The sequence below is a fragment of the Actinosynnema sp. NPDC050436 genome (assembly GCF_040655415.1).
In the GTDB taxonomy this organism is placed as follows: Bacteria; Actinomycetota; Actinomycetes; order Mycobacteriales; family Pseudonocardiaceae; genus Actinosynnema.
Genome location: NZ_JBFAJV010000016.1, coordinates 1 through 57,671, shown reverse-complemented (window position 1 = coordinate 57,671; position 57,671 = coordinate 1). Strand labels below are relative to the sequence as shown.

51 protein-coding genes and 1 tRNA gene (1 of these 52 running past the window's edge) are annotated in these 57,671 nt (G+C 72.3%); 28 read left to right on the top strand and 24 right to left on the bottom strand.

Annotated features, from left to right (window positions below):
- Window positions 1-1,128, bottom strand: partial view of a BTAD domain-containing putative transcriptional regulator gene (locus AB0I60_RS30575; RefSeq protein ID WP_360735785.1) — the 5' end (the start) only. It extends 1,686 nt beyond the left edge of the window; the window shows 1,128 of its 2,814 coding nt (coding positions 1-1,128); its start codon is at window positions 1,126-1,128; its stop codon lies off the left edge, out of view.
- A gap of 180 nt (window positions 1,129-1,308) precedes the next feature.
- On the opposite strand from AB0I60_RS30575, the gene AB0I60_RS30570 reads away from it, so the two are divergent.
- From AB0I60_RS30570 to AB0I60_RS30550, 5 genes are all read left to right on the top strand, one after another.
- A complete protein-coding gene (locus AB0I60_RS30570; protein WP_360735783.1) occupies window positions 1,309-2,349 on the top strand; it encodes an ADP-ribosylglycohydrolase family protein in 1,041 nt (346 codons plus the stop codon).
- Window positions 2,350-2,739: 390 nt separating this feature from the next.
- Window positions 2,740-3,438: a response regulator transcription factor gene (locus AB0I60_RS30565; RefSeq protein WP_360735781.1), complete on the top strand. Its 699-nt coding sequence runs from the start codon at window positions 2,740-2,742 to the stop codon at window positions 3,436-3,438.
- Window positions 3,438-4,856 (top strand): HAMP domain-containing sensor histidine kinase, encoded by a 1,419-nt coding sequence (locus AB0I60_RS30560; RefSeq protein ID WP_360735779.1) that lies wholly within the window; start codon window positions 3,438-3,440, stop codon window positions 4,854-4,856. The genes AB0I60_RS30565 and AB0I60_RS30560 overlap by 1 nt, the downstream gene beginning before the upstream one ends.
- A gap of 247 nt (window positions 4,857-5,103) precedes the next feature.
- Entirely contained in the window at window positions 5,104-6,744 is a 1,641-nt protein-coding gene (locus AB0I60_RS30555; RefSeq protein WP_360735777.1) for a vWA domain-containing protein, read from the top strand.
- 93 nt (window positions 6,745-6,837) lie between these two features.
- Window positions 6,838-7,200, top strand: coding sequence for a hypothetical protein (locus tag AB0I60_RS30550; protein WP_360735775.1), 363 nt, complete (start codon window positions 6,838-6,840; stop codon window positions 7,198-7,200).
- A 263-nt stretch (window positions 7,201-7,463) separates the two neighbouring features.
- Here AB0I60_RS30550 and AB0I60_RS30545 read toward each other — a convergent pair.
- Window positions 7,464-7,536 (bottom strand) — tRNA-Thr (locus AB0I60_RS30545).
- A gap of 273 nt (window positions 7,537-7,809) precedes the next feature.
- Here AB0I60_RS30545 and AB0I60_RS30540 point away from each other — a divergent pair.
- From AB0I60_RS30540 to otsB, 3 genes are all read left to right on the top strand, one after another.
- Window positions 7,810-9,228 (top strand): threonine/serine exporter family protein, encoded by a 1,419-nt coding sequence (locus AB0I60_RS30540; RefSeq protein ID WP_360735773.1) that lies wholly within the window; start codon window positions 7,810-7,812, stop codon window positions 9,226-9,228.
- A 118-nt stretch (window positions 9,229-9,346) separates the two neighbouring features.
- The gene (locus tag AB0I60_RS30535) at window positions 9,347-10,783 is read left to right on the top strand and encodes a trehalose-6-phosphate synthase (RefSeq protein WP_360735771.1); all 1,437 of its coding nucleotides are present in this window, start codon (window positions 9,347-9,349) and stop codon (window positions 10,781-10,783) included.
- Between the two features lie 66 nt (window positions 10,784-10,849).
- Window positions 10,850-13,381 (top strand): trehalose-phosphatase, encoded by a 2,532-nt coding sequence (gene otsB / locus AB0I60_RS30530; protein ID WP_360735769.1) that lies wholly within the window; start codon window positions 10,850-10,852, stop codon window positions 13,379-13,381.
- A 168-nt stretch (window positions 13,382-13,549) separates the two neighbouring features.
- Here the strand turns inward: otsB and radA are convergent, their stop codons facing one another.
- Both radA and AB0I60_RS30520 read right to left on the bottom strand, forming a co-directional pair.
- Window positions 13,550-14,917 carry a DNA repair protein RadA gene (gene radA, locus AB0I60_RS30525; RefSeq protein WP_360735767.1) on the bottom strand — a complete coding sequence of 456 codons (1,368 nt, stop codon included), beginning with the start codon at window positions 14,915-14,917 and terminating at the stop codon, window positions 13,550-13,552.
- Between the two features lie 104 nt (window positions 14,918-15,021).
- Window positions 15,022-15,813, bottom strand: a complete 792-nt coding sequence (locus AB0I60_RS30520; RefSeq protein ID WP_360735765.1) for a hypothetical protein — start codon at window positions 15,811-15,813, stop codon at window positions 15,022-15,024.
- 289 nt (window positions 15,814-16,102) lie between these two features.
- On the opposite strand from AB0I60_RS30520, the gene AB0I60_RS30515 reads away from it, so the two are divergent.
- From AB0I60_RS30515 to AB0I60_RS30470, 10 genes are all read left to right on the top strand, one after another.
- Window positions 16,103-16,591 (top strand): CarD family transcriptional regulator, encoded by a 489-nt coding sequence (locus AB0I60_RS30515; RefSeq protein ID WP_360735763.1) that lies wholly within the window; start codon window positions 16,103-16,105, stop codon window positions 16,589-16,591.
- Between the two features lie 36 nt (window positions 16,592-16,627).
- Window positions 16,628-17,320: a 2-C-methyl-D-erythritol 4-phosphate cytidylyltransferase gene (gene ispD, locus AB0I60_RS30510; protein WP_360735761.1), complete on the top strand. Its 693-nt coding sequence runs from the start codon at window positions 16,628-16,630 to the stop codon at window positions 17,318-17,320.
- Window positions 17,317-17,796: a 2-C-methyl-D-erythritol 2,4-cyclodiphosphate synthase gene (gene ispF / locus AB0I60_RS30505; protein ID WP_360735759.1), complete on the top strand. Its 480-nt coding sequence runs from the start codon at window positions 17,317-17,319 to the stop codon at window positions 17,794-17,796. The genes ispD and ispF overlap by 4 nt, the downstream gene beginning before the upstream one ends.
- 10 nt (window positions 17,797-17,806) lie before the next feature.
- On the top strand, window positions 17,807-18,205 hold the full coding sequence (locus AB0I60_RS30500) for a PPOX class F420-dependent oxidoreductase (protein WP_360735757.1): 399 nt from the start codon (window positions 17,807-17,809) through the stop codon (window positions 18,203-18,205).
- A 630-nt stretch (window positions 18,206-18,835) separates the two neighbouring features.
- Complete coding sequence (locus AB0I60_RS30495) at window positions 18,836-19,450, top strand: HAD family hydrolase (RefSeq protein ID WP_360735755.1); 615 nt, start codon at window positions 18,836-18,838, stop codon at window positions 19,448-19,450.
- A gap of 68 nt (window positions 19,451-19,518) precedes the next feature.
- The gene (cysS, locus tag AB0I60_RS30490) at window positions 19,519-20,907 is read left to right on the top strand and encodes a cysteine--tRNA ligase (RefSeq protein WP_360735753.1); all 1,389 of its coding nucleotides are present in this window, start codon (window positions 19,519-19,521) and stop codon (window positions 20,905-20,907) included.
- Window positions 20,908-20,911: 4 nt separating this feature from the next.
- The gene (gene rlmB / locus AB0I60_RS30485; RefSeq protein ID WP_360735751.1) at window positions 20,912-21,874 is read left to right on the top strand and encodes a 23S rRNA (guanosine(2251)-2'-O)-methyltransferase RlmB; all 963 of its coding nucleotides are present in this window, start codon (window positions 20,912-20,914) and stop codon (window positions 21,872-21,874) included.
- Between the two features lie 73 nt (window positions 21,875-21,947).
- Complete coding sequence (locus AB0I60_RS30480; RefSeq protein WP_360735749.1) at window positions 21,948-23,369, top strand: MBOAT family protein; 1,422 nt, start codon at window positions 21,948-21,950, stop codon at window positions 23,367-23,369.
- A gap of 361 nt (window positions 23,370-23,730) precedes the next feature.
- Window positions 23,731-24,957, top strand: a complete 1,227-nt coding sequence (locus AB0I60_RS30475; protein WP_360735747.1) for an MFS transporter — start codon at window positions 23,731-23,733, stop codon at window positions 24,955-24,957.
- A 438-nt stretch (window positions 24,958-25,395) separates the two neighbouring features.
- A complete protein-coding gene (locus tag AB0I60_RS30470; RefSeq protein WP_360735745.1) occupies window positions 25,396-26,649 on the top strand; it encodes a GGDEF domain-containing protein in 1,254 nt (417 codons plus the stop codon).
- A 58-nt stretch (window positions 26,650-26,707) separates the two neighbouring features.
- Here the strand turns inward: AB0I60_RS30470 and AB0I60_RS30465 are convergent, their stop codons facing one another.
- From AB0I60_RS30465 to AB0I60_RS30400, 14 genes are all read right to left on the bottom strand, one after another.
- A complete protein-coding gene (locus AB0I60_RS30465; protein ID WP_360735743.1) occupies window positions 26,708-29,347 on the bottom strand; it encodes a fumarate reductase/succinate dehydrogenase flavoprotein subunit in 2,640 nt (879 codons plus the stop codon).
- Entirely contained in the window at window positions 29,344-30,009 is a 666-nt protein-coding gene (locus tag AB0I60_RS30460) for an ABC transporter ATP-binding protein (protein WP_360735741.1), read from the bottom strand. Before AB0I60_RS30460 ends, AB0I60_RS30465 begins: the two co-directional genes overlap by 4 nt.
- Window positions 30,006-30,776, bottom strand: a complete 771-nt coding sequence (locus tag AB0I60_RS30455) for an ABC transporter permease (protein ID WP_360735739.1) — start codon at window positions 30,774-30,776, stop codon at window positions 30,006-30,008. The genes AB0I60_RS30460 and AB0I60_RS30455 overlap by 4 nt, the downstream gene beginning before the upstream one ends.
- A complete protein-coding gene (locus AB0I60_RS30450) occupies window positions 30,776-32,116 on the bottom strand; it encodes an ABC transporter substrate-binding protein (protein WP_360735737.1) in 1,341 nt (446 codons plus the stop codon). The genes AB0I60_RS30455 and AB0I60_RS30450 overlap by 1 nt, the downstream gene beginning before the upstream one ends.
- Before the next feature lie 11 nt (window positions 32,117-32,127).
- Entirely contained in the window at window positions 32,128-32,355 is a 228-nt protein-coding gene (locus AB0I60_RS30445; protein ID WP_360735735.1) for a ferredoxin family protein, read from the bottom strand.
- 35 nt (window positions 32,356-32,390) lie between these two features.
- Entirely contained in the window at window positions 32,391-33,146 is a 756-nt protein-coding gene (locus tag AB0I60_RS30440; RefSeq protein ID WP_360735733.1) for a GntR family transcriptional regulator, read from the bottom strand.
- Between the two features lie 154 nt (window positions 33,147-33,300).
- Window positions 33,301-34,140, bottom strand: a complete 840-nt coding sequence (locus tag AB0I60_RS30435; protein WP_360735731.1) for a metal ABC transporter permease — start codon at window positions 34,138-34,140, stop codon at window positions 33,301-33,303.
- Complete coding sequence (locus AB0I60_RS30430) at window positions 34,140-34,958, bottom strand: metal ABC transporter ATP-binding protein (protein WP_360735730.1); 819 nt, start codon at window positions 34,956-34,958, stop codon at window positions 34,140-34,142. Before AB0I60_RS30430 ends, AB0I60_RS30435 begins: the two co-directional genes overlap by 1 nt.
- Window positions 34,955-35,899 carry a zinc ABC transporter substrate-binding protein gene (locus AB0I60_RS30425; RefSeq protein WP_360735728.1) on the bottom strand — a complete coding sequence of 315 codons (945 nt, stop codon included), beginning with the start codon at window positions 35,897-35,899 and terminating at the stop codon, window positions 34,955-34,957. The genes AB0I60_RS30430 and AB0I60_RS30425 overlap by 4 nt, the downstream gene beginning before the upstream one ends.
- 168 nt (window positions 35,900-36,067) lie before the next feature.
- A complete protein-coding gene (gene ugpC, locus AB0I60_RS30420; RefSeq protein ID WP_360735726.1) occupies window positions 36,068-37,168 on the bottom strand; it encodes a sn-glycerol-3-phosphate ABC transporter ATP-binding protein UgpC in 1,101 nt (366 codons plus the stop codon).
- Window positions 37,169-37,250: 82 nt separating this feature from the next.
- Window positions 37,251-37,679, bottom strand: a complete 429-nt coding sequence (locus AB0I60_RS30415; protein ID WP_360735724.1) for a carbon-nitrogen hydrolase family protein — start codon at window positions 37,677-37,679, stop codon at window positions 37,251-37,253.
- A 25-nt stretch (window positions 37,680-37,704) separates the two neighbouring features.
- Window positions 37,705-38,610: a carbohydrate ABC transporter permease gene (locus AB0I60_RS30410; protein WP_360735722.1), complete on the bottom strand. Its 906-nt coding sequence runs from the start codon at window positions 38,608-38,610 to the stop codon at window positions 37,705-37,707.
- Window positions 38,610-39,488 (bottom strand): sugar ABC transporter permease, encoded by an 879-nt coding sequence (locus tag AB0I60_RS30405; RefSeq protein ID WP_360736007.1) that lies wholly within the window; start codon window positions 39,486-39,488, stop codon window positions 38,610-38,612. The genes AB0I60_RS30410 and AB0I60_RS30405 overlap by 1 nt, the downstream gene beginning before the upstream one ends.
- Before the next feature lie 124 nt (window positions 39,489-39,612).
- Window positions 39,613-40,866 (bottom strand): extracellular solute-binding protein, encoded by a 1,254-nt coding sequence (locus tag AB0I60_RS30400; RefSeq protein WP_360735720.1) that lies wholly within the window; start codon window positions 40,864-40,866, stop codon window positions 39,613-39,615.
- Between the two features lie 217 nt (window positions 40,867-41,083).
- On the opposite strand from AB0I60_RS30400, the gene AB0I60_RS30395 reads away from it, so the two are divergent.
- Complete coding sequence (locus tag AB0I60_RS30395) at window positions 41,084-42,133, top strand: LacI family DNA-binding transcriptional regulator (protein WP_360735718.1); 1,050 nt, start codon at window positions 41,084-41,086, stop codon at window positions 42,131-42,133.
- 116 nt (window positions 42,134-42,249) lie between these two features.
- On the top strand, window positions 42,250-43,353 hold the full coding sequence (locus AB0I60_RS30390) for a LacI family DNA-binding transcriptional regulator (protein ID WP_360735716.1): 1,104 nt from the start codon (window positions 42,250-42,252) through the stop codon (window positions 43,351-43,353).
- Between the two features lie 18 nt (window positions 43,354-43,371).
- On the opposite strand, the gene AB0I60_RS30385 is transcribed toward AB0I60_RS30390, so the two are convergent.
- On the bottom strand, window positions 43,372-44,061 hold the full coding sequence (locus AB0I60_RS30385; RefSeq protein ID WP_360735714.1) for a hypothetical protein: 690 nt from the start codon (window positions 44,059-44,061) through the stop codon (window positions 43,372-43,374).
- 138 nt (window positions 44,062-44,199) lie between these two features.
- Between AB0I60_RS30385 and AB0I60_RS30380 the strand changes: the two genes are divergently transcribed.
- The 3 genes from AB0I60_RS30380 (at window position 44,200) to AB0I60_RS30370 (ending at window position 46,190) form a co-directional block, all read left to right on the top strand.
- Window positions 44,200-44,691 (top strand): carbonic anhydrase, encoded by a 492-nt coding sequence (locus AB0I60_RS30380; RefSeq protein ID WP_360735712.1) that lies wholly within the window; start codon window positions 44,200-44,202, stop codon window positions 44,689-44,691.
- 112 nt (window positions 44,692-44,803) lie between these two features.
- Complete coding sequence (locus AB0I60_RS30375; RefSeq protein WP_360735710.1) at window positions 44,804-45,679, top strand: A/G-specific adenine glycosylase; 876 nt, start codon at window positions 44,804-44,806, stop codon at window positions 45,677-45,679.
- Window position 45,680: 1 nt separating this feature from the next.
- Window positions 45,681-46,190 (top strand): 2'-5' RNA ligase family protein, encoded by a 510-nt coding sequence (locus AB0I60_RS30370; protein ID WP_360735708.1) that lies wholly within the window; start codon window positions 45,681-45,683, stop codon window positions 46,188-46,190.
- Here AB0I60_RS30370 and AB0I60_RS30365 read toward each other — a convergent pair.
- Window positions 46,139-46,882 (bottom strand): alpha/beta hydrolase, encoded by a 744-nt coding sequence (locus AB0I60_RS30365; RefSeq protein WP_360735706.1) that lies wholly within the window; start codon window positions 46,880-46,882, stop codon window positions 46,139-46,141. The two genes, AB0I60_RS30370 and AB0I60_RS30365, sit on opposite strands and share 52 nt — an antisense overlap.
- Before the next feature lie 17 nt (window positions 46,883-46,899).
- On the opposite strand from AB0I60_RS30365, the gene AB0I60_RS30360 reads away from it, so the two are divergent.
- The 3 genes from AB0I60_RS30360 to AB0I60_RS30350 all read left to right on the top strand — a co-directional run bounded on the left by AB0I60_RS30360 (window position 46,900) and on the right by AB0I60_RS30350 (window position 49,600).
- Window positions 46,900-48,384 carry a M1 family metallopeptidase gene (locus AB0I60_RS30360; protein WP_360735704.1) on the top strand — a complete coding sequence of 495 codons (1,485 nt, stop codon included), beginning with the start codon at window positions 46,900-46,902 and terminating at the stop codon, window positions 48,382-48,384.
- Between the two features lie 42 nt (window positions 48,385-48,426).
- Window positions 48,427-48,738: an antibiotic biosynthesis monooxygenase gene (locus AB0I60_RS30355; protein ID WP_360735702.1), complete on the top strand. Its 312-nt coding sequence runs from the start codon at window positions 48,427-48,429 to the stop codon at window positions 48,736-48,738.
- 76 nt (window positions 48,739-48,814) lie between these two features.
- Window positions 48,815-49,600 (top strand): Sir2 family NAD-dependent protein deacetylase, encoded by a 786-nt coding sequence (locus tag AB0I60_RS30350; protein ID WP_360736005.1) that lies wholly within the window; start codon window positions 48,815-48,817, stop codon window positions 49,598-49,600.
- On the opposite strand, the gene AB0I60_RS30345 is transcribed toward AB0I60_RS30350, so the two are convergent.
- Complete coding sequence (locus AB0I60_RS30345) at window positions 49,572-50,540, bottom strand: endonuclease/exonuclease/phosphatase family protein (RefSeq protein ID WP_360735700.1); 969 nt, start codon at window positions 50,538-50,540, stop codon at window positions 49,572-49,574. The two genes, AB0I60_RS30350 and AB0I60_RS30345, sit on opposite strands and share 29 nt — an antisense overlap.
- An 18-nt stretch (window positions 50,541-50,558) precedes the next feature.
- Between AB0I60_RS30345 and pcp the strand changes: the two genes are divergently transcribed.
- Window positions 50,559-51,200 carry a pyroglutamyl-peptidase I gene (gene pcp, locus AB0I60_RS30340; protein WP_360735698.1) on the top strand — a complete coding sequence of 214 codons (642 nt, stop codon included), beginning with the start codon at window positions 50,559-50,561 and terminating at the stop codon, window positions 51,198-51,200.
- Window positions 51,201-51,311: 111 nt separating this feature from the next.
- Here pcp and AB0I60_RS30335 read toward each other — a convergent pair whose 3' ends face one another.
- The 3 genes from AB0I60_RS30335 to lysS form a co-directional block, all read right to left on the bottom strand.
- Window positions 51,312-53,870 (bottom strand): ATP-dependent Clp protease ATP-binding subunit, encoded by a 2,559-nt coding sequence (locus AB0I60_RS30335; RefSeq protein ID WP_360735696.1) that lies wholly within the window; start codon window positions 53,868-53,870, stop codon window positions 51,312-51,314.
- A 736-nt stretch (window positions 53,871-54,606) separates the two neighbouring features.
- Window positions 54,607-54,954: an Lsr2 family protein gene (locus tag AB0I60_RS30330; RefSeq protein ID WP_015097814.1), complete on the bottom strand. Its 348-nt coding sequence runs from the start codon at window positions 54,952-54,954 to the stop codon at window positions 54,607-54,609.
- A gap of 115 nt (window positions 54,955-55,069) precedes the next feature.
- Complete coding sequence (lysS, locus tag AB0I60_RS30325) at window positions 55,070-56,581, bottom strand: lysine--tRNA ligase (RefSeq protein WP_360735693.1); 1,512 nt, start codon at window positions 56,579-56,581, stop codon at window positions 55,070-55,072.
- 49 nt (window positions 56,582-56,630) lie between these two features.
- Here lysS and AB0I60_RS30320 point away from each other — a divergent pair, with 49 nt between their 5' ends.
- Window positions 56,631-57,395, top strand: coding sequence for a methyltransferase domain-containing protein (locus tag AB0I60_RS30320; RefSeq protein ID WP_360735691.1), 765 nt, complete (start codon window positions 56,631-56,633; stop codon window positions 57,393-57,395).
- Window positions 57,396-57,671 lie beyond the last annotated feature (276 nt).

Here is a 57,671-nt window from a genome sequence, read left to right as displayed (position 1 = left end):
GTCCAGGTCGTGCGGCACGCCGTCGGACGGCACGCCCAGCGCCAGCAGGAACCGGGCCAGCACCTCGGCCGGCTGCACCGGGTCCCGGTCCGGCGCGAAGCCGTTGAGCGAGGCGAACAGCAGCCCGTCCGGGAACTGCTCGGCGCGGCGGTGCCCCCACGTCACCGCCAGCTCGCTCTTGCCGATGCCCGGCGCCCCCGTCACCACGGCCACCGTCGTCGCGGCCGGGTCGCGCTGGTCGCACAGCCGGTCCAGCCAGGCCAGCTCCTCGTCGCGGCCGATGAACCCGGACGCCGCCGCCGGGAGCTGCGCCGGCACCACCACGCCGGGCCGGGGCGGCACGGGCGCGACCGGCTCGGCCGGGCCGGGCGAGCTCAGCGCCGGGTCGTCGCGCAGCACCTGCTCGTGCAGCACCCGCAGCTCCGGGCCCGGGTCGATGCCCAGCTCGTCCACGACCCGTCGGTGGAACCGCTGGTACGCCTCCAGCGCGTCGGCCCGCTGCCCCGACCGGTACAGCGCCCGCATGGTGTGGCCGACCAGGCGCTCCCGGAACGGGTACTCGCTGACGAGCTGGCGCAGCTCGCCGACGAGCTCCAGGTGCCGGCCGAGTTCCAGCTCGGCCTCCACCCGCTCCTCCAGTGCGGCAAGCCGAAGCTCCTCCAGGTCGGTGGTGACCGGGTCGCCGGGCACGTCGGCGAGCACCGGGCCGCGCCACAGCCCGAGCGACTCGCGCAGGAGCTGGGCCCGGATCGGGGCCGGTTTGCCCCGCGCGCCGGCCACGAGCTGCCGGGCCCGGTGGAAGTCCAGCCGCCACGGGTCGACCGCGAGCTGGTAGCCGGGCGGCGTGGTGAGGATGCGCGCGGAGCCCGCCGGGTCGGCCTGGTCGAGCATCCGCCGCAGGCGCGAGACGTAGCCGTGCACGATGGTGCGGGCGGTGGCGGGCGGGTCGTCGGTCCACAGGCTGTCCACGATCTCGTCGATCGGGACGACCCGGTTGGCCTGCAGGACCAGCATCGCCAGCAGGCCGCGCATCCCCCGCCGGCCGATCACGAGCTGGCGACCGTCGGCGAGCACCTGCAACGGCCCGAGCACACCGAACTCCAACCCGCTCTTGCTCCGCTCGGCCATGCCCCTCCCCCGCCTCGGTGGTGCACCGGTCAGTTGGCTCGGTCACTGGATCAGGTGCGCCAACCGAGCCCATGGATACCTGTGGGTAGATGTTGTTTGCTCAACCAGTCGTGCTCCCATGACCGGACGACCCTGCGACGGCTAGGGTTTTGGCCCCGACGTCGCAGTGCAGGAGGGCAAGTGCCGCGCGAGCCGATGAGCGTGGTCGACCGTGGCGCCGCCTGCCTGCTGGGCGGCGCACTGGGCGATGCCCTGGGCGCACCCGTCCAGTACCTGGGGTGGACGGACATCCAACGAGACCACGGCCCGGAGGGTGTTCTGGAACCGCCGCGTCCCGCTTTGGTGACCGACGACACCCAGCTCACCCTGTTCACCGCCGACGGGTACCTCCGGGCGTGGGTGCGCGGCCGGGAGACCGGCGAGTGGGACCCGGTCGGCACGGTGTGGGACAGCTACCGGCGCTGGCTGACGACGCAGCAGGTCGCGGCCCCGGAGCCGGGAGCCGGCGGCCTCGCCGGCGACGAGCGGCTGTACTCCAGCCGGTCGCCCGGCCTGACCTGCCTGCGGGCCCTCGCCGCCGACACCCCGCCCACCCCGGAGGAGCCCCACAACGAGTCCTCCGGGTGCAACGGTGTGACGAGGACCGCACCGGCGGGTTTCGCCCCGAGCGCCGACATCGCCTACGACCTGGGCTGCCGGTTCGCCGCGCTGACCCACGGCGGGACCGGCGGGTGGGTGGCCGGCGGGGCGTTCGCGCTGCTGATCCACCTGCTCGCGGTGAAGGGGCGGCCGGTGCGGGAGGCCGTGGACCAGGTGATCGGCCGGGTCCTGCGGGACGACCCGTACACCGCGAACACGCTCAACCGCGCGGTCCTGTTCGCCGAGGAGCACCGGGCGCTCGGCTTCGAGTCGGTGCGGGTCGACCGGCTGGGCAGCGGGTGGACGGGCCCGGAGGCGCTGGCCATCGCGGTGCACACGGTGCTGGTCCACCCGAGGCGGTCGGAGTTCGTGGACGCCCTGCGGGCGGCGGCCAACCACTCCGGCGGCAGCGACGCGACCGCCGCGCTGACCGGCAACATCCTGGGCGCGCTGCACGGCACGGCGGCCTTGCCGAGGGACTGGCTGGCCGGCCTGGAACTGGTCGACCTGCTGACCCGGCTCGGCTCCGACCTGGGGTACTCGGTGGTGGGCGCGGAGTTCGACTACTCCCGCTACGCCTAGGGAGACCGGCCCACGAGCGGGGCGCTTTGCAGACGGCCTCGGCCGCACGTTCCCGAATGCGTGCGACCGAAGCCGGCTCTCCACGCGGTCGACTCCGGGACACGCCCCGAGCGCGAAACCCGGCTGACCTGCGTAGAGCGGGAAAACCCGTGCACAGAACGGTAGCAGAACGCGTGCGACCAATCACGCCAGGCCCACTCCCGCGCGCCGACCGGCCGTGCGGACCACGCCACCACGGCCATCCCGACGTGCGGTGCACCCGCCGCGCGGCGTCCTCGCGTCCGCCCCGCCTGCGCGGGTCCTGTCCGGTTCCTGTCGACTTCCTGTAGATCAGCGGTCGGTCCGGGACCGGGTTGGCTGCCCGCAACGGCCGTGCCGCACCATGGGCACGTGGACAAGGCCAACGCGGTTCGACTGCTCGTCGTCGACGACGAGCCCCACATCGCGGACCTGGTCGCCACGGTCGCCCGGTACGAGGGCTGGGAGGCGGCCACGGCGGCGAGCGGCGAGGCCGCGCTGAGCACGGCGGCCGAGTTCCACCCGGACATCGTGGTGCTGGACCTGATGCTGCCCGACCTGGACGGGTTCACCGTGCTGGACCGGCTGCGCTCCTCCGGCGCGATGGTGCCGGTGGTGTTCCTGACCGCCCGCGACGGCACCGCCGACCGGGTGGCCGGGCTGACCCGGGGCGGCGACGACTACCTGGTCAAGCCGTTCTCGGTGGAGGAGCTGATGGCCCGGCTGCGGGCGGTGCTGCGGCGGTCGACCGGGCCGCAGTGGAAGCGGTCCGTGCTGAAGGTGTCGGACCTGGCGATGGACGAGGACACCCGCGAGGTGCGCCGCGCGGGCCGGCTGGTCACCCTCACGCCCACCGAGTACGAGCTGCTGCGCTACCTGATGCGCCGCTCGCCGGCCGTGCTGACCAAGGCGCAGATCCTCGACCACGTGTGGGAGTACGACTTCGGCGGCCGGTCCAACGTCGTGGAGCTGGTCATCTCGCACCTGCGGCGCAAGCTGGACGACGGCCACCAGCCGCTGATCCACACCGTGCGCGGCGTCGGCTACGTGCTGCGCAAGGCCCCGGACTAGTGGGCCGGCCCTCCTGGTCCGGCCGCCCCCGGTTGCGGCTGGGCACCCGGCTCGCGCTCGGCCTCGGCGCGCTGGCGCTGGGCGTGTTCGCCGTCGTCGGCATGGTGATGGTCAAGAACATGGAGGGCTACCTCGCCGACAAGCTCGACGAGCAGATGAAGGCGACCCAGGTCGACCTGGAGAAGGACGTCGAGAAGTACGGCAAGCTCAACACCTCGATCTACGGCTGGTTCGCCGCCGTCTACCAGGTGCGCGACGGCGAGGTCACGCTCAAGCCCCCTGCCGGCCTGCCCCTGGACAGCACCGAGATGGTCCAGGTCGCCCGGGACGTGACCGGCGACAAGCCGGTGTTCCGCACCGCCGAGCTGCGCGGCGAGGGCACCTACCGGCTGCGCGGCTGCCCGATGGGCGGCGGCATGGTGCTGGTCAGCGCGGCGCCGATGAACGACCTGACCAACACCGTGCAGCAGCTCGTGATGGTGGTGGTGGCCACCTTCCTGCTCGCGCTGATCGCGTTCGTGGTGATCGGCCGGGCGGTGCTGCGGCGCGGGCTGCAACCGCTGAGCGACATGGCGCAGACCGCGCACGACATCTCGTCGCACGACCTGACCGACTCGGCGCGGCTCGCGGTGCGCGCCGAGGGCGGCAACGGCGGGGTCGAGGTCGAGGAGCTGCGCTCCGCGTTCAACACCATGCTGGAGCACATCGACTCGTCGCTGGCCGCGCGCACGGCCGCCGAGCAGCGGCTGCGCCGGTTCATCGCGGACGCCTCGCACGAGCTGCGCACGCCGCTGACGTCGATCCGGGGCTACGCCGACCTGTTCCGCTACGCCGCCGCCAACGCCCCGGAGGAGCGCGAAGCGCACCTGGAGCGGCTGCGCTCGGAAGCGGCGCGGATGAGCGTGCTGCTCGACGACCTGCTGCTGCTGGCCCGGCTCGACTCGGCGGAGTCCGAGGCCCCGCTGCGGCCCGTGGACGGCGACCTGGCCGAGCTGGTGCGGGAGGCGGCGGACGCCTTCCAGGCTGCCCGCCCGGACCACCCACTCGCGGTGGCCGCCGGCGCGGACCCGGTGCGTCTCCGGTTCGACCCGATGCGCGTGCGGCAGGTGCTGGACAACCTGCTCGCCAACGCCGCCCTGCACACCCCGCCCGGGACCGCCGTGACGCTCGCGGTGGCGGCGGAGGGCCGGCACGCCGTGCTGCGGGTGGGCGACACCGGACCCGGCATCCCGGCCGCCGACCAGGCGCGGATCTTCGACCGGTTCTACCGGGTCGACAACTCCCGCACCCGCGACCGGGGCGGCAGCGGGCTCGGCCTGGCCGTGGCGCACTCGCTGATCGCGGCGCACGGCGGCACCATCGGGCTGGAGAGCCGACCGGGCTCCACCACGTTCACCATCCGCATTCCCCGGAAATAGCCCCCAACGGCCCAGCAGAAATCACCGAGCGTATCCGCCATACGGTTTCCCGCAGCCATCTTCGCAGGTCACCCGCCTGGCGCGGGACAGGACCATTCGCCGGGCAGCAAAGTGACGACGAATCGAGCAGTACGCCGGGGAATCAGCCCCGCTCCTCCTGATGCGGGCCGGACGACGACGTCCGGCGCGCTTTGGGACCCGCGCCCGGACCCCTGCGTCCGAACGCCCGAGCGAGAAGAGATCCCTGATGCAACGCATCCGCAGACCGGCGCTGGCGGCCTTCGCCGCCCTGGCGCTGGCGGTGTCCACCGCCCAGGTCGTGAGCCCCGCCGGTGCCGCACCCCTGCCCCCCGCGCCGCGCAAGTGCGGCCCGATGGACGTCGTCTTCGTGGTGGACGACACCGGCAGCATGGGCGGTGCCATCGCCAACCTGAAGACGGGCATCAACCAGATCGCGCAGGAGGTCGAGAACCTGACCGGGCTCGACTACCGGCTCGGGCTGGCCACGTTCAAGGACAACATCACCGTCGTCAACAACTTCGCGCCCAACAACCGGACCCCGGTCATCGCGGGCGTCAACGCGCTCGCCGCCAGTGGCGGCAACCAGGAGCCCGAGGCGTCCGACGAGGCGCTCAACACGGTGGTGAACAACCTGCCGGCGGCGGGCCGGCCGCAGAACGTCGACTTCAGCGTCGGCTGGCGCTCCAACGCCACCCGGCTGGCGATCCTGATCACCGACGCCCGGCCCGGCGGCTTCGACGACGCCTACGACACCTCTTCGGCCGACGTCGACCAGAACAACGCCGCGCTGCGCGCCACCCAGGCGTTGAGCAAGGGCATCAAGATCTCGTCGGTCTACGTCCCGACGAACAACTACTACACGACCCCGATCGTCCCGATCATGCAGAACTACGCCAACACCACGGGCGGCCTCTACACGCAGGCGCAGCCCGACGGCAGCGGCGTGAGCACCGCGATCATCGACTTCCTGCGCGACTGCAAGCGCAGCGACGTGTTCATCAAGGACCAGCCCGTCGACACGGGCACCGAGCCCAACATGAACACCCCGTTCTGGAACAGCCCGGACATCAAGGTCTGCCCCGGCCTCGCGGACTGCGGCCCCGGCATCCAGCCCGTGGTGGGCCAGGCGAACTACGTCCACGTGCGGCTGAACAACCCGGGCCCGAACGCCACCGCGAACGGCTTCGGCACGCTCAAGGTCTACCGCACCGCGCCCGGCGGCTCGACCAACTGGGACCCGGTGACGAACGGGGACTGGATCTACGTCGGCGAGCAGACCCTGTCGGTGCCGGTCGGCGGCGTCACCGTGGCGAAGGTGCTGTGGAACCCGGTCCCCGGCCCCGGCCACTTCTGCCTGCTGGCCCGCTGGGTGTCGGCGAGCGACCCGATGACCTTCGCGGAGGGCTCGAACACCGCGCTCAACACGCAGCGGAACAACAACATCGCGTGGCGCAACTACCAGACCGTCCGCGCCACCACGAAGGTGCCGGGCAAGTCGTGGTTCAACGTCGGCAACGCCACCGAGCGCCCGATCCGGACGGACCTGGTGATCACCAGCCCGGAACGACCGCTGGTCGGCAGCGGGCGCGTGCTGATCGACCTCGGCCCGCGCCTGGTCGAGCTGTGGCGCTCGACGGGGGCCAAGGCCGAGGGGGTCAAGCAGGTGGGCGAGACCCAGTTCGAGATCGCCGACCCGAAGCGGGCCGCGTTCCTCGGCATCCCGGTCAAGCCGGGTGAGCGGCACAGCACGGAGCTGACGTTCGTGGCGGGCGAGCAGCAGGGCCAGTTCGTCCAGCACGTGGTCCAGCTCAACGAGGGCCAGGACATCGGCGGCGTCGGCTACGGCATCACCGTGGACCGGGGCTGACCTCCCGGCGGGCCGCCCACCCCCGGGGCGGCCCGCACCCCTCCCCAGGGTTTCGAGGGCATAGGCGAACAACCGCCCGGGTAGCCCTATCGGGTGATCACGGTGCGACGGAACATCCCGGCTCTGCCAGACCTCGTGTTCGCCACCGCCGCAGAACCCGGGCGGTTGGCCGACTGGCTGCCCGAGCCGCTCGACCTCGTCGGCGTCAACGACGAGGTGCTGATCCTGAGATACGACGGCCGGCTCACCCAGGTCAGGGTGGTGGCCGACCTGGACCTGCTCCGCCTCTCGTGGGTACCGCTGGCCGACCACGGCTTCGGCATCACCCTCCGCGTCAGCCCCCTGGGCGTCGGCAAGAGCGTGGCCGAGCTGGAGTGCCCCGACGAACACCTGGCCGACCGCCTGCTGGACGCCCTGGCAAGTGAGGTGCAAGCAGCCTTCCCCACCAGCGGATGACCCCCCACCCCCCTGACCGCACCCCATGCCTGCCCCACGCGCTCACACCCACGCCACGCTCACACCCACCCGACCCCAGGCCGGGGCGCAGCCCCGCTTGGAGACGCAGCCCCCACCGCGAGGGCCGCGTCGGTGGTTCGCGTCGCCTTTCGCGTCGATCACGCCCTTCGATCGACGCGAAACGCGGCGCGAGCCGCCGACTTCGGCGGCGGCCCGAGCCCGCGCTCCGGAGGAGCGCAATCAAACACAGCCATGCAACAGAGAGCCGGTGAGGGGACTTGAACCCCTAACCTTTCGCTTACAAGGCGAGTGCTCTGCCAATTGAGCTACACCGGCGTGGCGTGGAGCCGGGAACATCGTAAGCGCCCGCAGTGTGTGCCACCTGCGGCGAACGGTCTGCTCAGGGTGTGCCGCCATTGGTCCGTCCGGAGGTGCGCTGCCCGTCCGGGTGGCCCAGGCCGGGGCGGAAACCGCTGGCCAGCGGTATCAACAGTGCTGAACGCTCGGTGATCGACTCACCCTCGGTGGGTACCCCGTGCAGGGGTGGCGCATGACACAGCGACGAATGTGACACCGTCGGGCGTGGCGCAGGAACGATCACGAGGAGGGATGCCCGTGCGGCTGCGGCGCAAGCAGTACCGCGACCCCAGGACCACCCCCGGCCTGTGGCAACCCGTCGAGGGTCCGTCCCTTCCGGACGACTCGACCGTCCACCTGGTGCTGGACCTGGCGCTGCGGGTGGGCGAGGTGCAGCTCGCCAGCGGGGCGGGTGCGGCGGACGCCACGGCGACGGTGATGGCGGTCGCGGAGGCTTACGGGCTGCCGCGCACCGAGGTGGACGTGATCTACACGTCGATCACCGTCTCCTGCCACCGGGGTACCGAGGCGGCACCCGTCACGTCGCTGCGCGTGGTCCGGTCGCGCGGGTTGGACTACACCCGGCTGGCCGCCGTCGAGGACCTCATCCGGCGGATCACCTCCGACCGGGTGCGGGCCCCGGAGGCGTACGCCGAGCTGGACCGGATCACCCGGCAGCCGCACCCGTACCCGCGCTGGGCGGCCACGGCGGCGTGGGCGGGGATGGCGGCCTCGGTGGCGTTCCTGGTCGGCGGCGGGCCGCTGCTCGCGCTGACGGCGGCGCTGGTGACGGCGGTGGTCGACCGGGTCGGGCGGGTGCTCAACCGGCGCGGGGTGCCGTTCTTCTTCCAGCAGGTGGTGGGCGGTGCGCTGGCGGCTGCGACGGCGCTGGCGCTCTACGCCACGGACCTGCTGCCGAGCGTGCGGCCGTCGTTGCTGGTCGCGGTCGGGATCGTGGTGCTGCTGTCGGGGTTGTCGCTGGTCGGCGCGGTGCAGGACGCGATAACCGGGTACAACGTGACGGCCGCCGGCCGGACGATGGAGATCGCGCTGCTGACGGCGGGCCTGATCACCGGCATCGCGCTGACGTTGCGGGCGGGCGTGCAGTTCGGCGTGCCGACGTCGATCCGGGACCCGCTGCCGCCGCTGATCTCGGACGTGCCGATGCAGTTCGCGGCGGGCGCGGCGACCTCGCTGTTCTTCGCCCTGGCGGCGTACTCGCCGGTGCGGGCGCTGCCGATCGCGGCGGCGGCCGGCGCGGTCGGCACGACCACCTACGGGCTGCTGGCGCTGACCGGCACGAACACCATCGCGTGCGCGGCGGCGGCGGCGACCGCCGTCGGGTTCGGCGGCGCGGTGGTGTCGCGGCGGCTGCGCACGCCGCCGCTGGTGGTCGCGGTGGCCGGGATGGTGCCGCTGCTGCCGGGCTGGACGGTGTACCGGGGTCTTTACCAGCTCACCATCGACAACGACGCGGCCGGCCTGTCCACCCTGGTCCTGGCGGCGGGCACGGCGTTGGCGCTGGCCAGCGGCGTGGTGCTGGGCGAGTTCCTCGGCCGGCCGGTGCGCAGCGGACTGGGCAGACTGGAGCGGAGGTTGGCCGGTCCCCGGTTGTCCGGCCCACCGCACCCGTCCGGGCGCCGGACCGGTGGGGCGGCCGACCGGACGTGACCTGCGTCCAACCCGGTCGCACCGGCGTGTGACGGGGATGACGCGCGGGCATCCGGTACGGGCGTCCGGCGATAGTGTCGGGGGCGGGCGAGGCGAATCCCCTAGGAGGCGTTACCCGGTGAGCAGCGTTGGCGAGAACGGCGCGGATTTCCTGGTCGTGGCGAACCGCCTGCCGGTCGACCTGGAGCGCTTGGAGGACGGCACCCAGCGCTGGAAGCACAGCCCCGGCGGCCTGGTGACCGCCTTGGAACCGTTCCTGCGCTCGCACAGCGGGGCGTGGGTGGGGTGGCCCGGTGTCGCCGACGCCGACGTGGAGGCGTTCGAGGAGGACGGCCTCCAACTGCACCCGGTGTCGCTCAGCTCGGCCGAGGTGCGCGACTACTACGAGGGGTTCTCCAACGGGACGCTGTGGCCGCTCTACCACGACGTGGTGGCCCCGCCGGCGTTCCACCGCAGGTGGTGGAACACCTACGTGCGGGTGAACCAGCGGTTCGCCGACGTGACGGCGAAGGTGGCCGCGCAGGGCGCGACCGTCTGGGTGCAGGACTACCAGCTCCAACTGGTCCCGGCGATGCTCCGCGAGCTGCGGCCGGACCTGCGGATCGGGTTCTTCCTGCACATCCCGTTCCCGCCGGTCGAGCTGTTCATGCAGCTCCCGTGGCGCACCGAGATCATCCGGGGCCTGCTCGGCGCGGACCTGGTCGGCTTCCACCGGCCGGGTGGCGCCCAGAACTTCCTGTGGCTGGCCCGCCGCCTGGTCGGCCTGGAGCCCAGCCGGGGCGCGGTCGGCGTGCGCACCCGGCCGGGTGTCGTCCAGGTCGGCGACCGCACGGTGCGGGTCGGCGCGTTCCCGATCTCGATCGACTCGGCCGGGCTGGACGCGCTCGCCCGGGGCAAGGACGTCCAGCAGCACGCGAAGCAGATCCGCAACGACCTCGGCAACCCGAAGAAGATCCTGCTCGGCGTCGACCGCCTGGACTACACCAAGGGCATCGACGTCCGGCTCCGCGCGCTCTACGAGCTGATCGCGGACGGCCGGGTCGACCCGACCGAGGTGACCATGGTCCAGCTCGCCACGCCCAGCCGCGAGCGGGTCGACCACTACAAGCAGATGCGCGGCGAGATCGAGCAGGCGGTCGGGCGGATCAACGGCGAGTTCTCCACCGTGGGGCACCCGGTCGTGCACTACCTGCACCAGTCGGTCGACCGCAAGGAGCTGACCGCGTTCATGACGGCCGCCGACGTCATGGTCGTGACGCCGGTCCGGGACGGCATGAACCTCGTCTGCAAGGAGTACGTGGCCAGCCGCTACGACCTCGGCGGCGCACTGGTGCTGTCGGAGTTCGCGGGTGCCGCGGCGGAGCTGACGAGCGCCTTCCTGGTCAACCCGCACGACCTCGACGGCGTGAAGAACGCGCTGGAAGCGGCCCTCACGCTCGATCCGGCCGAAGGTCGCCGTAGGATGCGCGCGCTGCGCCGCCAAGTCCTCACGCACGACGTCGACCGCTGGGCTCGCTCGTTCCTTGACGCCTTGGGTACGCAGACTGCGGTCTGACCTGAAACCTTCGGAATCGGTTCAGACCACGCACCCGACCTGTCCCACCGAGTTAGAGGAGGGGCGTTGACCGCCGAAGCCCTCCCCGCCGAACTTCGCCGGGCGATCGTCCAACTCGCGCGCACACCGCGCCTGCTGGTCGCCTGCGACTACGACGGGACACTGGCTCCGATCGTGGCCAACCCTGAGGACGCCCGCCCGCTGCCCGAGTCGGTGGGCGCGCTGCGCTCCCTGGCCGGGCTGCACGAGACCACCACGGCGGTCATCTCCGGGCGCGCGCTGCGCGACCTGGCGACGCTGTCGAGGTTGCCGTCCGAAGTCCACCTGGTCGGCTCGCACGGATCGGAGTTCGACGTCGGCTTCGTGCACGCGCTCGACGCCGACGCGCGAGCCCTGCACCGCCGGCTGGAGGCCGAGCTCGAACTCGTCGTCGAAGGCCACGAGGGCGTGGCCCTGGAGGTCAAGCCCGCGAGCATCGCGGTGCACGTCCGGCGGGCGGAACCCCCCGTGGGGGAGCGGGTTCTCGACGCCGTGCGCGGCGGCCCGTCGACCTGGGACGGCGTGCAGGTCACCGAGGGCAAGGCGGTGATCGAACTCGCCGTCGTGCAGACCGACAAGGGCCACGCCCTGGACGTGCTGCGGCACCGGGTGTCCGCCACCGCCGCGATCTTCGTCGGCGACGACGTGACCGACGAGAAGGCGTTCGCCCGGCTCACCGGTCCCGACGTCGGCGTCAAGGTCGGCGACGGCGAGTCGCTGGCCGAGTACCACATCGACGACACCGTCGACGTGGCCACGGTGCTGGCGTTCCTGCTGGAGGAGCGGCGGGCGTGGCTGCACGGCGACCAGGCCGTGCCGATCGAGCGGCTGACCATGCTCGCCAACGAGCGCTCCGTCGCGCTGCTCACCCCCGACGCCCGGGTGAACTGGCTGTGCCACCCCGAGCCGGACTCGGCGGCGGTGTTCGCCGACCTGCTCGGCGGTCCGGCGGCCGGCCACTTCTCGATCAAGCCGGAGCACGGCTCGCTGCCGCTGGGCCAGCGGTACGTGCCGGGCACGATGATCGTGGAGACCCGCTGGTCGCGGCTGCTGGTCACGGACTACCTGGACCACGACCTGGCGTCGCACCGCACCGACCTGGTGCGCCGCGTGTCCGGGTCGACCGACGCGGTGGTCACCTTCGCGCCCCGGCCCGAGTTCGGCCAGGTGCCGGTGCGGCTGCTGCGCGAGCGGGACGGCCTGCGGGTCGTCGGCACGTCCGACCCGATGGTGCTGCGCTCGCCGGGCGTGGACTGGGAGATCACCTCCGACGGGCTCCAGGAGACCGCCACGGCCGTGGTCAGGCCCCGCGAGGGGGCACCGATCCTGCTGGAGCTGCGGTGCGGCACGGACGACCTGTCCGAGGCCACGCTGGGCGAGGCGGAGCGGCGGGCCCGCGCGGGCGCGTTCTGGTCGGACTGGGCGGCGGCGCTGCGGCTGCCGCCGGTGGAGTCCGACCTGGTCCTGCGGTCCGCGCTGACCCTCAAGGGCCTGGTGCACCACGAGACCGGCGCGATCATGGCCGCCGCCACCACCTCGCTGCCCGAGGAGCTGGGCGGCATCCGCAACTGGGACTACCGCTACTGCTGGCTGCGCGACGCGGCGCTGACCGCGCAGGCGCTGGTGTCGGTGGGCTCGCTGGGCGAGGCCGAGGCGTTCCTCGGCTGGGTGCACGGCGTGCTGGCCACGCTGCCCGGCCCGGAGCGCCTGCACCCGCTGTACACGTTGCAGGGCACCATGCTGGGCGCCGAGGCCGTCATCGACACCCTGCCGGGCTACGCCGGCTCCCGGCCGGTGCGCGTGGGCAACCTCGCCAACCAGCAGGTGCAGCTCGACGTGTTCGGCCCGGTCGTGGACCTGGTCGCGCAGCTCGCCTCGGCCCGGGGCACGCTCACCGACCAGGACTGGGCGATGGTGCAGGCCATGGCCGAGGCGGTCGCCCGCCGGTGGCACGAGCCCGACCACGGAATCTGGGAGGAGCGGCACGCGCCGCGCCACCACGTGTACTCGAAGGTGATGTGCTGGGTGACCCTCGACCGGGCGGTGCGGCTGGCCGAGGTCTACGGCCGGGACATCGACCCGTCGTGGCCGGTGCTGCGCGACACGATCTCCAACGACGTGCTCAAGCACGGGTGGAGCGAGGAGTCGCAGTCGTTCACCACGGCCTACGACGGCGACGACCTCGACGCGGCGTCGCTGCACGTCGGCCTGTCCGGGCTGATCGACCCGGCCGACGACCGGTTCCAGGCCACGGTGACGGCGATCGAGGCGGAGCTGCGCTCGGGCTCGACGGTGTACCGCTACCGGCGCGACGACGGCCTGCCCGGCGACGAGGGCGGCTTCCACCTGTGCGCGGCGTGGATGATCGAGGCGTACCTGCTCACCGGGCGGCGGACGGAGGCGGAGGAGCTGTTCGCGCAGATGGTCGACGCGGCCGGCCCGACCGGCCTGCTGCCCGAGGAGTACGACCCGATCGCGGAGCGCTCGCTGGGCAACCACCCGCAGGCGTACAGCCACCTCGGCCTGATCCGCTGCGCGCAACTGCTCGCGGCGAAGTAGGCGACGGACGACAGGGGGCCGGCGCGGGGGTTCCGCGCCGGCCCCCGGCGTCTTCGCGCCGGTCCTCAAGTCTTCGCACCGGCCCCCGGCGTTCCCGCGCTCTCGGACCGGCCCCGGCGCTTCCGCGCACGCGGCGGGTGGTGCGCGCCCGCCGGTCCGGCGTCGGGGCTACTTGCGCAGCTTGAGCAGGCTCAGGGCTTCCACCAGGTCGTGCGCCACCAGGGCGCGGGTCTCCGGCGGCAGCGGGCCGGCGTCCGGCGGCACCAGGGCCTTCGTGTAGCCCAGCCGGGCCGCCTCGGAGAGCCGGCGGCCCACGCCGTTCACCCGGCGCAGCTCCCCCGACAGGCCCACCTCGCCGACCACGACCAGGTCGTGCGGCAGCGGCTGGTCGGTCGCCGCCGAGGCGACCGCCAGCGCCACCGCCAGGTCCACGGCGGGCTCCACGAGCCGCATCCCGCCGACCGTCGCGGTGAACACGTCCTTGTTGTGCAGCGCCATCCGGCCGCGCTTCTCCAGCACCGCCAGCGCCATGGCCACCCGCGCCGAGTCCAGCCCGCTGACCGCCCGGCGCGGCGACGGCAGGTTCGTCGCGGTGACCAGCGCCTGCACCTCGCCCAGCATCGGCCGCTTGCCCTCCACGACCACCGTCACCGCCGTGCCGGTGACGTCCTGCTCGCGCCGGTTGAGGAACAGGCCGGACGGGTCCGGGACGCCCACGATCCCGTCGTCGCGCAGCTCGAAGCAGCCCACCTCGTCGGCCGGCCCGTAGCGGTTCTTGATGCCGCGCACCAGCCGCAGGCTGGAGTGCCGGTCGCCCTCGAACTGGAGCACCACGTCGACCAGGTGCTCCAGCACCCGGGGCCCGGCCACCGAGCCGTCCTTCGTGACGTGCCCGACCAGCACGATCGGCAGCCCGCGCTCCTTGGCCAGCGCCACCAGGCTCGACGTGACCGCGCGCACCTGGGTGACCCCGCCGGGCGTGCCGTCCACGCCGGGCGAGGACATGGTCTGCACCGAGTCCACGATCAGCACGCCCGGCCGGACCGCCTCCACCTGCCCCAGCACGGCCCCGAGGTCGCTCTCGGCGGCCAGGTACATCTGCCCGTGGATGTTGCCGGTCCGCTCGGCGCGCAGTCGCACCTGGCCCGCCGACTCCTCGCCGGTGATGTAGAGCGACGGCACGCCGCCCTTCACCGCCCACTGGTAGGCGACCTCCAGCAGCAGCGTCGACTTGCCGACCCCGGGCTCCCCCGCGAGCAGCACGACCGCGCCGGGCACCAGGCCGCCGCCCAGCACCCGGTCCAGCTCCGACACGCCGGTCTTGCGGGCGCGCGCCGACTCCACGTCGACCTCGCCGATCGGCCGGGCGGGTGAACTCGGGGCACCGGCCACCACGCGCGCCGCCGACCGGGTGACGCCGCGCTCCTCGACCGTCCCCCACGCCTGGCACTCGGGGCACCGGCCGACCCACTTGGCGACCTCGTTCCCGCACTCGGCACACCGGTAGGTCGTCGTCGCCCGCCCGTTCTTCACCACGGCACGCAGGCTAACGACCACCCCCGACAACGCCGGAACCCGCCGCGCGCACGGGGCGCGGGGCGGGTTCCGGGGTGGTCCGGCCGGGTGGACCCGGCGCGCGGTCAGTGCTCGGCGGGCGCGTCCTTGCGCGGCTCCGGCGACGCGCCGATCGGCACGTCGAGGGTGAGCTGACCGGCCTTCTCGAACAGGAAGGTGACGCGCAGCGTCTGGCCGGGGCGCAGGTCCTGCTTCAGGCCCTTCAGCACGATCTTCGCCTTGCCCGGCACGGTCGGCTCGGCCGCCGAGGTCGGGCGGGACGAGCTGCCGGAGGGCGGCGTGGACGTCCCGGTCACCGACGGACCGGTCGTGCCCGTGGTCCCCGACGTGCCGGTGGTGGTGCCGGTGGTGGTCCCGGTCGTGGTCGTGGTGCCGGACGTGCCGGAGGTGCCCGACGACGGCGCGGTGGTCGTGGTCGTCGAGTGGGCGGAGCCCGACGAGGAGCCGTGCGGGGTCGTGGTCAGGCGGGTGTCCTGGTCGTCCTGGTCGGCACCGCTCTGGATGGCGGTGTCCGGCTCCAGCACCGAGTCGCCGGTGACCTCGCCGCCCTCGGCGATGTCGGCGGTCACCGCGACCAGCTTGTCGTCCGCCGGGCCGTTGTTGGCCACGACCACCACGACCGGGGCGCTGTCGCCCTCCCGGTAGTAGCCCTCGGCCAGCGGGAACAGCAGCTGGGCGTCCCGGACGGCGATGGCGCCGACCTGGCCGTGCGCGCCGTTCACCGCGGCGACCTGCTGGTCGGTCTGGGTGATCTGACCTGCGCTACAACCCGCGGCGGCCAGGCCGAGGCCCGCCGCGACGGCGGCCACGAGGGCCAGGCGGCGTGGCGCTGGGGACTTCTGCGGTGCGCGACCCACGGCTTCTCGGATCCTTCCGGTGTGCTGACCAGGCGGGGCCGTACCCGGCAGTAGCGGGCCGACCACCTGTCCAGGAGCGTAACCGGGTCGCCGATCACCCACCTCATGTGGTGCCCCACAGCCGCCGGAGCCGTCCACAGTGGAGCAAGATCGACCTCGGTCGTTGCACGCGACCGGGTGGTTTGTCAACCCCCCTCGCGGCCCTGACCTGCGCGAACTGATCTCCGGACGCCGAAGAGGGGATTGCTCGACGTGTTAGGATGGGGTTAGCGAAAGGGGCAGAGGACACATGGTTTTCAAGGTCGGAGAGACCGTCGTCTACCCGCACCACGGTGCCGCTCTCATCGAAGCGATCGAGACCCGGTTGATCAGGGGCGAGGAGAAGAAGTACCTCGTCCTCAAGGTCGCCCAGGGTGACCTGACGGTTCGCGTCCCCGCCGACAACGCCGAGATCGTCGGTGTGCGCGACGTCGTCGGCCAGGAGGGTCTCGACAAGGTCTTCGAGGTCTTGCGCGCTCCTCACACCGAGGAGCCGACCAACTGGTCCCGGCGGTACAAGGCCAACCTGGAGAAGCTCGCGTCCGGTGACGTGAACAAGGTGGCCGAGGTGGTGCGCGACCTGTGGCGGCGCGAGAAGGATCGCGGGCTGTCCGCCGGTGAGAAGCGGATGCTGGCGAAGGCGCGACAGATACTGGTCAGTGAGTTGGCGCTCGCCGAGGGCACCGACGAGGACAAGGCCGAGGTCCTGCTCGACGAGGTCCTGGCCACCGCGTCCTGATCGATCGGGATCCGCACGTAGAAGGCAACCGCGAACATGGGTGTGGTCGCGCTCGTGCCCGCGGCGGGCCGGGGTGAGCGGCTGGGGTACGGGTTGCCCAAGGCGCTCGTGCCGGTCGGTGGTGTTCCCCTCTTGGTGCGTGCCGTGCGCGGCCTGGTCGACTCGGGTCGCGTGCAGCACGTGGTGATCGCCGCACCTCCGTCCGATGTGGACATCGTGAGCACCGTCACCGCCCCGCTGGCACCCGCCGGCGGGGCGGTGCTCGTCGTGCCCGGCGGCGCGGAGCGGTCGGACTCGGTCCGGATCGCGCTGGCGCACGCGCTGGGCGAACTGCCCGGCACCACGGTCGTCCTCGTCCACGACGCCGCCCGCGCCTTCACCCCGCCCGAGGTGGTGAAGGCCGTGGTGGACGCCGTCGAGGCCGGGTGCCCGGCGGTGATCCCGGTGCTGCCGGTGGTCGACACGGTCAAGGAGGTCGACGCGGCCGGTGTGGTGGTCGCCACCCCGGACCGCGCGGCGCTGCGGGTCGTGCAGACCCCCCAGGGCTTCGACGCGCGGGTGCTCTCCCGCGCCCACGCGTCCGGCCTGCACGCGACCGACGACGCGGGCCTGGTGGAGCGGCTGGGCGTGCCGGTCGCCACCGTGCCGGGGCACCCGGACGCCATGAAGATCACCACGCCGTTCGACCTCGCGGTCGCGGAGGCGCTGCTGGTGGGAGGACGGGGATGAGGGTCGGCATCGGGTCCGACGTGCACCAGGTGGAACCGGGGCGGGACTGCTGGATCGCCGGGCTGTTGTGGGAGGGCGTCGACGGCTGCGCGGGCCACTCGGACGGCGACGTCGCCGCGCACGCCCTGTGCGACGCCCTGCTGTCGGCGGGCGGCCTGGGCGACCTCGGTGCCGTGTTCGGCACCGGCGACCCGCGCTGGGAGGGCAGGCACGGCGTCGAGTTCCTGACCGAGGTGCGCCGGCTGCTCGCCGCCGAGGGCCTGCGGGTGGGCAACGCGGCGGTCCAGGTGATCGGCAACGCGCCGAAGATCGGCAAGCGGCGCGACGAGGCCCAGCGCGTGCTGTCGGCGGCCGTCGGCGGCCCGGTCTCGGTCAGTGGGACGACGACGGACGGCCTGGGCCTCACCGGCCGAGGTGAGGGCGTCGCGGCGATCGCCACGGCGCTGGTCGTCCCGCTGGACGTGCCGGCGCACTAGCCTGGGGCGCATGGCGATCACCCTGAGCGCGGCGACGCGCGACCTGGTCGACGGGCGGAACTACGCCACGATCTCCACCCTGAACAAGGACGGCAGCCCGCAGAGCTCGGTCATGTGGATCACCCGGGACGGCGACGAGGTCCTGTTCTCGACCGTGCGCGGCCGGCTCAAGGAGCGCAACCTCGCCCGCGACCCCAGGGCGAGCGTCTCGGTGTGGGACAAGGACAACCCGGAGACGTACGTGGAGATCCGGGGCACCGTGACCATCGCGGACGACGAGGGCCGCACCCTGGTGAACACCCTGGCCGAGAAGTACCTGGGCACCCCGTACCCGGGCGAGGAACCGGACGTGCAGCGCGTGGTCCTCCGCCTGACCCCGACCAGGGTCACCGGCAACGCCGCGGAGTAGCGGCGACCTCGCTGCGGACCCGGGCCGTACGGGGCTTCGACGGATGGCGCGGTACCTGCGCGACGCCGGCGGGCTGTATGCCGCCGAGCGCGCGGGTGTCCTCCTGGAACCATCGTCACGCCGGAGGAGGTCGCGGCCCCGAACCCGTTGCACGGCTTCGGCAGACCACCTGAGACCGCGACCGGCTGCTCGGGGACGGGCGCTGGGTGGCACGGACCGAACCCACCGATCTTCACAGGCGGGCGGGGCGGGATTCAGCGCACCCAGACCGGCTGTGCGCCGGGCCTACAGGGCCGGAGCCCCGGTCACGCGACCGACTCCGCCATCGCCCCCTGTGCGAGGAAGCCCCGGCCCGTCTGTTCCGACCTCCCCGCGCCGACGGCCGGAAGATCGAAGCCGGCGGTGCGGATCGAGCGACTTCGTGCTGTCCAACTCCGTCAAGGCGGAGTTGGACAGCACGGGAGAGCTGCGTGGAGCCCACTTCGTCATGGCCTGCTGGTCGCCCAGAGCGCCCTGACCTCTCGCTCATCCCGTGGTCGGGACGTCGGCGGGCGGCGGGCGGGTGTGGCGTGCGTCGCTGCTGCGGTCGGGGAGCTTCACCCAAAGGTCCAGACCACGTAGCGTTCGGCTGTGACGATCCGCGCCGTCCTCTTCGACTTCTCCGGCACGTTGTTCCGCCTGGAGCACGACTCCCTGGCCGAGCACGCGGACCTGATGCGGGCGCTGACCGCGCCGGTCGGGGTCGCCGAGGGGTTGGACGTCGACCCCGACGAGTGGGAGCGCCGCGACCTCGACGGCGACCTGCACCGGGACCTGCACGTCAAGGCGCTGCTGGCCGCCGGGGCGGTCGACCCGCACGACTTCTACGCCCGGCTGTGCTCGCCGCCGTTCTGGCAGCCCTACCCGGACACCGCCGACGCGCTGGGCACCGCGCTGCCGACCGCCGTGGTGAGCAACATCGCGTGGGACATCCGGACCGTCTTCGCGCGGCACGGCGTCGAGGGCCTGGTGGACGAGTTCGTGCTGTCCTTCGAGGTCGGGCACGTCAAGCCGGACCCGAAGATCTTCCGGATCGCCTGCGACCGGCTGGGCGTGCACCCGAGCGAGGTGCTGATGGTCGGCGACAGCGAGGAGGCCGACGGCGGCGCGGCGGCGGTGGGCTGCCGGGTGGCGATCGTGCCGCCGCTGGAGACCGGCGAACGGTCCGACGCGCTGCTCCGGGTGCTTCGCGAGCACGTGGCATAGGCATCCGGCATAAGCACAACCGGGCGGGCGATTCAACCCCGCGCGGCCAACGCCCGTACCATTCCCACGTGAGCCTCCACCTGTACGACACGGCGAGCCGGTCCATGCGGGCATTCACCCCGCAGGTCTCCGGAACGGCGTCGATCTACGTGTGCGGGGCGACCGTGCAGGGCGTGCCCCACATCGGCCACGTGCGCAGCGGCCTGAACTTCGACGTGCTGCGCCGCTGGCTGGGCCGCACGTACGCGGACGTCCGCCTGGTGCGCAACGTCACCGACATCGACGACAAGATCCTGGCGAAGGCCGCCGACCACGGCCGCCCGTGGTGGGAGTGGGCCTTCCAGCACGAGCGCGCGTTCGAGGACGCCTACACGGCGCTGGGCTGCCTGCTGCCGTCCTACGCGCCGCGCGCCACCGGCCACGTCACGCAGATGGTCGAGCTGATGCAGCGCCTCATCGACCGGGGTCACGCCTACGCGGCCGGCGGCGACGTCTACTTCTCGGTCACGTCGTTCCCCGAGTACGGCGCGCTGTCCGGCCAGAAGCCGGACGAGGTGCACCAGGGCGAGTCGGCGGGCCGGGGCAAGCGCGACCCGCGCGACTTCACGCTGTGGAAGGCCGCGAAGCCCGGTGAGCCGTCCTGGCCGACGCCGTGGGGCCCGGGGCGGCCGGGCTGGCACCTGGAGTGCTCCGCGATGGCCACCGCCTACCTCGGCGGCACGTTCGACATCCACGGCGGCGGCATCGACCTGATCTTCCCGCACCACGAGAACGAGCAGGCGCAGTCCCGCGCGGCCGGGGACGGGTTCGCCCGGTACTGGATGCACAACGCCTGGGTGACCCTCAGCGGCGAGAAGATGTCCAAGTCGCTGGGCAACACCGTCGCCATCCCCGAGCTGCTCAAGCAGGTCCGCGCGCCGGAGCTGCGCTACTACCTGGTCGGCCCGCACTACCGGTCGACCATCGAGTTCTCCCGCGAGGCGCTGGACGAGGCGGTCTCGGCGTACCGGCGGATCGAGTCGTTCCTGCGCCGCGTGGTGGAGCGGACCGGGGCGACGACCGGCGACGGCGAGCTGTCGCCGCAGTTCACCGCCGCCCTGGACGACGACCTGGGCACGCCGGGCGCGCTGGCCGCCATCCACCGCCGGGTCCGCGAGGGCAACACGGCGCTGGAGGCGGCGGACGACCTGGCCGCCCGCGCGGCGGCGGGGTCGGTGCGCGCCATGGCCGGCGTGCTCGGCGTCGACCCGCTGGAGTGGACCGACACCGAGACCGACGGGGGCGGTGGCCGCCAGGCACTGGCCACGTTGGTCGAACACGTGCTGGAGGAGCGCGTGAAAGCCCGCCAGGACAGGGACTTCGCCAAGGCCGACGCCCTGCGCGACCACCTGCTGCTGGCCGGGATCGCCGTCGAGGACACCCCCGACGGTCCGCTGTGGACCTTGAAGGACGACTGAGCTCGTGGCAGGCAACTCCAAGCGCCGGGGTGCGATGCGCAACCCCGGTTCCAAGAAGGGCGCGGTCGTCGGTTCCGGCGGGCAGAAGTCGAAGGGCTTGCAGGGCAAGGGCCCGACGCCCAAGGCGGCGGACCGGCCGAACCACCCCGCGTACAAGCGCGCCCAGGCCGGCGCGAAGGCCGACCAGGCCCGCTCGCGTCGGCAGAAGAACGCCGAGAACGCGCCGGAGACGGTCGCCGGGCGCAACCCGGTGCTGGAGTGCCTGCGCGCCGACATCCCGGCGACGGCGCTCTACGTGGCGATGGGCATCGAGAGCGACGACCGGGTGGCCGAGGCGGTGCAACTGGCCGCCGGGCGCGGCATCTCCGTGCTGGAGGTGCAGCGCGGCGAGCTGGACCGGATCACCGGCGGCGCGATGCACCAGGGCCTCGGGCTCCAGGTGCCGCCCTACGAGTACGCCGACGCGCGCGAGCTGCTCAAGATCGCGCAGGAGTCCGGCAACCCGCCGCTGCTGGTGGCGCTGGACGGCGTGACCGACCCGCGCAACCTGGGTGCCGTGGTGCGCTCGGCGGCGGCGTTCGGCGCGCAGGGCGTGGTGCTGCCGCAGCGGCGCTCGGCGAGCATCACCGCCGTGGCGTGGCGGACCAGCGCGGGCACGGCGGCGCGGATGCCGATCGCCATCGCCACGAACCTGACCCGCCAACTGCGCGAGTGGGCCGAGGCGGGCCTGATGGTCGTGGGCCTGGACGCGGACGGCGACGTCGACGTGGACGGCCTGGACCTGGCCACCGGGCCGCTGGTGGTGGTCGTGGGCTCGGAGGGGCGCGGGCTGTCCCGGCTGGTGCGGGAGACCTGCGACCAGACCGTGTCGATCCCGATGGCGGCGGGCGTGGAGTCGCTCAACGCCTCGGTGGCGGCCGGTGTGGTGCTCGCGGAGGTGGCCCGCCGGCGCAGGCTGGAGCTTTGACCGGGTGTGACGACGGGCGATTTGTCACCCGATCGGCACCCTTGACGACCGTCGCCGGATAAGGTTCCCGGCGATGTCCTTCGCCACGCCCCTGTTCCTGTGGTTCTTCCTCCCGGTCGTGCTCGCGGCCGTCCTCGTCGCGCCCCGGAACCGGCGCAACGCGGTGGTGGCGGTCGCCAGCCTGCTGTTCTACGTCTCCGGGGCGGGCGGGACGACGTTCCTGCTGCTCGGCGCGATGCTGGCGAACTACCTGGCGGGCCGCCGGCTGGAGCCGGGTGCGCCGGGCGACCGGCGGCTGGTGCTGGTCGGCGCGATCTGCCTGAACCTGGGCGTGCTGCTGGTCTGGAAGTACCTGGGGTTCGCCACCGAGCAGCTGCACGCGATCGCGTCGGTGGTCGGTGCGGACCTGCCGGTGGTGCACCTGGCGCTGCCGATCGGCATCTCGTTCTACACGTTCCACCACATCTCCTACGTGGTGGACGTGTACCGGGGCGAGCGGCCGGCGCTGCGGGAGCCGGTCGCGTTCATCACCTACATCGCGATGTTCCCCCAGCTCGTGGCCGGGCCGATCGTCCGGTACCGGGAGATCGCGGACCAGCTCCCGCAGCCCCGGGTGCACCGGTGGGACGACATCGCGGCGGGGTTCCCGAGGTTCGCGCTGGGACTGTGCAAGAAGGTCGTCATCGCCGACTCGCTGGCCCCGCTGGTGGACGCGTGCTTCGCCACCCCGAACGACCGGATGACCTTCGCCATCGCCTGGCTGGGCGCGATCGGTTACACCCTGCAACTGTACTTCGACTTCTCCGGCTACTCGGACATGGCGATCGGGCTGGGCCGGATGCTGGGCTTCCGGCTGCCGGAGAACTTCGCCCGGCCGTACTCCTCGGTGACCATCACCGAGTTCTGGCGGCGCTGGCACATGTCGCTGTCGCGCTGGTTCCGGGACTACGTCTACATCCCGCTGGGCGGGAACCGGACCGGCGTGCTGCGCACCTACCGGAACCTCGGGATCGTTTTCGTGCTCACCGGTTTCTGGCACGGCGCGAACTGGACGTTCCTCGTGTGGGGTTTGTTCCACGGCGCGCTGCTGGTCCTGGAGCGCCGTTTCGGCTGGGATTCCGGGCCGGTCGGCACGCCCGCCCGAATTGCCCGCCGGGCGCTCACCGCGCTGCTCGTGGTAATCGGCTGGGTGTTCTTCCGGTCGGCTGACCTCGGTGCCGCGTTCACCATGATCGGCCACCTGCTGGTGCCCGATTTCGGTGGCCTCGGCGACGCGGTCGGGGCCGCCGCGACGAATCAGCGGATTGTCCTGCTGGTGCTCGCGCTGGCGATTCTGGCAATGCCCGCCCACCCGGTGGCGGGCCCCTACCTGGAGTCCTCCCGGGACAAGGTCGCGGTAGCCGCTAGGGTGTCCCTGATGACCGTGGGCGTTGCCTACGCGGCCATCCTGGTCGCCGGCGGCACGTTCAGCCCGTTCCTGTACTACCAGTTCTGATGATCGGCAAGCGGACTGCGGCAACAATTGCCGAACGGTGCCGGCGACCGCGCGCTGGTCGGCCCGCACGAACGCGCTGGACCGCACGGACCAGCGGTGCGACGACCAATGGAGGTCGCCTTGACCCCGGGTAGGCGAGGTTTGCTCACGGCGGGTCACCTACGGTCAACTGTCAAGAATAGGCACCCGGCTTATCATCATTGTAACTACTTTATGTAACGGACGTGGTCCGTTCGGGTACACACTGTGGTAGGACAGAGATTGAACAACCGGCAGCTTCTACCGTGCTAACCGAGATAATTGTTACTTCGGGTGGGGGTAACGTGACTCACTCACCGGGGCCGACCAACCTGGAGGAGCGGTGACTTCCGGGGGGACCATCCGCGCGCTCGTGGGCAACCGCGAGTTCCGCGGCCTGTGGGTCGGGTCGACCGTGTCCACGGTCGGCGACCAGCTCGCGGCGGTGGCGCTGTCACTCCTGGTGTTCGAGCGCACGAACTCCCCGGCGTGGACGGCCCTGACCTGGTCGCTGACGCTGCTCCCGTCGCTGGTGTCCGGCCCCCTGCTGGGCTGGGTCGCGGACCGGTTCCCCCGACGCACGGTGATGGTGTGCTGCGCCTGGCTCCAGGCCGCCCTGGTCGGCCTGATGGCGGTGCCCGGCGTCCCGTTGTGGATCATGATAGTCCTCCTGGTCGCCGTGCTGATGGTCGCCTCCCCCTTCCTGGCCGCGCAGGAGGCCAGCCTGCCGTCCGTGCTGCCCGACAAGCGCTACGACGACGGCGTGGCCCTGTTCGGGACCTCGGTGGACGTGGCGCAGATGGCCGGGCTGGCGGGAGCGGGCTTCCTGGTCACGGCGACCAGCCCTCAGGTGGCCCTGGCGATCGACGCGGCCACGTTCGTGCTGGTGGCGATCCTGGTGCAGTCCTCGGTGACGTTCCGGCCGGCGGCCGACCCGCTCGGCTCGGCGCATCGGGAAACCGAAGATCGAAAAGGAGCTTTGGCGCTGCTCGTCACTGAACCGCGCCTGCGCTCTCTAATGGGTATGCGCTTGTTGGCAGGCATCGCCATGGTGCCCGAGGGTCTGGCCGTGCCGCTGGCGGCCGACCTGGACGCGGTGTGGGCCGTCGGGCTCATCCTGGCCATCGAGCCCGCAGCGAACGTGCTGGGGGTGGCGGTGCTGTTCCGGCTGGTCAGGGACCCGGCGAAACGCGAGCGGCTGATCGGGCCGCTGGCGATCCTGTCGTTGGCGCCGCTGGTCCTGTTCGCGCTCGACCCGAACCTGACCTGGACGATCGCCCTGCTGGTGATCGCCGGCATGGCCGGGGCGTACCACACGCCCGCGCGCTCGGCGTGGATGCGGATCCTGCCGGACGCCTACCGGGGCCGCGCTTACGGCATCGCGCGCACGGCGCTGCGGTCCAGCCAGGGAGGTGGCATGGCCGTGGCGGGCGTGGTCGCGCACGCGATCGGCTCGGTGACCGCGACCCTGGCGGGCGCGGGCGCCATCGGGCTGCTCCTGGCGGGGCAGGCGACCGTGGCCTGGAACCGGGCGAGGGCGAAGACCGACCCCAACACGGTGACCACATGAAACGTACTCATCATGAATGACGATTGTCATGACGAGGGGACGTGCGCACTCAGCGAGAACGCACGCACGTACGGTGAAGATTCCGGACCGGGCTCAAGGAGAGCGATGGGGTCACCACTCGCGGTTACGCATGGCAGACGCTCCTCTACTCGCAACTTGGGTACCGAGGGGGGCCGTGAGGCCGTCGCTGCGCCGGCGAGTGGCCGCGCGGCGGCGGCATGAGTGTAGGGGGACGTGGTGTCGAACAGTTTGCCTGACCACGGGCCGTCCGCGACAGCCAAGTGGCGTCTGAGTCGGAACTGGGACCTTTGGGCGCTGCGCCGCACCGCGATCGTCTACATCCTTTCCGTCGAACTGGCGGTCGCAATTGCCGCCATTTGGCTGCTGACTACCCTCGGTTCCGCGCCGACCACGGATTGGCTCCGCTTCGCCGCCCTGGTGTTGGCCATCACCGTGCACTTGACCACCGTGCGGCGGGCCGAGGAATCCCGACGTGACGAATCCGCAGGTCCGTACTTCGACCTCACGTCCGTGTGGACTTTCGCCGCCGCGATCGTGCTGCCGCCGGGTATGGCCGTGCTGGTCGCGGTGTGGTTGCGGATCGTGCTGTGGCCGATCGCGCGGCGGCAGCCGTACCGGTTCGTGTTCACCTCCGCGCACATCGTGGCGAGCACGCTGCTGGCGAACGCGGCCGTCCACCTGTCGGGATTCTCGCTGGGCGCCTCGGGCCGGGTCCTGACGGACCTGGCCCTGCTGGGCGTGCTGGTCCTGGTGGCCGCGCTGTACTGGTTCGTGCAGGTGCTGCTGATGACCGTGGCGCTGAAGATCGTCAACCCGCAGACCCGGTTCGTGGACTCGCTGGGCACCCGCAACGACAACATGCTGGAGATGACCACGCTGGGCGTCGGCGCGATGCTCGGGCTGCTGGTCGCCACGCACTGGGTCGCGCCGCTGCTGCTCGTGCTGCCGGTGATCCTGGTCAACGCCCTGCTGCACCGCGCGTCGGAGCGGCAGGCCCACCTGGAGCGGCTGGTCGCCGAGCAGCACAAGGCGCACCTCCAGCTCACCAAGGACGCGCACACCGACTACCGGACCGGCCTGTTCAACACCAACGGCCTGAACGAGCACGGGGGCCGGCTGACCGAGCGCAGCAAGCACGACGGCAAGCCGGTGACCGTGCTGGCGATCGACCTGGACCACTTCAAGCGGATCAACGACACCTGGGGCCACCCGGCGGGCAACGCGGTGCTGGCCGAGGTGGGCCGCATCCTGCGCGAGAAGCTCCGGCCGGGCGACGTGGCGGGCCGGGACGGCGGCGAGGAGTTCGTGGTCGTGCTGGCCGACACGGGCCTCGCGCAGGGCACCGCGATCGCGGAGCGGGTGCGCGAGGCGATCGGCGAGATGTCCGTGGTGACCACCGACAAGCACCGCAACACCGTGACGCTGCGGGGGCGCAACCTGCCGCTGACCGAGGACGGCCCGGAGGTGCGGGCGATCTCCGCGTCCATCGGCGTGGCCGTGGTGCCGGACAACGGCGACAGCCTGCCGGCCGCCCAGCACAGCGCCGACGCGGCGCTCTACACGGCCAAGGAGAACGGCCGCAACCAGGTCCGCGTGGCGGGCATCGACATCCACGCCCACCGCCTGCCCGCGCCCCGCGTGGACGAGCCGGAGATCACCCGCTCCGCCTGAGCGCGCGGGGGCGGTCCCGGCCGGGCGGGCGGTCCCGGGGCCGGTCCGACCCGGGCGGCTAGTGCCCTCCGACCGTGCGGAGAGCCTGACGCGCATACGCGCGCACATCCGCGTCCGAGTCACCTTGTGCCCGTTCCAGCGCAGCCGAGACATAGGGCCTATGTGCCCACCGGCTGAGTACCCGGACTGCGGCTTTTCTAACATCGAGATTTTCGTCCATCAGGCGGTCCACAACCGCCGCCGGCTCCTCCACCGCCCACACCGCTCCGACCCGGACCTGCCACGCCGGGTCGGCCAGCGCCTGAGCGGCGACCGGCCGCAACTGAGCGAACCCCGCGCCCGCCTCCAGCGCGGCGGCCCGCACCAGCAGGTCGGGGTCGTGCGCCAGGATCACCAGCACGTCGGGTCGTGCGCGCAGCGAGCCGAGCCCCTTGGCCGCCAGCACCCGCAGCTCGCGCTCCGGGTCGTCCGCCGCGCGCGCCAGCACGTCGGCCTCCCGCAACGCCACCAGTCCCCGGATGGCACTCGACCGGGTGGCGACCGACGGGTCGTCCAGCGCGTCGGCGTAGGTGTCGACCGTGCCGAGCTTCAGCGCCCACAGGACTTCCAGGGCGACCGCGCGCGACGGCGACAGCCGCAGGGCCTCGGCGAGTTCCGGGCCGGCCGGGACGACCTCCACCAGCTCCCGCAGTCCCGCGCCGGCCGCCTCGCGCACCGCCGCGTCCTCGTCGGCCATCGCGCGCACGAGGGCGAACTCGAACCCGTGCGGCACCGCCTCGGTGAGCAGCGCGACCGCCGCCCGCCGCACGGTCGGGTCCGGGTCGGCCAGGTAGGACCCGAGCGCGGCCAGGTCCGGCCGCTCGTCGGTCAGCGCCACCAGGTCGAGCAGGCGGTCCGACCCGGTGCCGGCCGACCGGTCCACGGCCTCCTCCGCGACGACCGCCACGGTCACCTCCCGGCCGGTGAGGACGGTCACCTCGCCGGGCGGCGGGGTGAGGCCGTCCACGGGCACCAGGTACGGCGCGACCGGCCGCTTGACGAACTCGGTGCCGCCGGAGGCGTTCTTGCGCAGGTTGAGGTGGTAGAACCAGTCCTGGTCGTCGCGCTCGGGCAGGTCGACCCGGTCGTGGTAGAGGCCCCAGCGGCTCTCGGTCCGGGTCAGCGACGCGTGCGCCGCGAGTTCCGCGCAGTCCCGGATGAAAGTCACCTCGGCGCAGCGCATCAGCTCGTGCGGCGTGCGCGCGCCCATGCCCGCGATCTCGGACTTCATGCGCACGAACGACTCCAGCGCGAGTTCCAGCTTCGTGCCGGTCTTGGGTGGCGCCACGTAGTCGTTGACGAACCGGCGCAGCTTGTACTCGACCTGGGGCTGCGGCGGGCCGTCCGGGTTGCGCAACGGCCGGTAGACCAGCTCGTGCGCGTCGGCGACCTGGTCCTCGGGGAGTTGCCCCGCAGGCACGAGGTGTTCCGCCGCGTGCGCGCCCGCCAGGTCGCCGAACACGAACGCGCCGAGCATGTAGTTGTGCGGCACGCACGCCAGGTCGCCCGCCGCGTACAGGCCCGGGACGGTGGTGCGGCCGTGCTCGTCCACCCACACGCCGGACGCGGAGTGCCCGCCGCACAGGCCGATCTCGGAGATGTGCATCTCGACGTCGTGCGTGCGGTAGTCGTGCCCGCGTCCACTGTGGAACGCGCCGCGCGTCGGCCGTTCCGTGGTGTGCAGGATGTTCTCCAGCGCCACCACGGACTCCTCCGGCAAATGCGTGGTGCGCAGGTAGACCGGGCCCCGGTCGGAGGCGATCTCCGCCGCCACCTCGGCCATCATCTGCCCGGACCAGTAGTCGCAGTCCACGAACCGCTCACCGCGCGCGTTCACCTGGTACGCGCCGAACGGGTTGCCGACGTACGCGCACGCGGGACCGTTGTAGTCCTTGATGAGCGGGTTGACCTGGAAGCACTCGATGCCGGACAGCTCCGCGCCGGCGTGGTAGGCCATCGAGTAGCCGTCGCCGGCGTTGGTCGGGTTCTCGTAGGTGCCGTAGAGGTACCCGCTGGCGGGCAGGCCGAGCCGCCCGCACGCACCGGTGGCCAGCACCACCGCGCCCGCCGCGACCGTGACGAACTCGCCGGTCCTGGTGTTGAACCCGGCCGCGCCCACGGCCCGCCCGCCGGAGGTGAGCACGCGCACCGGCATCACCCGGTTCTCGATCCGGATGCGCTCGCGCATGGACCGCTCGCGCATCACCCGGTACAGCACCTTCTTGACGTCCTTGCCCTCGGGCATGGGCAGCACGTACGAGCCGGACCGGTGCACCTGGCGGACGTGGTACTCCCCCGCCGCGTCCTTCTCGAACTTGACGCCGTAGCGCTCGAGCCGTTGCACCATCCCGAAACCGCGCGTGGCGGTCTGCATGACCGTGCGCTGGTCGACGATCCCGTCGTTGGCGCGGGTGATCTCGGCGACGTAGTCCTCCGGCGACGCCTTGCCGGGGATCACGGCGTTGTTGACGCCGTCCATGCCCATCGCCAGCGCACCGGAGTGCCGCACGTGGGCCTTCTCCAGCAGCAGCACGGACCGGCCGCGCTCCGCGGCGGTGATGGCCGCCATGGAGCCGGCCGTGCCGCCGCCGACCACCAGCACGTCGCAGGTCAGCTCGACCCGCCGGGACACCGGCGGGACCTCCAGGGGTGCGGTCACGAGCCCAGCACCGCCAGGATCGCGTCGCGCCGCACGGCGACCTCGCCCGCGCCGAGCACCACCACCCGGTCGCCCAGCCGCACCGCCTCGTCCACGTCGTGGGTCACGAAGATCGTCGTCGTCCCGGTTTCCCGCAGCACCTCGACCACCAGTTCCTGCATCGCCGCCCGGGTCTGCGCGTCCAGCGCGCCGAACGGCTCGTCCATCAAGACCAGTCCCGGCGACTGCGCCAGGGTCCGCGCCAACTGCACGCGCTGCCGCATCCCGCCGGACAGCTCGCGCGGCAGGTAGTGCCCGAACTCGGCCAGGCCGACGCGGCCGAGCCAGGCGTGCGCCCGCTCCCGCCGCTCGGCCCGGCCCACCCCGCCCAGCGCGAGCGGCAGCTCGACGTTGCGCAGCGCCGTGCGCCACGGCAGCAGGCCGTCGTCCTGGAACACCAGCGCCCGCTCCCGCGACGTGCCGCGCACCTCGGCGCCGTCCACCAGCACCCGACCGGCGGTGATCGGCAGCAGCCCGGCGACCGCGCGCAGCAGCGTCGACTTGCCGCACCCGGACGGCCCGGCCACCACGACCACCTCACCGGACGCGACGTCCAGGTCCAGCCCGCGCAGCACCGGTTGCCGCCCGTACCCGGCGGTCAGCCCCTCGATCCGCACGCTCATGCCCGCGCCTCCCGGGGCAGCCACCGGGTCACCCGGCGGCCGAGCAGCTCGACCGCGCTGGACGTGAGCCAGCCCAGCAGGCCGATGGTGACCATGCCGACGACCACGCCGGGGTAGTCCACGACCGTGTACGCCTGCCAGGTCCGGTAGCCGACGCCGAACCGGCCGGAGATCATCTCGGCGGAGATCACGCAGATCCAGGACACGCCCACGCCGACCGACAGCCCGCCGAACACGCCGGGCAGCGTGCCCGGCAGCACCACCTTCACCAGCACCTGCCACCGGCTGCCGCCCATGGTGCGCACGGCGTCCTCCCAGATGGTCGGCAGCGCCCGCACCGCGTGCCGGGTGCTGACCAGGACGGGGAAGAACGCCGCCACGAACGTGATGAAGACGATCCCCTGCTCGTCGGTCGGGAACAGCAGGATGGCGATGGGCACCAGCGCGATCGCCGGGATCGGCCGCACCACCTCCAGCAGCGGCCCGACCAGGTCGGCGAGCAGCCGGGACCGGGCCACCGCGACGCCCAGCGCGGTGCCGGCCGAGGCGGCCAGCAGGAACCCGAGCCCGATCCGGCCGAGGCTGCTCGCCAGGTCCTGGTAGAACTCCGGCACCCGCACCTGGCGGGCGAACCGCTCGGCCACCTCGACCACGGTCGGCAGCTGGTCGAAGCGCAGCCAGATCCGCGCGCCCGTGGCGGTCAGCACCTGCCACAGCAGCAGCCCGACCGCGAGCGATCCCAGCCGCACCACCCACCGGCCGCCCATCACGCACCCGCCAGGGCCTGGTCGTAGGTGAGCACCGCGCCCCGCGCCGCCGCGGCGGCCTCGGTCGTGAACGGCAGGAGCTTCCCGCCCTCGCGCACCCAGTGGGCGTGCTCGGCGAACCACCGGGTGCCGGTGGCGGCGTCCGGCACGTAGGCCGCGCGGACCCCCTTCCCGGCCTGCTTGACCTGCTTGAGCAGGCAGTCCGGGGTGGCGGCGGGCCGCGTGGCCTCCTCGCCCTCGAACCACACCTCGCCGGCCGTGGCCGGGTCGCCGACCTCGATCCCGCACGCGCTGTCGGTGCCGGTGATCCGGGCCGGGTTGACCAGGTCCTCGGTGCCCTGGAAACCGGAGTCGCGCAGCGGCCCGTCGTCGATGAACCGGTCGACGTCGAGCCGCTCGATGTCGCCGATGGACTCCAGGAACGGCACGTCGTCCCGCAGTGCCGCGCGCAGCGCGGACTTCAGCGACAGGTCGAACGTGGCGATGCCGTTGGGGCCGTTGTAGAGGTAGACCACCTCGGGCGGCAGCCCGGTCGCGTCGGCCACGGACCGCGCCGCCGCGAGCGGGTTCTCGTGCAGGTACCGGGTCGCGTCGAGCTGGGCCCGCAGGAACTCGGCCAGCACGTCCGGCTGCGCGGTGGCGAACGGCTTGCGCACCACGACCCCGTGCAGGGTCGGGATGCCCAGCGCCGCGCCGTCGTAGAGCAGCTTGGCGCGCTTGTCGAACACCAGCTGGCCGGGCCAGGCGACGAACTGCGACAGCGCCGCCACCCCGCCGCCCTGCAACGCCGACGCGCCGACCGAGGGCTGCTGGTTCTCCACCGTCACGTCGATGTCGCCGAGCGCGCGGACGAGCGTGCCGTGCCCGGCGGAGCCGACGCTGGCCGACACCCGCTGCCCCGCCAGGTCCGCGAGGGTCCGGGCGGTGGAGTCGGGCCGGACCACGACCATGTTCAGCGCGCCGCGCGCGTTGTAGCCGGTGACCGAGACCATCCGGGTGCCGTCGTCGCCCCGCGCCTGCGTGCGGGAGCCGTTGATCAGCAGCGGGAAGTCGCCCATCGAGCCGATGTCGACCTTGCCCGCGATCATCTGCGCGGTGATCGGCGCCCCGGTGTCGTAGTCCTGCCAGGTGACCTCGTAGCGCTTGCCGGTGCGGCGGCCCAGCTCGTCGAGCCGCTGCTCGAAGAACCCCCGCTCGCGCAGCAGCGTCCCGGCGGTCGCGGTGTTGATGGTCTTGGACTGGTACCCGACCACGACCGGCACGGCGTCGCCCGAGGCGGAACCCGTGCCGCAGGCCGGTGCGGTCGCGGCGACCAGCGCGGCGACCAGGAGCCTGCGCATCACTGCCCCCCTCACCGCAGCAGGTACGGCATGTTGATCTCGACCGCCCCGGTCGGGCAGCGGGCGGCGCACGGGCCGCAGTACCAGCACTCGTCCACGTGCATGTGGGCCTTGCCGGTGTCCGGGTCGATGGCCAGCGAGTCGAGCGGGCACATGTCCACGCACAGCCGGCAGCCCTCGACGCACCGCGACTGGTCGATGGTGACCGGCACGTCGACGCGGTTGTTCACCAGAGCCATGCTCGGAGCTCCTCGGGTGGGGGTTGTCGGGAAGGTCAGTCGGCGGCGCGGTCGAGGACCGCGCTCATGGCGAGGCGGTCGCCGCGCAGGCGGATGTACTCCAGGTCGACGGGACGCCCGTCGGCGAAGTGGCTCAGCCGCTCCACCACGAGCAGGGCCGCGCCCCGGGGCACCTCCAGCACGGCGGAGGCGTGCAGGTCGGCGTTGACGGCCTCCAGCGTCACCGCCGCCGCGCCGAGCCTGCGGCCGGAGGTCTGCTCGATGAGCGAGAAGATGTCCCGGTTGCGCAGGTCCTCGTCGAGCAGCGGCAGGCCGACGTCCGGCGCCAGGTAGGTGAGGTCGAGCGACAGCGGCAGGCCGTTGAGCCGGCGCAGGCGCTCCACGTAGACGACCTGCTCGCCGTCCGCGAGGCCGAGCCTGCGGGCCACCGGGGCCGGCGGCCTGATCGGCCCGGCGGCGCGCACGTCGTTGGTGACCTCGCCGTGCTCGTTGAGCACCTCGGCCAGGCCCATCAGCCGGTCGAGGCCGTGCGCGTACTTCTCGGTCACCACGAGGGTGCCGACGCCCGGGACGCGTTCGACCAGGCCCTCTTCGCGCAGCAGGTCCAAGGCCTCGCGGATGGTGTTGCGGGAGGTGCAGAACTCGGCGGCGAGCACCAGCTCGTCGGGCAGCACGCCGTCGGGGAACGCCCGGTCGACGACCTGCCGGCGGATCACGTCGGCGGCCTGCCGCGCCCGGTCGGCGCGCAGCCGCCGGTCCGGTGCTCCGCGTTCCGCGCTGCCCAGGTCCATGGCGAGCAGTCTGGGTCACCGACGGCGAACGGGGCGTTAACGCAGCGTTACGCCACCCAGGTCTGCGCGGGCGCGGTCACTGACCTGCGCCGGGCACGCCGGGCGCAGGCCGTTCCGCCACCGGACCGCCGTCCCACTCCGTGGACAGCCGTCGTCAGACCTCCGCGCGGCTCCGCGAGCCGCCGAAAGCTCGGCATACGAGGTATATCAGGAAACTCACCGCCGTGACGAACGCGCTCACCGGCACGCCGGGCGCGAGCGAGAGCAGGATGCCCAGCAGCACCGAGATCTCGGCGAACACCACGGCCAGCACGGTGGCCTTGACCGGCGACGCGGTGACCCTGCCCGCCGCGGCGGCAGGCGTGATCATCAGCGAGAGCACCAGCAGCGCGCCGACGACCTGCACGCTCAACGCCGTCGCGATGCCCACCAGCACGGCGAACACCACCGACAGCGTGCGCACCGGGACGCCCCGCGCGGTCGCCACGGCGGCGTCCACCGACGCGAAGTGCAGCGGCCGGTAGATGAACGCCAGCACGGCCAGCACCGCGACCGACGCGCCGACCAGCAGCCACAGGTCCGTCGAGCCGACGCTCACGATCTGCCCGGTGAGCAGCCCGAACTTGTTGGCCGACCGGCCCTTGTACATGAACAGGAACAGCACGCCCAGGCCCAGCCCGAACGCCAGGATCGCGCCGATCACCGAGTCCCGGTCGGAGTCGCGCCGGGACAGCAGCCCCAGCAGCAGCGCCGCGACCACGGACCCGGCCAGCGCGCCGTAGCCGACCCCGACGCCGACCAGCAGCGCCGCCGCGCCGCCGGTGAAGGCCAGCTCGGACGTGCCGTGCACGGCGAACGCCATCTTGCGGGTCACCACGAGCGGGCCGAGCAGCCCGGCGACCACGCCCAGCACGGCACCCGCGACGAGCATCTGCCGCACGAAGTCGTAGCCGAGCAGGTCGAAGGTCAGCGACAGGTCGAAGAAGTTCTCCATCACTCCTCATCCGCCACGTGGTGCGGCCCGTCCTCGCACACGTGCTGGGCGCCCACGACGTGGATCTGGTCGCGCACGCGGACCACCTCGACGTTCGTCCGGTACAGCTCGGACAGCGTCGCCGAGGTCATCACCTCGGCGGGCGTGCCGATCCGGAACCGACCGTCCACCAGGTACAGCACCCGGTCGACCAGCGGCAGGACCGGGTTGATCTCGTGGGTCACGAACAGCACGGCGGTGCCGGCCGCGCGCCGCCGCCGGTCGATCAGGTCGCTGACCACCCGCTGGTGCGCGAGGTCCAGCGACAGCAGGGGCTCGTCGCACAGCAGCACCCGGGGGTCGCCGACCAGCGCCTGGGCGACCCGCAGCCGCTGCTGCTCGCCGCCGGAGAGCAGGCCGACCGGCTCGTCGGCGTAGCGGGTGGCGCCGACGGCGGCCAGCGCGGTGTCCACGGCGGCCCGCCGCCGCGCGCGGTGCCGCCAACCGATGCCCCAGGCGTGCCCGTCCAGGCCGAAGCCGACGAGGTCGCGCCCGCGCAGGGTGAGCGACGAGTCCAGCGCGCGCTGCTGCGGGACGTAGCCGACGCGCCGGTTGCCGCCCGCCACCTCGACCGTGCCCGAGGACAGCGGTTGCAGGCCGAGCAGCACGCGCATCAGGCTGGTCTTGCCCGACCCGTTGGGCCCCAGCACGGCGACGAACTCGCCGGGGGCGACGTCGAGGTCGAGCCCGTCCCACAGCACCCGGTCCCCGTAGGACAGCCGCGCGCCGCGCAGGGCCACCGCCCCGCGCACCGACCTGTCGCTCACCTGCGCGGTCATCCGCGCAGCGCTGCGGCCAGCGCGTCCACCTGCTTCGTCATCCAGTCAACGTAACCCGTCACGCCCTCCGGCAGCGTCTCGGTGACCTGCACGACCGGGACGCCCGCCTGGCCGGCCTTGGCCACGACCTGCTTGACCGCCGGGTTCTCGGTCTGCACGTTGTCCACCACGGCGGCGACCTGCTTGCTGTCCACCAGTCGGGTGACATCCGCGAGGGCGGCGGCCGGGATGTCGGTCTCGCCCTCGACGGCCTCGCTGAAGGTCTCCGGGGTCACGTCCTCCACGCCGGCGGCGTCGAGCAGGTAGTGCGCGACGGGCTCGGTCTGGAGCACCTTCCTGCCCTTGCCCGCGCCGTCGAGCTTGCGGTGCAGCTCCTCGACCGCGCTGCCGAAGCGGGCGGCGTTGTCGGTGAAGGCGGCCTTCTTGTCGGGCGCGATCTCGGACAGGTCGGCGGCGGCCTGGTCGGCGACCTTGCGCACGGTGTCCAGGTCGTACCAGACGTGCTCGTTGACCTCGTGGTCGTGGCCGTGCCCGGGAGCCTCGGCGGCGGTCGTCTCCGGCTCCGCGTGGTCGTGGGCCTTGCCCGACAGCGGGAAGGTCTCGATCTTCTTGGCCTTCTCGGTCTCCGTGGTGAGCAGCGTGGCGAAGAAGTCGTCGTAGCCGCCGCCGTTGAAGATGACCAGCTGGGCGTCCTTCACCAGGGCCACGTCGGAGGGCTTGCTGTTGTAGGAGTGCGGGTCGCCGGACGGGTCGTTGATGATGGCGGTGACGTCGACGGCGTCGCCGCCCACGGCCTTGACCACGCTGCCCCACACGTTGGTGGAGGCGACGACCTTGATCCTGCCGTCGGCGTTCGGGGAGGCCGGCGAGCCGCCGCAGGCGCTGAGGGCGACGGCCGTCACGGCGGCCACCGCGCCGAGCATCGCGTTACGGACGGTCATGGGCTGACTCCTCGACTGGCTGATTCGCAGAGAATGGAAACCGTTGTCGAGTTCAGTTTAGAACGCTCCGCCACTCGGACGTCCACCAGCCGGGTGATTTTGTGGCCCAGAACGCCGCCGAGGACCACCCGCGACGGCGGGTGGTCCTCGGTGCGTAGTCGACCGGTCTCAGTTGGTGAGGCGCGCGCCCGACTCGGGGTGGAACAGGTGGACCTCGTGGGCGTCGCGCACGGCGACCCGCACCGTCTGGCCCAGCGCCGGCGGCGTGCGGCCGTCGACCCGGACCACGAACCGCTCCGAGGACTTGCCGATGCGCACCGCGCCGTGCACCAGCGCGTCCGCGCCCAGCTCCTCGACCAGCTCGACCACCATCTCCATGCCGTCGCCGTGCGCGGGGACCAGCGCCAGCGCCTCGGGCCGGATGCCGAACGTGACCTCGGTCAGGCCCTCGCCACCGGCGGCGTCGAGCGCCTGGCGCTCCAGCGGCACCACGACCCCGTCCAGCTTCACGCCCTCGGAGGTCAGCGGCACGGTCTTGAGGTTCATCGCGGGCGAGCCCATGAACCCGGCCACGAACGCGTTGCCCGGCTTGTCGTAGAGAGCGCGCGGGGTGTCGCACTGCTGGAGCAGGCCGTCCTTGAGCACGGCCACCCGGTGGCCCATGGTCATGGCCTCGACCTGGTCGTGCGTGACGTAGATGGTGGTGGTGCCCAGGCGCTGCTGGAGGGCGGCGATGTTCGCGCGGGTCTCCACGCGCAGCTTCGCGTCCAGGTTGGACAGCGGCTCGTCCATCAGGAAGACGGAGGGCTCGCGCACGATCGCCCGGCCCATGGCCACGCGCTGCCGCTGGCCGCCGGACAGCGCCTTCGGCTTGCGGTCGAGGTACTTGGTCAGGTCCAGCATCTTGGCCGCCTCGGCGACCTTCGCCTTGATCTCCGCCTTGTTCACGCCGCGCAGCTTGAGCGCGAAGCCCATGTTCTCGGCGACGGTCATGTGCGGGTAGAGCGCGTAGGACTGGAACACCATGGCGATGTCCCGACCCTTCGGCGGCACGTTGGTGACGTCCTTGCCGCCGATGCGGATGGCGCCCTCGTCCACGTCCTCCAGGCCCGCGAGCATCCGCAGCGCGGTCGACTTGCCCGAACCGGACGGGCCGACCAGCACCAGGAACTCGCCGTCGGCGACGTCGAGCGACAACTCGTCGACCGCGCGGACCGGCGGGTTGCCGGAGAAGATCCGCGACGCTTTGACGTAGGCCACCTCAGCCATGGGACACACCTTTCACCACCGAGCTTTGCCGCAACGCTAGGCATTGCAAGCGCTTACGGGAACGGGTGTATTGGTCTAGTCCTCATCGCCGGTCACCAGCAGGTGCGGTCCGCGCTGCGCGGGTCGTCCACGCGGCGGTCGCGGTGGTCACCTCCGTGTGCGAGCACAGCCGCTTGTCGTGGCGGTCGACCACCCGACCCCGGTCGGAGATCACGTACAGGCTGTTGTGCGGCAGGTGCGGCGCGGCGAGCGGGTGCGCGGAGCCCAGCACCACCCAGACGCCGAGTCCGCCGGCCGGCCCGACCACCCGGGCGAACTCCGCCCGCACGGCCGGCCAGTCGACGTCGCCCCAGTCGGCGACCTGCTCCTCGGCGTACCCGGACAGGAAACCCTCCGGGAACTGCACCAGGCGGGCACCCGCCCCGGCGGCCCGCCGCACGAGCTCGCGGACCTTGCGGCCGTTGCGGCGGACGTCGGGGGACGCGGTGGGCTGCGTGACGGCGATCCTCACCCGGTCGATCGCGCCGGCCCGCCGCTCACCCCTTCACCGCGCCGGACGAGAGCCCCGCCACCAGGAACCGCTGCACCAGGTAGAACACCACGACCGCCGGGACCGCCACCAGGATCGACGCCGCCGCCAGGTGCCCCCACTCGGTCCGGTTCTGCTGCACGAACACCTGCAACCCCACCGCGAGCGTCTTCGAGCCGTCCGCCGCCGACAGGAACGCCGACGCGAACGCCACCTCGCCCCACGCCGTGAGGAACGCGTAGAACGCGGTCACCGCCAGCCCCGGCCGGGCCAGCGGCACGACCAGCCGCCAGAACACGCCGAACGGCGACAGCCCGTCCACCCGCCCGGCCTCGTCGATGTCGGACGGGATGGTGTCGAAGTAGCCCTTGAGCATGTAGGTGCAGAACGGGACGGCGGTCGTGCAGTAGACGAGCACCAGCCCGAGGCTCGTGCCCTGGAGGCCGAGCGCCAGCAGGGTGTTGTACAGCGGCACGATCAGCACCGCGAACGGGAACATCTGCACCACGAGGAACGTCAGCATCAGCGACCGCTTGCCGGGGAACCGGAAGCGCGACGCCGCGTAGCCCGTGGTCGCCGACAGGAAGACCGACACCACCGTCGTCAGCAGGGCGATGGTGACCGAGTTGCCGAACCACGCGAGGAAGTTCCCCTTCTCCCCGGACAGGATGCGCGCGTAGTTGCCCAGACCCGAGTCGTTGACCAGGTGCGGCGTGGTCTCGACGGCGCGCGCGTCCGGCTTGAACGAGGTGACCAGGACCCAGAACACCGGGAACACGGCGATCAGGGACGCGACCACGAGAGCCGCGTGCAGGCCGACGCTCGCCGGCACGGACCGCTCACCGCGCTTCGGAGGGCGTTGCGGCGCAACGGTTCGGCGCACGGACTTGAGGGAAGCGGCTTCGACCGTCATCACCACACCTCGCCTTGCTCGCGCAACGCGCGCCGGTAGACGCCCGCGAACACGAGCAGGACGGACAGGATCAGCACGCCGTACGTGGAGGCCACCGCGTAGTCGCGCGCGGCACCGGAGAAGAACCGCTCGAACGCGTAGGTCACCAGGATGCGGGTGTTCGGGTTCGGCCCGGTGACCAGGTAGATCACCGCGAACATGTTGAACGTCCAGATGACGCCCAGCAGCACCACCGTGCCCGACACCGAGCGGAGGCCGGGCAGCGTCACGTCGCGGAACCGCTGCCACGCCGACGCGCCGTCCACCTCGGCCGCCTCGTAGAGGTCGGCGGGGATCGACTGGAGCCCGCCCAGCAGCGCCACCATCATGAACGGCACGCCCAGCCAGACGTTGACGACGATGACCGCCACCAGCGCCCAGTCCGACTGGCCGAGCCAGACCGGGTCGGGCAGGCCGAGCGCGCGCAGGAACTGGTTGACGATCCCGTACTGGGCGTTGAACATGTACCGCCACGCGAACGCGCTGATGAACGCCGGCACCGCCCACGGCAGGACCAGCAGCACGCGGTAGGCGGTCCGGCCGCGCACCCGGCGGTTGAGCAGCAGCGCCAGGCCGAGGCCGACGGCGTAGTGGCACACCACGCAGCCGAACGTCCAGACCAGCGTCCGGACCAGGGTGGTCCAGAACGAGCCGAAGCTCGGGTCGCCGGACAGCACGTTCAGGTAGTTCGCCAGTCCGACGCCGCTGTAGCCGGCCGGCCGGTCGAGCACCGGGTTGGCGATGGTGGCCTCGTTGATGTCCGTGAAGGTGAAGTACACGCCTTGGACGAGCGGGAGGAGCACCAGCACCGCGACGACCACCACCACCGGCAGCACCATCGCGTACGCGTACCAGTGCCGGTCCAGGAACTTGCGCACGGTCGGGTCGCCTCCTCGCTGCGGTCGCACTCGTGGTCGGGATCGCACGACGAGCCGCCCGGACCGGCCGCGCGGGGTCGTCGGTTCAGCCGACCGAGTAGTCCGGCACGATCTGGTCCCGGTACGCCTTGGCCACCTCGTCCAGCGCCGCCTGGGCGTCCTCCTTCCCCGCCAGCACGTCCGCGTACGCGATCTTCAGCGGGTCGAACAGCTGCCCGCCCTCCGGGATCCACGGTCGGGCGTGCGCGGTTGCGACCACCGGCCGGAACGCCGAGACCACGGGGTTCGCCCGGACCTCCGCGTTCTCGTAGGCCGACTTCCGGGTGGGCAGCAGGCCCAGCTCCCCGGCGACCCGCACCTGCGACTCGACCCCGTTCAGGCAGGTGACCAGCTTCAGCGCCGCGTCCTTCGCCTTGGTGCCCTGCCGGACCACGTAGTCGTGCCCGCCCACCGGCGCGGAGCCCCGGCCGGCGGTCTCGCCCGGCACCGGGGCGATGCCGAGGTTGGCCTTGTCGGAGAAGGCCGCGCCCTTGAGGTAGTCGGCGACCGACCACGGCCCGTTGACCACCATGGCGACCTCGCCGGACGAGAACGCGGCCTGCATGTTGTTGTAGGAGTTGGCGGGGTCGAGCGCGGTCGTCGCGGCCTTGGCGTCGAGCAGGCCCTTGGCGGTCCGCAGCGCCTTCGCGTTGGCCGCCGAGTTGACCACGATCTTCTTGGCCGGCGCGTCCACCAGGTCGCCGCCCGCGCCGTAGATGAACGGCAATGCGTAGTAGGCGTCGTTGTTGATGAAGAAAGCCTTCTCGCCGCCGAGCTTGGCGGAGGCGGCTTTCACCTCGTCCCACGTCCTCGGCGGTTCGACGCCGGCGTCCGCGAGCAGCTTCTTGTTGTAGAACAGCGCCAGCGAGTCCGTCACCTGCGGCACGCCGTAGGTCCTGCCGTCGTACCGGGTGGACCCGAGCGGGGTGTCGAGGAAGTCGGAGGTGTCCCGGCCCAGGTCGGTGTCGGTGAGGTCGACCAGGTAGCCGAGCTTGGCGAGCTGCGGCACCCAGGCGACCTCGGCGCGGAAGACGTCCGGGCCCTGGCCGCCCTGCGCGGCGGTCTTGTAGTTGTTGAGCGCCTGGTCGAAGGCGACCACCTCGGTCCTGACCCGGAACCCGCCCTGCGCGGCGCAGTCCTGGGCGAGCCGGGCGAACACCGGGGACTCGTTGGGGCCGCTGGTGTCCCAGAAGGTGACTTCACCGCCGTCGCCGGCACCGCCGCCACCGCACGCGGTGAGGACGAGGGCGACGGCCAACGCCGCCGGGGTCGTGCGGGAGGTCCGTCGCATCGTCGCCATCGCCTTCCTGCCGACCCCTCGCGGCGGGGTCCTGGGTGCAAGAACTTGCGAATCACTTGACACGGATTTCATAACCGCCGACCAGGACGGGGGTCAAGGGCCCCGCCGGAACGGAGCCGCAACGGCGGCGGCCGTCCGGGCGAACGGGTGGACGGGCGTTGCAAAACGTTGCCGCTCGCGGCACGCTGCACGCACCCACGACGAGCGAGGAGGCGCGGTGTCCGGTCTGTCCGAGATCGCCAGGGCAGCCGGGGTGAGCATGTCCACGGTCAGCCGGGTGCTCAACCGCCGGGCGGGCGTGAACGAGGAGACCCGCCAGCGCGTGCTGGCGGTCCTCGCGGAACTGCCCTACACGCCCCGGGGCCTGGGCGCGCTGCAACGGACCGGCGTGATCGGGCTGCTCGTGCCGGAGCTGTCCAACCCCGTCTTCCCGGCCTTCGCCGAGGCGCTGGAGGTCCGCGCCGCGCGGCTGGGCTACTCGTCGCTGCTGTGCAACACCCGCGCCACCGGCTCGGCCGCGATGGGCGAGGAGGAGTACGTCCGGATGCTGCTCGCCCGGGGCGTCGAGGGCATGGTGTTCGTCTCGCCGGAGATCACCAACGTCGAGGTGCCGCTCGGCCAGGCCCCGCGCCCCAGCTACTACGCCAAGCTGCTCGCCGACGGCGTGCACATGGTGTTCCTCAACGGCGCGACGCCGTCGCTGGACGTGCCGGACGTGACCGTGGACGAGCAGCACGCCGGGTACGCGGCGACGCGGTACCTGATCGGGCTGGGGCACCGGCGGGTCGGGTTCGTGTCGGGCCCGGCGCGCTCGCTGCCGTCCCGGCTCAAGCGCGCGGGCTGGTCGGCCGCGATGGAGGAGGACGGCCTGCCGGCGGGCTCGGACTTCGTGGCGCACGCCCAGTTCGGCCCCGAGGGCGGTGCCGAGGCGATCGGCCGGCTGCTGGACACCGTGCGCCCCACGGCGGTGTTCTGCTCGTCGGACCACATGGCGATCGGCGTGCTGCGCGAGGCGCACAAGCGGGGGCTGGACGTGCCGCGCGACCTATCCGTGGTGGGTTTCGACGACATCCCGCCGGCCTCGTACTGCTCGCCGTCGCTGACCACGCTGGCCCAGCCGATCGACGAGATGGCCGCGGCGGCGGTGGACGAGTTGGTGCACCGGCTGGACCCCGATCGGCGGCGTCGGCCGGCGGGCAACTACACCCGCGTGTTCCGCCCGGAGCTCGTCGTCCGGGAGTCCAGCGGGCCGCCACCACCCACCTAATTGGTCTGGACCATGTTCCAGACAGCTAACCCTGTCCCACCTGCGGTGATGACCAATCGCAGGGATGCGGGTCACCCCTGCTTCTGTAATTGGTTCTGAACCGTTACGGTCACTTCATGGCGCGGTCGATGCATGTGCGACGCCCCGCGACGCTGGCCTCACTGGCGGCGGAGCTGGGTGTTTCCCGGACAACGGTGTCCAACGCGTACAACCGTCCCGACCAGCTCTCACCGGAGCTGCGACGCCGGGTGTTGGAGACAGCGAGACGGCTCGGCTACCCGGGCCCCGACCCGGTGGCCAGGTCGCTGCGCACGCGGAAGGCGGGTGCGGTGGGGCTGCTGCTCACCGAGAACCTGTCCTACGCGTTCCGCGACCCGGCCGCGATCGGGTTCCTGGAGGGCCTGGCCCTGGCGTGCGAGGACGCCGGGACCGGCCTGCTGCTGGTGCCGGCGAACCCCGAGCGCGAGGACGTGGCGGCGGTGCACCGCGCCGGCGTCGACGGGTTCGTCGTGTACTCGGTGCCCGACGACGACCCGCACCTCGCCGCCGTGCTGGAGCGGCCGGTGCCGACCGTGGTGTGCGACCAGCCCGACCTGGGCAACGTCGACCGGGTCGGGATCGACGACCGGGCCGCGATGAACTCGCTCGCCAAGCACCTGATCGCGCTGGGGCACCGGCGGATCGGCGTGGTGTGCATGAGGCTGGCCCGCGACCGCAACGACGGCTACGTGTCGCTGGAGCGGCAGCGCTCCGCGCACTTCCACGTGCAGCGCGCGCGGATCGCCGGGCTGGCCGAGGCGTTCGCCGAGGCCGGCGTGGACTGGGCGGGCGTGCCGGTGGTGGAGCGGTTCGACCACACCACCGCGTCCGGCGCGTCCGCCGCCGCCCAGGTGCTGGACCGCGACCCGCAGGTCACCGCGCTGGTCTGCACGTCGGACATCCTCGCGCTGGGCGCGCTCGGCGAGGCCCGCAAGCGCGGCCTGAACGTGCCGCACGACCTGACCGTCACCGGGTTCGACGGCATCCGGGAGGCCGAGCAGGCAGGTCTCACCACGGTCCGCCAGCCCGTGCTGGAGAAGGGCCGCGCGGCGGGCAAGCTGCTGCTGGACTCGGCGGAGCGCACCCGGCCGCGCTCGGTCACGCTGCCCACCGAACTGGTCGTCGGCACCACCGCCGCCTCCCCGCGCGGCGTGGTCGAGGAGCGCTGGTTCGGCCCGTGACGCGGCGGTGGCCGGGCGTCAGGTCATCCGGAACACGACCGGGTCGCTCGCCTTCCCGGCCACCTGCGCGGTGAGCAGGTAGTCCCCCGGCCCGAGCCGGGTGTGCTTCGCGCAGCCCGGCTCCGACGTGCTGCCCAGCCACGTCAGCCCGAAGTCGAACACCTCGCCGGGCCGCAGCACGCGGACCTCGGACCCCTCGGTGGCGAAGCAGTCGTTGCTCGACCACAGGCGCGTGCCGCCGTCCGCGCTGGTCACCACCAGCTCCCGCACCGCCCGGCCGATCTCCTTCGCGCACGGCAGCGGCCCGGTGTTGGACACCAGGATCTTCATCCCGACCGGCTGCCCCGCCGGGTACGCGGCCTGCGCCACCTCCGCCGTCACGGCCACCTGCGCGTCGTCGCACGGCGGCGGCGGCCCGGGGGGCGGGGCGGGAGGCGGCGGCGGAGGCGGAGGCGCCGGCGGGGTGGTGGTCGTCACGGGCGGGGGCGGCGGCGTGGTCGAGGACGACGAGGCCGCCGCAGGGCGCTCGCCGGGCGGCGGCGGGCTGGACGAGGCCGCCGCCCGCGGGGCGGGTGCGGGCTCACCGCGCCCGATCAGGGCGCCGACCAGCCACACCACCGCGACCAGCGCCACCACGGCGCCGACCGCCGCCAGCACGCGCCGCCGCCGGTACACCGACGGCGGGAGCGGGCCTGCGGGCTCGATCACCTGACCGAAGGTAGCCAAGCCGATGAGATTATCGGGGTAGGCCCGGGTAATCCGATCTGGTGAACGTGATGTCGGCCCGATCGACTTGCCGGCACCGGTGGCGCGGGTTCCAATCCGAGACGAACAGGGAGGTGGGCCATGACCTCGATCGACGAACTTCTCCGCCGCAACGACGAGCTGGGCAACGCGGTGCCCGGTGACCGCTCTTCGCCGATGCCTTCGATGAAGGTGGCGATCCTGACCTGCATGGACTCCCGGATCAGGGTGTTCGAGATCTTCGGCCTGCAACAGGGCGAGGCGCACGTGCTGCGCAACGCCGGCGGCGTGGTGACCGACGACATGATCCGGTCGCTGGCGCTGAGCCAGCGCAAGCTGGGCACCCGCGAGGTCCTGCTGGTGCACCACACGAACTGCGGCCTGGAGCTGGTCACCGAGGACGCGTTCAAGGACGAGCTCGAACAGGACGCCGGGATGCGCCCGACCTGGTCCGTGGAGGCGTTCCGCGAGGTCAAGGACAGCGTCCGCAACTCGATGAACCGGCTCCGGCACAGCCCGTTCGTGCCGTACCGGGAGAACGTGCGCGGCTTCGTGTACGACGTGCACACCGGCGCGCTGACCGAGGTCGTCTAGCAGGAGGGACCGGGCGCGGCCGGCTCCGCGCCCGCGCCCGGTCCACCCGTGCGGGAGTGCCGCGCGCCGGCTGTCGATCCGCGCCGGCCGTTCTGGAACACTGGCGCGCGCTATGAGCCTGGACGCGCAGACCCTCATCGACTGGTTCGCCGACACCGCCCGCGACCTGCCCTGGCGCAAGCCCGAGTGCACCGCGTGGGGCGTGCTGGTCAGCGAGATCATGTTGCAGCAGACACCCGTCGCCCGGGTGGAACCCGTCTGGCACGACTGGCTGGAGCGCTGGCCCACGCCGTCCGCCATGGCCGCCGCCACCCAGGGCGAGGTCGTGCGGGCGTGGGGCAAGCTCGGCTACCCCCGGCGGGCGCTGCGCCTGCACGAAGCCGCGCGGGCCATCTCCACCCAGCACGACGACGTGGTCCCCGACGACGTCGAGACGCTCCTCGCGCTGCCCGGCATCGGCGCGTACACCGCCCGCGCGGTGGCCGCCTTCGCCTACGGCCGGCGGTGCCCGGTGGTCGACACGAACGTCCGCCGCGTGGTCGCGCGGGCCGTGCACGGCGCGGGCGACGCCGGACCGCCGTCGACCACGCGGGACATGAACGACGTGCAGGTCCTGCTGCCGGAGGAGGACGCGGCGGCGGCGGTGTTCTCGGCGGCGCTGATGGAGCTGGGCGCGGTCGTCTGCACGGCCCGCGCGCCCCAGTGCGCCGACTGCCCGGTGTTCGCCACGTGCGCGTGGCAGCGCAACGGCCGTCCCGCCTACGACGGGCCGGCCAAGGCCGTGCAGAAGTTCGCCGGCACCGACCGGCAGGTGCGCGGGCTGCTGCTGGACGTGCTGCGCGGCACCTCCGAGCCGGTCGCCAAGACCCGGTTGGACGTGGTCTGGTCCGACGCGGGCCAGCGCGACCGGTGCCTGGACTCGCTGCTGGTCGACGGGCTGGTCGAGCAGACCGCCACGGGCCTGTTCGCGCTGCCCGGCGAGCACTGACGTGCACGCGCTGGTGGTGTTCTTCGACGCCGAGGCGGACGCGCGGGTCCGCGCCCTGTGGCGGCGGATCGGCGCGACCTTCGAGTACCCGCCGCACCTGACCTACGCCGTCGCGGGCACGATCGGGCCGAAGGTCCGCGCCGAGCTGCGCGAGGACCTGTCCCGGCTGTGGCTGCCCGACCTGTGGCTGCACACCCTGGGCGCGTTCGGCACGGCGGAGAACGTCCTGCAACTGGGCGCGGTGGTGGACAACGAGCTGCTGGCCGTGCACTCGGCGGTCCACGACGTGCTGGCGGGGCGGGTGAAGAACCCCAACGCCTACTACCTGCCGGGCACCTGGGTGCCGCACTGCACGCTCCTGCACGGCGTGCCCGACGAGGAGATCGGCCGGGCGTTCGCCGCGCTGCACCCCGTCGAGCCGATCCGCGCCAAGGTCCGGGAGATGTCCGTGGTCGACACTCAGACCGGGGAGGTCGACCCGCTCAGGAAGGCTTCCACCGCGCCCCGGTAGACCTCCGGGGCCTCGTCGTGCACCACGTGCCCGGACTCCGGGACGAGCAGGTGCGCGCCGCCCGTGCGACGGGCGACCTCCGCCATCTGCCCGGCCCGCGCCCCGCCCCGGCCGGCCTCGACGGTCAGCGTCGGGCAGCGGATCGCGTCCACGAACTCCCAGTACGACCGCTCGCCCCACTCGGCGGCGATCTCGTAGAGGTCGTCCAGCCGCGCGATCAGGTGCCAGCCGTCCGCGCGCTCCTCGAACATCTCCTCGGCCCGGGGCACCCGCACCACGGACCGGATGTGCGCCGGCGACTCGAACACCGGCCACGAGTCGAAGTACCAGCGCCACTCGTCCACCGAGCGGCCGGTGTTGTCCGGCACCACGTCCTCGGCGACCACCGCGCGGACCAGGTCGGGCCGGGTCGCGGCGAGCGCCCACGCGTGCAGGCCGCCCATCGAGTGGCCGATCACCACGGCGGGCGCGAGGTCGAGCCGTTCGACGGTGGCGGCGGCGTCGGCGACGAAGTCCTCCGTGCGGTACGGGCCGCGCTGCGGGTTGCGGCCGTGGCCGCGCGCGTCGGTCGCCACCACCCGGCCGTGCGGCTTGAGCCACTGCGCGACCGTCCACCACGTGGTGGCCCGGCTCATCAGGCCGTGCAACAGCAGGATGCCCTGACCCGATCCGCCGAACTCCACGAAGCTCATGCGTGCATCATGGCGACATGGCTCTGAGCCCCGAGGCCCGCCCTTACCTCCTCGTCGCCGCCGTCGCGCTGGTGATCGCCGGGGTGCTCGTCGCCGAGCTGCCCGGCGAGCCGGGGACGCCGCAGGCCGGGCCCGGCCCGTCGCAGGTCCCGACCACCGCGCCGGCGGTCGCCGACGCCGAGGGCGGCGACGGCGCGGGCGACCCGTACTACCCGCAGGACGGCAACACCGGCTACGACGTGCGCGGGTACGACCTGGCCGTCAGCTACGACCCGGCCACCCGGCGGCTGGAGGGCAAGGCGCTGATCACGGCCGTCGCCACGGACCGGCTCAGCCGCTTCAACCTCGACCTCCACGAGCTGGAGGTGTCCGAGGTGTCGGTCCGCGACCAGCGCGCGCAGTTCCGCCAGGAGGGCGAGCACGAGCTGGTGATCACGCCCGCCGCACCGCTCGCCCGGGACGAGGAGTTCGTCGTCGCGGTCACCTACGGCGGCGTGCCGACCCTGTTCCAGGACCGGGCGCTGGGCCGCAGCGGGTGGCAGGTGTCCGCGTCCGGCGGCGCGTTCGCGGCGGGCGAGCCGCACTCGGCGACCACCTGGTTCCCGGCCAACGACACACCGCGCGACAAGGCGGCGTTCCGGCTCGCCGCCCGGGTGCCGGACGGCTGGTCGGTGGTGTCGAACGGCGCGGAGGGCGAGACCACCCGCGAGGGCGGCTGGACCACCTACCGCTGGGACGCGCCGCAGCCGATGGCCACCTACCTGACCACGATCGCCATCGACAAGTGGACCGTCGACCGGACCACCCTGCCGGACGGCACCCCCGTGGTGAACGCGTACGCGCCGGGCGCGACGCGGGCGCGGGAGCAGCAGGAGCGGCTGCCGGAGGTGCTGGAGTTCCTGGCGTCCCGGTTCGGGCCGTACCCGTTCCGGTCGGCGGGCGGCATCTTCCTGGCCGACGACATCGGCTTCTCCCTGGAGACCCAGACCCGGCCCGTCTACGCCGGGTGGGCGGACCTGGAAACCGTCGTGCACGAGAACGCCCACCAGTGGTTCGGCGACTCGGTGACGCTGCGGTCGTGGGCCGACATCTGCCTCAACGAGTGCTTCGCCAGCTACGCCCAGTGGCTGTGGGCCGAGGCGAAGGACGGGGTGGACCTCGACGACAAGTACCGGGGCGAGGTCGCGCGGACCCGCGACTCGGCCGGGTACTGGAACCGCAAGCTCTACGACATGGGGCGCGGCAACGAGTTCCGGGGCGTCTACGACAAGGGCCGGCTCGCGGTGCACGCGCTGCGCCGGCAGGTCGGCGACGACGCGTTCGGCGAGGTCCTGCGGACCTGGCTCGCCCGGCACCAGGACGGCAACGCGTCGTGGCCCGAGTTCGAGGCGCACGTCGAGCAGGTGTCCGGCCAGGACCTGGACGGGTTCTTCGCCGCGTGGTTCCGGGGCGACACCGTCCCGGCCGAGGAGCACCTGTGGCCGGACGGGCTGCGGAAGTAGCGCACCCGCTCGGCGCGCTCGTGCCCTGCTACCGTCGGTGCCATGGCAGTGGTGAAGATCAACGCGATCCACGTCCCCGACGGTGCCGGCCCGGAGCTGGAGAAGCGGTTCGCCGCGCGGCTCGGCGCGGTGGACTCGTCGCCCGGGTTCCTCGGCTTCCAGCTGCTGCGGCCGGTGGCCGGCGACGAGCGGTACTTCGTCGTCACCCACTGGGAGACCGACGCGGACTTCGACAACTGGCGCAACGGCGGCGCGCGCGAGGCGCACGCGGGCGAGCGGGCCAAGCCCGTCGCCACCGGGGCCGACCTGCTGGAGTTCGAGGTCGTGCTCAGCTCCACGCCGAAGCGTGACTGACCGGTCCGCACCGGATCCCCCCGCGAGACCCGGACCAGCACCGCACCACCGGGACGCGCTCGACCGGGCGGCCGAGCTGATCTCCGGCGCGGGCGCGGTGCTGGTCTGCGCGGGTGCCGGGATGGGCGTCGACTCGGGCCTGCCCGACTTCCGGGGCGACCACGGGTTCTGGCGGGCCTACCCGCCCTACGCCCGGCTCGGGCTGCGGTTCGAGCAGCTCGCCGACCCGGTGCACTTCGTGGACGACCCCGCGCTGGCGTGGGGCTTCTACGGCCACCGGCTGGACCTCTACCGGCGCACCCAGCCGCACGCCGGGTTCGCCGTGCTGCGGTCGTGGGGCGCGCGGGTGTTCACCTCGAACGTCGACGGGCAGTTCCAGCGGGCCGGGTTCACCGGGGTCGCCGAGGTGCACGGGTCGATCCACCACCTCCAGTGCGTCGAGCCGTGCACGGACGACGTGTGGCCCGCCGACGACGTGGTGGTGCGGGTCGACCCGGAGACCATGCGGGCCGTCCCGCCGCTGCCCGCGTGCCGCTCGTGCGGCGGCCTGGCGCGGCCCAACATCCTCATGTTCGGCGACTGGTCGTGGGTACCCGGCCCGAGCCGGCGCGCGCTGGACGACCTCACCGCGTGGCGCCGGTCGGTCCGCGACCTGGTCGTGCTGGAGGTCGGCGCGGGCCTGGCGGTGCCGACCGTGCGCCGGCAGGCGGAGCTGGCCAGTGCCGCGTCCGGCGCGCTGATCAGGGTGAACCCGCGCGAGCCGGAGGTGCGGCACGGGCGCGGGGTGTCGCTGCCGATGGGCGCGGCGGCGGCGCTCGCGGAGCTGGACCGGCTCACGGGTCGGGCACGACGAACCGGGTGACGACCGCCCGGTGGTCCGTGCCCGGCAGGTCGAGCACCCGGAACTCCTCGACCGGGCACCGGTTGTCCACCAGCACGTGGTCGAGCACCACCGGCGGCCAGTACCCGCGCGACGGCCACGTCGGGGTCAGCCCCTCGCAGACCTGGTCCGCCGCGTCGACGTAGCCCCGGTTGAGCAGGCGGCGCAGGCCCACGTGGTCCAGGGTCGCGTTGAAGTCGCCGGCGAGCACCCGCACCGGCCCGTCGAGGTCGCGCTCGGGCAGCCCGGCGAGGTCGCGCTGCCACGGCACCGGCCCGCCCGGCACGGTCGGGGCCAGGGTGTGCACGGACACCACCTCGACGTCCGCGCCCGGCACCGACACCAGCGCCGCGGCCTGCGGGAACGTGGTCCTGGCCGGCAGCGCGCGCGTGGTCAGCGGGTGGCGCGCGGCCAGCCCGGACCCGGCCGCGCCCGGCGCGGGCAGGAACACCCGGTGCGGCAGCACGTCGGCCAGCCCGGCGCGGTCGAGGGCGGCGACGGCACCCGGCGTCAGCTCCTGGAGGGCCAGCACGTCGACCCGGTGGTCGCGCACCGCGCCCACCAGCGCCGCGGCGTCGGCCCCGCCGTGGTGCAGGTTCGCCGACAGCACCCGCACGTCCTGACCCGTGCCGACCGGGCGGGGGTCCGGGAAGGCGCGCGGCGCGACGGCCGCCACCAGCACCAACGACAGCAGCAGGGCGGTGGTGCCCAGCGCCCAGCGGCGCAGCAGCAGCGCCACCGCCGCGAGCAGGACGCCCGCAGCGGCGGAGTACGGGGTCAGGGCGGTGGTGGCGACCATGTGGCGGGTGCCGTCGATGCCCAGCAGCCGCAGCGCGGCGGCGGCGCAGAACGCCACCGTGGCCAACACCAGCAGGAACGTGACCGCCTTGCGGCGAGGACGGCGTTCTGCGAGGGCGACCACGACATCTAGTCTGCCCGAGTGAGAGTTGTGCTGACGGGCTTCGAACCGTTCGGCGGCGACGCCACCAACCCGTCCTGGGACGCGGTGCGGTTGGTCGCCGACCGAGCCGGGGACGACGGGTTCGACCTGGTCGCGGCCGAGCTGCCGTGCGAGTTCGGGCGGTCGCTGGACGTGCTGCGGGAACTGGTGGTGGCGCACTCGCCGGACGTGGTGGTGTGCGTGGGGCAGGCCGGCGGACGGGTGGGCGTGACGCCGGAGCGGGTCGCGGTGAACCTGGACGACGCCCGCATCCCGGACAACGCGGGCCACCAGCCGATCGACGTGCCGGTCGTGGCGGGCGGGCCGGCGGCGTACTTCGGCACCCTCCCGGTGAAGGCGTGCGTGGCGGCGCTGCTCGCGGAGGGCATCCCGGCGTCGGTGTCGCACACGGCCGGGACGTTCGTCTGCAACCACGTGTTCTACGGGCTGATGCACCTGCTGGCCACGGAGTTCCCGACGACCAGGGGCGGTTTCGTGCACGTGCCGTTCGCGCCGGGCCAGGGCCACGCGGACGCGCCGAACCTCGACCTGGACACCACGGCCCGCGCCCTGGAGCTGATCATCCGCACCACGGCCGCCCGCACCACCGACCTGCACACCACCGCAGGCACCCTGCACTGACTCCAACGCCCCGCACGCGCAGAACGCCCCCTGGAAGCTCCAGGGGGCGTTCGCCGAGCAGGAGCCGGGCCCGGGGGACTCCCGGGCCCGCTCAGCCGCTCACCACACGTGTCAGGCGGACTCGGAGTCGCCCTCACCGGTGTCGCCACCGGCCGACGAGGCCAGGTCCACCGGCGGCGCGTCCGGCACGTTCGACGGCTTCGACTCACCCCGGAACACGAAGTGCGCCTTGTCGTCGGCCTCGGACTCGCCGTCCCAGCCCTCGACGTCGGTGATGATGATCTGGCCCGGCTGGATCTCGCCGAACAGGATCTTCTCCGACAGCTGGTCCTCGATCTCGCGCTGGATCGTCCGGCGCAGCGGACGGGCACCGAGCACCGGGTCGAAGCCGCGCTTGGCGAGCAGCATCTTGGCCCGGTCGGTCAGCTCGATCGCCATGTCCTTGTTCTTCAGCTGCGCCTCGACGCGGGCGATCATCAGGTCGACCATCTTGATGATCTCGTCCTGCGTGAGCTGGTGGAACACGATGATGTCGTCGATGCGGTTGAGGAACTCCGGGCGGAAGTGCTTCTTCAGCTCGTCGTTGACCTTGTTCTTCATCCGCTCGTAGTTCGACGCGGTGTCCTGGCCCGAGGTGAAGCCCAGGCCCACGGCCTTGGAGATGTCCGACGTGCCCAGGTTGGACGTGAAGATGATGACGGTGTTCTTGAAGTCCACCGTCCGGCCCTGGCCGTCGGTCAGGCGGCCGTCCTCCAGCACCTGGAGCAGCGTGTTGTACACCTCCTGGTGCGCCTTCTCGATCTCGTCGAAGAGCACGACGGAGAACGGCTTGCGGCGCACCTTCTCGGTGAGCTGGCCGCCCTCCTCGTAGCCGACGTAGCCGGGAGGGGCACCGAACAGCCGCGACGCGGTGTACCGGTCGTGGAACTCGCCCATGTCGATCTGGATGAGCGCGTCGTCCTCGCCGAACAGGAAGTTCGCCAGCGCCTTGGACAGCTCGGTCTTGCCGACGCCGGACGGGCCGGCGAAGATGAACGAGCCGGACGGGCGCTTCGGGTCCTTCAACCCGGCCCGCGTGCGGCGGATCGCCTGCGACACGGCCTTGACCGCGTCGACCTGGCCGATGATCCGCTTGTGCAGCTCGTCCTCCATGCGGAGCAGACGCGTGGTCTCCTCCTCGGTGAGCTTGAACACCGGGATGCCGGTCCAGTTCGCCAGGACCTCGGCGATCTGCTCGTCGTCCACCTCGGCGACGACGTCGAGGTCGCCGTCCTTCCACTGCTTCTCCCGCTCGGCCTTCTGGCCCAGGAGCTGCTTCTCGGAGTCGCGCAGCTTGGCGGCCCGCTCGAAGTCCTGCGCGTCGATCGCGGACTCCTTGTCGCGGCGCACGTCGGCGATCTTCTCGTCGAACTCGCGCAGGTCCGGCGGCGCGGTCATCCGGCGGATGCGCATCCGCGCGCCCGCCTCGTCGATGAGGTCGATGGCCTTGTCCGGCAGGAACCGGTCGTTGATGTACCGGTCGGCCAGCGTGGCGGCGGCGACCAGGGCCGCGTCGGTGATCGAGACGCGGTGGTGCGCCTCGTACCGGTCGCGGAGGCCCTTGAGGATCTCGATCGTGTGCTCCAGCGACGGCTCGCCGACCTGGATCGGCTGGAACCGGCGCTCCAGCGCGGGGTCCTTCTCGACGTACTTGCGGTACTCGTCGAGCGTGGTCGCGCCGATCGTCTGGAGCTCGCCCCGGGCCAGCATCGGCTTGAGGATCGAGGCCGCGTCGATCGCGCCCTCGGCCGCGCCCGCGCCGACCAGGGTGTGGATCTCGTCGATGAACAGGATGATGTCGCCGCGCGTGCGGATCTCCTTGAGCACCTTCTTCAGGCGCTCCTCGAAGTCACCGCGGTAGCGCGAGCCGGCCACCAGCGAGCCCAGGTCGAGGGTGTAGAGCTGCTTGTCCTTGAGCGTCTCGGGCACCTCGCCCTTGACGACCATCTGCGCCAGGCCCTCGACCACGGCGGTCTTGCCCACGCCGGGCTCGCCGATCAGGACCGGGTTGTTCTTGGTGCGGCGGGACAGCACCTGCATGACCCGCTCGATCTCCTTGGTGCGCCCGATCACCGGGTCGAGCTTGCCCTCCCGCGCGCTGGCGGTCAGGTTGCGCCCGAACTGGTCGAGGACCAGGGACGAGGACGGGGTGCCCTCACCGCGACCGCCGGACTCGGCCGTCTCCTTGCTGGTGGAGTAGCCGGACAGGAGCTGGAGGACCTGCTGGCGGACGCGGTTGAGGTCCGCGCCCAGCTTGACCAGGACCTGCGCCGCGACGCCCTCGCCCTCGCGGATCAGGCCGAGCAGGATGTGCTCCGTGCCGATGTAGTTGTGGCCGAGCTGGAGCGCCTCCCGCAACGACAGCTCGAGCACCTTCTTGGCGCGCGGGGTGAAGGGGATGTGGCCGGACGGGGCCTGCTGCCCTTGGCCGATGATCTCCTCGACCTGCTGGCGGACGCCCTCCAGCGCGATCCCCAACGACTCCAGCGCCTTGGCGGCGACACCTTCACCCTCGTGGATCAACCCCAGGAGGATGTGCTCGGTGCCGATGTAGTTGTGGTTGAGCATCCGGGCCTCTTCCTGGGCCAGGACAACCACCCGCCTCGCGCGGTCGGTGAACCTTTCGAACATTCGCACTCCCTGACTGCTGCGCCGGCGGTCCTCGGGCTCACCACTGGCATACCGTGGAGAGCGCGGCACCGTGGGACCACTGTAGTCGCCGGCCCGGACACTCTCAGTTCCCGTTCGCGTGCAGTCGCTGTCGAGGATCTCTGACACCGGTACCAACGCGTGATCTGCCAGGCAGATTCCACAGATCGGGCGATGTCCGCTGAGCGCGAACAACCCCCCGTTCGGAGGCAACCCACGTGATCGGCGTCACGATGCCCGCCAACCCGAGCGACCCTCGCCAAGGTAAGGCAACCCTCAGCCGGGAGCACCGGCCCCCGGACACCCGTGCGCCCCACCCGGGCCACCTCCCCACGCGCCCGCCTCACACCGGCCCGCGCACCCGGCTCCCCACCACCGGCACCGCTGCCCGATAAACGGCCACCGCGAGTCCCGACCGCCACCCAAAAACAGGTCGACCAACCCGCTTGTTAAAGCAACCCGCCGCCATACACGGCCACACACCGCCATACGCAGTTCGACACTCGCCGGCACACCGTGCACCGCGCATCTCACATCGCACATCGTTATGAACTTCACCATCCGACGACGAGCAAGATCTACTGCACCCGCATGATCTTTCCCGACATCGGCGAAGGGGCACCGGTTTCACCCGGTGCCCCTTCGCCGTACGGCGTAATTGACGTGGCGGACGCCACGCAATCGCGCCCCATCACACCTCACCACGCCTCATCACACGTCAGCCCTGCTGGTGGTAGGCCTCCAGCACCTCGGCGGGGATGCGCCCGCGGTCGGACACCTTCATCCCCTGCTTGCGGGCCCACTCCCGAATGGCCTGGTTCTGCTCGCGGTCGGCCGAGGCGGGACGTGCGGCCTTCACACCGGCCGGACGGCCCGGGCCGCGCTTGCGGCCCCCGGCCTTGCGAGCGCCGGCGACGAAGTCGGCGAGTGCGTCGCGGAGCTTGCCCGCATTGCCCGAAGAAAGGTCGATCTCGTAGGACACGCCGTCCAAACCGAAGCCGACCGTCTCCTCGGCCTTCCCGCCGTCCAGGTCATCGACCAGGGTCACGGTGACCTTCTGCGCCATGCGTATCCTCCTGGACTCCGAATGCGCGGTGTTCCCCGACCGCGACCAAAGCATTGTCGAGTGCAGGTTAGCGCACAAGTACGGCAATGCGCAGACCGGAGTCCGAGAAGTTACTTCATTCAGGTCGCACGAGGGGGAACAGGATGGTCTCCCGGATACCGAGGCCGGTGATGGCCATCAGCAGTCGGTCGATGCCCATTCCGACACCACCGCTCGGTGGCATTCCGTACTCCAGCGATCGCAGAAAGTCTTCGTCCACGGGCATGGCCTCGGCGTCCCCGGCGGCGCTCAACCGCGCCTGGGCTTCCAGCCGCTCGCGCTGCGCCACCGGGTCGACCAGTTCGGAGTAACCCGTGGCCAACTCGAATCCGCGCACGTACAGGTCCCACTTTTCGGCCACGCCGGCCCGCGTGCGGTGCCGCCGGGTCAGCGGCGAGGTCTCCACCGGGAAATCCCGGACGAACGTGGGCGCGTGCAGGCCGTCGCCGACGAGGTGCTCCCACAGCTCCTCGACCAGCTTGCCGTGGCCCGGCTTCGGGTCCACCTCCAGCCCCACCCGGTCCGCGAGCTTGCGCAGCTCCTCGGCGGAGGTCTCCGGCGTGACGGCCTCGCCGGCGGCCTCGGACAGCGACTCGTACATGCCGAGCGTCGTCCACTCGCCGCCCAGGTCGTACTCCGAGCCGTCCGCCAGGGTCACCTGCAACGAGCCGGTCACGGCCAGCGCCGCCTCCTGGATCAGCTCGCGGGTGAGGACCGCGTTCGTCTCGTAAGTGGCGTACGCCTCGTAGTACTCCAGCATCGAGAACTCGGGCGAATGGGACGAGTCCATGCCCTCGTTGCGGAAGTTGCGGTTGATCTCGAAGACCTTCTCGATACCGCCCACCACGCACCGCTTCAGGTACAGCTCAGGGGCGATCCGCAGGAACAGGTCGATGTCCAGGGCGTTCGAGCGGGTGACGAACGGCCGGGCCGACGCGCCCCCCTGCAACGTCTGCAACATGGGGGTCTCGACTTCGACGAATCCGCGCCGGTGGAACGAGTCCCGCAGGGACCGCACGACGGCCGCCCGGCTGCGCACGGTGTCCCGGGCCTGCTCGCGCACGATGAGGTCGACGTACCGCTGCCGAATGCGGGTTTCCTCGGCCAGTTCCTTGTGCGCGACCGGCAGGGGGCGCAGGGACTTGGCGGTCAACCGCCACTCGGCCGCCATCACGGACAGTTCGCCGCGCCGGGACGTGATGACCTCGCCGCGCACGAATACGTGGTCGCCCAGGTCGACGTCGGACTTCCATTCCGCGAGGGACTGCTCGCCGACCCCGTTCAGGCTGAGCATGGCCTGGAGTTCGGTGCCGTCGCCTTCGCGCAGCGTGGCGAAGCACAACTTGCCGGTGTTGCGGATGAACATCACCCGTCCGGTCACACCGACGACTTCACCGGTGGCGACATCGGGTTCGAGCCCCTGGTGCCGTTCCCGGACCTCGCGCAACGTGTGCGTGCGGGGCACTTCGACCGGATACGGATCGACCCCCCGCTCCAGCAGCCGCGCCCGCTTCTCCCGGCGCACCCGAAGCTGCTCGGGAAGGTCGTCGTCACTGGTGGCGGAAGGGTTCGCAGGCTGCTCACTCACGGGGGCAGCGTACGGAAAGACCTCTCGGGGAATCGAACCGGTTCTCACTATGGTGGGGCCGGTGACGAGTGATGACTTGAGTGCTCGCCGGGCGAACTCCTTCGGAGCACATGCCGCCGCGTACGCGGAACACCGCCCCGACTACCCCGCCGCCGCCATCCGGTGGTCACTGGAACCCCTGGGCGGCGGAGCGCACCGCGTCGTGGACTTGGCGGCGGGGACCGGCAAGCTCACCGGCGGGCTCGTCGCGGAAGGCCACCAGGTCACCGCCGTGGAGCCCGACGAGTCGATGCTGTCGGAACTGGTCCGCCGGCACGGCTGCGTGCGGGCCCTGCCGGGGACGGCGGAACGCATCCCCCTCCCGGACGGCACCGTGGACGCCGTGCTGGTCGGACAGGCGTTCCACTGGTTCGACAAGGCGAAGGCGCTGACCGAGATCGCCAGGGTGCTGCGCCCGGGAGGCGTGCTGGCGTGCCTGTGGAACACCGCCGACACCACCGTTCCGTGGGTGGCGAAGCTGGACGAGCTGGGCAAGTCGAGCGCCAGCGTGCCGGGCACGGTGGAGGAGACCGTGCCGGAGCACGAGAAGTTCGGCCCCCTGGAAGTCCGCGAGTTCCCCCACGCCCACCGCCGGACGGCGGAGTCGCTGGTGACCATGATCAGCACCCACTCGCACACCCTGGTGATCCCGGCGCAGGAACGAGAACACCTGCTGGCCGGCCTGCTGACCTACCTGAAGAACACCCCGGAAACGGCCAACGGCGAGTTCGACTTCCCCCTGACCACCGAAGCAGCCCGCCTACGCCGCACCTGATCCACACCCCCCACGCACGCCCCACACCCACACGCACGCCCACACGCACGCCCACACCCACCAACGCGCGCCCCGCGCACACCACCCACCCGAGTCGTGTCATCCCCGTGTGGCCCGCGCGCCGGCGAACCGCGCTTGGCCAGGTCATGCAAGCACGCCCTTCGCTTGCATGACCTGGCCAAGGGTGGTTGTCTCCCGACCGGGCCACACGGGGATGACACGACGACCCACGCACTTCCGTCATCCTTGGCGGCTCGCCCGTCCGGCGAGGACTCT

Excerpts from the sequence above, each read along its gene's own strand:
- AB0I60_RS30365 (WP_360735706.1), bottom strand. The coding sequence starts at position 46,882 with ATGAGCTTCGTGGAGTTCGGCGGATCGGGTCAGGGCATCCTGCTGTTG.
- AB0I60_RS30450 (WP_360735737.1), bottom strand. The coding sequence starts at position 32,116 with ATGCGCAGGCTCCTGGTCGCCGCGCTGGTCGCCGCGACCGCACCGGCC.
- AB0I60_RS30435 (WP_360735731.1), bottom strand. The coding sequence starts at position 34,140 with ATGGAGAACTTCTTCGACCTGTCGCTGACCTTCGACCTGCTCGGCTAC.
- AB0I60_RS30360 (WP_360735704.1), top strand. The coding sequence starts at position 46,900 with ATGGCTCTGAGCCCCGAGGCCCGCCCTTACCTCCTCGTCGCCGCCGTC.
- ugpC (WP_360735726.1), bottom strand. The coding sequence starts at position 37,168 with ATGGCTGAGGTGGCCTACGTCAAAGCGTCGCGGATCTTCTCCGGCAAC.
- AB0I60_RS30460 (WP_360735741.1), bottom strand. The coding sequence starts at position 30,009 with ATGAGCGTGCGGATCGAGGGGCTGACCGCCGGGTACGGGCGGCAACCG.
- AB0I60_RS30540 (WP_360735773.1), top strand. The coding sequence starts at position 7,810 with ATGCCCGTGCGGCTGCGGCGCAAGCAGTACCGCGACCCCAGGACCACC.
- AB0I60_RS30455 (WP_360735739.1), bottom strand. The coding sequence starts at position 30,776 with ATGGGCGGCCGGTGGGTGGTGCGGCTGGGATCGCTCGCGGTCGGGCTG.
- AB0I60_RS30430 (WP_360735730.1), bottom strand. The coding sequence starts at position 34,958 with ATGACCGCGCAGGTGAGCGACAGGTCGGTGCGCGGGGCGGTGGCCCTG.
- AB0I60_RS30480 (WP_360735749.1), top strand. The coding sequence starts at position 21,948 with ATGTCCTTCGCCACGCCCCTGTTCCTGTGGTTCTTCCTCCCGGTCGTG.
- AB0I60_RS30425 (WP_360735728.1), bottom strand. The coding sequence starts at position 35,899 with ATGACCGTCCGTAACGCGATGCTCGGCGCGGTGGCCGCCGTGACGGCC.
- AB0I60_RS30500 (WP_360735757.1), top strand. The coding sequence starts at position 17,807 with ATGGCGATCACCCTGAGCGCGGCGACGCGCGACCTGGTCGACGGGCGG.
- AB0I60_RS30440 (WP_360735733.1), bottom strand. The coding sequence starts at position 33,146 with ATGGACCTGGGCAGCGCGGAACGCGGAGCACCGGACCGGCGGCTGCGC.
- AB0I60_RS30330 (WP_015097814.1), bottom strand. The coding sequence starts at position 54,954 with ATGGCGCAGAAGGTCACCGTGACCCTGGTCGATGACCTGGACGGCGGG.
- AB0I60_RS30320 (WP_360735691.1), top strand. The coding sequence starts at position 56,631 with ATGGTGGGGCCGGTGACGAGTGATGACTTGAGTGCTCGCCGGGCGAAC.
- ispF (WP_360735759.1), top strand. The coding sequence starts at position 17,317 with ATGAGGGTCGGCATCGGGTCCGACGTGCACCAGGTGGAACCGGGGCGG.
- AB0I60_RS30555 (WP_360735777.1), top strand. The coding sequence starts at position 5,104 with ATGCAACGCATCCGCAGACCGGCGCTGGCGGCCTTCGCCGCCCTGGCG.
- AB0I60_RS30405 (WP_360736007.1), bottom strand. The coding sequence starts at position 39,488 with ATGGTGCTGCCGGTGGTGGTGGTCGTCGCGGTGCTGGTGCTCCTCCCG.
- AB0I60_RS30445 (WP_360735735.1), bottom strand. The coding sequence starts at position 32,355 with ATGGCTCTGGTGAACAACCGCGTCGACGTGCCGGTCACCATCGACCAG.
- AB0I60_RS30335 (WP_360735696.1), bottom strand. The coding sequence starts at position 53,870 with ATGTTCGAAAGGTTCACCGACCGCGCGAGGCGGGTGGTTGTCCTGGCC.
- AB0I60_RS30515 (WP_360735763.1), top strand. The coding sequence starts at position 16,103 with ATGGTTTTCAAGGTCGGAGAGACCGTCGTCTACCCGCACCACGGTGCC.
- AB0I60_RS30400 (WP_360735720.1), bottom strand. The coding sequence starts at position 40,866 with ATGGCGACGATGCGACGGACCTCCCGCACGACCCCGGCGGCGTTGGCC.
- AB0I60_RS30380 (WP_360735712.1), top strand. The coding sequence starts at position 44,200 with ATGACCTCGATCGACGAACTTCTCCGCCGCAACGACGAGCTGGGCAAC.
- AB0I60_RS30390 (WP_360735716.1), top strand. The coding sequence starts at position 42,250 with ATGGCGCGGTCGATGCATGTGCGACGCCCCGCGACGCTGGCCTCACTG.
- ispD (WP_360735761.1), top strand. The coding sequence starts at position 16,628 with ATGGGTGTGGTCGCGCTCGTGCCCGCGGCGGGCCGGGGTGAGCGGCTG.
- AB0I60_RS30355 (WP_360735702.1), top strand. The coding sequence starts at position 48,427 with ATGGCAGTGGTGAAGATCAACGCGATCCACGTCCCCGACGGTGCCGGC.
- AB0I60_RS30410 (WP_360735722.1), bottom strand. The coding sequence starts at position 38,610 with ATGACGGTCGAAGCCGCTTCCCTCAAGTCCGTGCGCCGAACCGTTGCG.
- AB0I60_RS30375 (WP_360735710.1), top strand. The coding sequence starts at position 44,804 with ATGAGCCTGGACGCGCAGACCCTCATCGACTGGTTCGCCGACACCGCC.